Raw genomic sequence first — 56,665 nt, forward strand, 5'->3', positions numbered from 1 at the left:
AGCGGAATGACGTGAGACTCACATCACCCCGCTTTGATTTGGACACTTTGCATGCTCTTAATGGACACACTGGTGCGATATTTTAGTACAAAAATCATCCAGCGGAAAGGGGCCAGCGGCGTCCGCGCCGACCAACGCACCCTTGCGGGGCAAGCGGGCCGCGCAGCCGCGGCCCGTCGATGCTCAGGCGAGATCGAGCACATCCTGCATGTCGTAGAGCGCCGCCGTACGCCCCTCCAACCACAACGCGGCACGCACCGCGCCACGGGCGAAGGTCATGCGACTGGAGGCCTTGTGGGTGATCTCCACGCGCTCGCCGTCGGCGGCGAACAGCACGGTATGGTCGCCCACCACATCGCCGGCACGCACGGTAGCGAAGCCGATGGTCTCGCGGACCCGCGCACCGGTCTGCCCTTCGCGGCCGTACACCGCGACCTGCTGCAGATCGCGTCCCAGGGCATTGGCGACCACCTCGCCCATGCGCAGGGCGGTACCGGACGGGGCGTCGACCTTGTGGCGGTGGTGCGCCTCGATGATCTCGATGTCGACGTCATCCCCCAGAACCCGCGCCGCGGTGTCCAGCAGCTTCAGGCACAGATTGACGCCGACGCTGAAGTTGGCGGCGAAGACGATCGGGATATCCTTGGCCGCCTCCGCCAGCTGCTGCTTCTCCTCCGGGGTGAAGCCGGTGGTGCCGATGACCATCGCCTTGCCGGCCGCGCGGCAGGTGGCGAGGTTCTTCAGGGTCACGGTCGGATGGGTGAAGTCGATCAGTACGTCGAAATCTTCGAGCACCCGCTCCAGTTCGCCCGCCAGGGTCACGCCGAGGCGGCCGAGGCCGGCCAGCTCGCCGGCGTCGGCGCCGACCAGGCTGCTGTCCGGACGATCCACCGCAGCCGTCAGCACCGCGCCCGGCGCCTGTAGCACCGCCTCGATCAGGGTCTTGCCCATGCGCCCGGCGGCGCCCATCACTGCAATACGTCGCATAACTCTGCTCCGGAGAGCGACCGGCGCGCGCCGCGCCGCCCTCCCGTTCGGTTAAAGATCGTCGAAGAAACGCTTCACGCCTTCGAACCAGCCACTGGCCCGGGGCGAGTGCGAGCTGTCGCCCTGCAGGGTGCCGCGGAACTCTTCGAGCAGCTCGCGCTGGCGCTTGTCGAGGTTGACCGGCGTCTCCACCACCACCCGGCACATCAGGTCGCCGGCGCCACCACCACGCACCGGAGTCACCCCCTTGCCGCGCAGGCGGAACAGCTTGCCGGTCTGGGTGGCCTCGGGAATCTTCAGCTTGACCCGACCATCCAGGGTCGGCACTTCCAGCTCGCCGCCCAGCGCGGCATCGGCGAAGCTGATCGGCACCTCGCAGTACAGGTGCTTGCCGTCGCGCTGGAAGATCGCGTGCTCGCGCACGTTGACCACCACGTACAGGTCGCCGGCCGGACCGCCCAGGGTCCCGGCCTCGCCCTCGCCCGCCAGCCGGATGCGATCGCCGGTGTCCACGCCGGCCGGCACCTTCACCGACAGGGTTTTGTGCTCCTCGACGCGGCCCTGGCCGTGGCAACTGCCGCAGGGGTCGGAAATCATCTTGCCGCTGCCGTGGCAGCGCGGGCAGGTCTGCTGCACCGAGAAGAAGCCCTGCTGCATGCGCACCTGACCGATGCCGCCGCAGGTGGTGCAGGTGACCGGCGCACTGCCCTTCTTGGCGCCGCTGCCGTCGCAGGTCTTGCACGCCACCAGGGTGGGCACGCGGATGGTCACCGTGGTGCCGCGCACCGCCTCCTCGAGGTCCAGCTCCAGGGTGTAGCGCAGGTCGGCGCCGCGCTGCGGGCCACCGCGCGCACCGCCGCGACCACCACCGAAGAAGTCGCTGAACACGTCGCCGAAGATGTCGGAGAAGTTGGCGCCACCGGCACCGAAACCGGCGCCGCCGCCCATGCTCGGATCGACCCCGGCATGGCCGTACTGGTCGTAGGCGGAACGCTTGCTGGCGTCGGAGAGCACTTCGTAGGCCTCGTTGGCCTCCTTGAATTTCTCCTCGGCCGCCTTGTCGTCGGGATTGCGGTCCGGGTGGTACTTCATGGCCAGGCGGCGATAAGCCTTCTTCAGCTCCGCCTCGCTGGCCCCGCGCTCGACTCCGAGCACCTCGTAATAGTCACGTTTTGCCATGGATCTCATGCACTCCGGTTTCATCTACCCCAGACACGCCGACGCGGGAGCAAGCTCCCGCGTGGCGGTTCAGGGCCACCGCAGGGCTGCGGCGGCTCGGGGCGGAAGCAAGCGTGACGCTTACTTGTTGTCCTTGACCTCTTCGAACTCGGCATCGACCACGTCGTCGCCGGGGGCCTTGTCCTGCTTGGCGGCATCGGCCTGGGTGGCGTCCTGGGCCTGCTCGGCGTACATCTTCTGCGCCAGCGGGGCGGAAGCCTGGGACAGGGCGTTGACCTTGGCCTCGATAGCGTCCTTGTCGTCGCCCTTCACGGCCACTTCCAGCTCGCCCAGCGCGGTTTCGATGGCGGCCTTCTCCTCGGCGGTCGCCTTGTCGCCGGCCTCGGTAACCATCTTGCGGGTAGCGTGCACCAGCTGATCGCCCTGATTGCGCGCAGCTACCAGCTCCTCGAACTTGCGATCCTCCTCGGCGTTGGCCTCGGCATCGCGGACCATCTGCTGGATCTCTTCCTCGGACAGGCCGGAGTTGGCCTTGATCACGATGGACTGCTGCTTGCCGGTGGCCTTGTCCTTGGCACCGACGTGCAGGATGCCGTTGGCGTCGATGTCGAAGGTGACCTCGATCTGCGGCACGCCGCGCGGCGCCGGCGGGATGTCGGCCAGGTCGAAACGGCCCAGCGACTTGTTCTGCGCGGCCTGCTTGCGCTCGCCCTGCAGCACGTGGATGGTCACGGCCGACTGGTTGTCGTCGGCGGTGGAGAACACCTGCGACTTCTTGGTCGGGATGGTGGTGTTCTTCTCGATCAGCGCGGTCATCACGCCACCCAGGGTCTCGATGCCCAGGGTCAGCGGGGAGACGTCGAGCAGCAGCACGTCCTTGACGTCGCCAGCCAGCACGGCGCCCTGGATGGCGGCGCCCATGGCCACGGCCTCGTCCGGGTTGACGTCCTTGCGCGGCTCCTTGCCGAAGAACTCGGCGACCTTCTGCTGCACCAGCGGCATGCGGGTCTGACCGCCGACCAGGATTACCTCGTCGATCTTGCTGGCGTCGATGCCGGCGTCCTTGAGGGCCACGCGGCACGGCTCGATGGTGCGCGCGACCAGCTCCTCGACCAGAGCTTCCAGCTTGGCGCGGGTGACCTTGACGTTGAGGTGCTTCGGACCGGTGGCGTCGGCGGTGATGTACGGCAGGTTGACGTCGGTCTGTTGCGCGGAGGACAGCTCGATCTTGGCCTTCTCGGCGGCTTCCTTCAGGCGCTGCATGGCCAGCGGATCGCCCTTGAGGTCGATGCCGCTTTCCTTCTTGAACTCGTCGACGAGGTAGTCGATCAGGCGGATATCGAAGTCCTCGCCGCCCAGGAAGGTGTCGCCGTTGGTGGCCAGCACCTCGAACTGGTGCTCGCCGTCGACCTCGGCGATCTCGATCACCGACACGTCGAAGGTACCGCCACCCAGGTCATAGACGATGATGGTGTGGTCGCCCTTGGCCTTGTCCATGCCATAGGCCAGCGCCGCGGCGGTCGGCTCGTTGATGATGCGCTTGACGTCCAGACCGGCGATGCGGCCGGCGTCCTTGGTGGCCTGGCGCTGGCTGTCGTTGAAGTACGCCGGCACGGTGATCACCGCTTCGGTGACCGGCTCGCCCAGGTAGTCCTCGGCGGTCTTCTTCATCTTCTTCAGCACTTCGGCGCTGATCTGCGGCGGCGCCATCTTCTGGCCCTTGACCTCGACCCAGGCGTCACCGTTGTCGGCCTTGGCGATCTTGTAGGGCACCAGCTTGATGTCCTTCTGCACCACGTCCTCTTCGAAACGGCGGCCGATCAGGCGCTTCACCGCATAAAGGGTGTTGTGCGGGTTGGTCACTGCCTGGCGCTTGGCGCTCTGGCCGACCAGGATCTCGCCCTCGTTGCTGTAGGCGATGATCGAGGGGGTGGTGCGTGCCCCTTCCGCGTTCTCGATGACCTTGGCCACGCCGTTTTCCAGCACGGATACGCAGGAGTTGGTGGTACCCAGGTCGATGCCGATGATTTTGCCCATATTCACTCTCCCGAAACTTGAATTCCGGCGATCTCGCGGGATCGCCCGGATGACTCGATGCTTGGCACTACAGATGGGGATGCCCAGACGACTTTCAAGGGCATTCCCGGCGATTCATGTCACTCGGCCTTGCTGACCACCACCATGGCGGGACGCAGCAGACGACCATTGAGCAGATAACCCTTCTGGAACACCTTGAGCACGCTGCCCGGCTCCACGCTGGCGCTGGGCTGCATGGCCATCGCCTGGTGATGCTCGGGATTGAACGGCTCGCCGTGCGGATCGAGCGCCTCGACCTGGTAGCGCTTGAGGGTGTCGTGGAAGGCCTTGAGGGTCAGCTCCATGCCCTCGCGCATCGGCCGCAGCGCCTCGTTGTCCGGATCGGACAGCTCGAGACCACGCTCCAGACTGTCGACCACCACCAACAGGTCGCTGGCGAACTTCTCCAGGGCGAACTTGTGCGCCTTCTCAACGTCCTGCTCGGCGCGGCGACGCACGTTCTGCAGCTCGGCGGCGGCGCGCAGGGCCTGATCGCGGGCCTCGGCCACCTGCTCCTCGAGCGCCTGCACACGTTGCGCCAGGTCTTCGCCGGCGGCGCCTGCCGCCTCGCCCTGCACCTCGGCCTCGGGGCCCTGCGGATCAAGCTTGTGTTCGTCAGCCATGGATGTCTCCTTCAAAGCAACGGTCGGGCACTGCCCGCGATTCAGGCGGCTATATGGGGGCGCCGGCCGCAGCTTCAAGGGGGATTGCCGCGACAAAGTTGACTACTGTACAAATCCACACATACTGTACAAATACACAGACAAACCGCCCGCGAGGTCCAGCTCCATGCTCGTGCATCTGTCGATCCGCAACTACGCCATCGTCGAGCAGCTCGATCTAGAGCTGCGCGGCGGCATGAGCGTCATCACCGGCGAGACCGGCGCCGGCAAGTCGATCATGCTCGACGCCCTCGGCCTCGCCCTCGGCGATCGCGCCGGCGGCGATGTGGTGCGCCCCGGCGCCGACAAGGCCGACGTGCTGGCCAGTTTCGACCTGGGCGACATTCCCGAGGCACGCGACTGGCTCGTCGCGCGCGACCTGGAAGGCGACGGTCCGTGCATCCTGCGCCGGGTGATCACCCGCGAAGGCCGCTCGCGCGCCTACATCAACGGCACGCCCTGCCCGCTCGGCGACCTCAAGCTGCTCGGCGAACGACTGATCGACATCCACAGCCAGCACGAGCACCAGTCGCTGCTCAAGCCCGACACCCACCGCCGCCTGCTCGACGCCTATGCCGGCGCCGACGAAGCGGCCCGCCAGGTGCAGCTGGCCGCGCAGCGCTGGCGGCAGACGCGCAACGAGCTGCAGCGCCTGGCCGGCAGCAGCGAGGAGCAGCACGCGCGCCAGCAACTGCTCAGCTATCAGCTCGAGGAACTGGACAACCTCGCCCTCGGCGCCGACGAGCTGACGGATCTGGAACGCGAGCACAAGACCCTGAGCAACGCCGGCGCGCTGCTCGGCGCCTGCCGCCAGGTGATCGACCTGTGCAGCGAGAGCGACGGTGGCAACGTGCTCAGCGCCCTGGGCAGCAGCCTGCAACGCCTGGGTGGCAGTCATGGCCAGCCGGCCGCGCTGGAAGAGGCGATCAACCTGCTGGCCAGCGCGCAGATCCAGGTCGAAGAGGCGGTGAGCAGCCTCAATCGCTTCGTCGACCATTTCGAGGCCGACCCGCAGCGCCTGCAGCAGATCGAGGAGCGCCTGGACACCATCTACAGCCTGGCGCGCAAGCACCGCGTGCAGCCCGCCGAACTGGGCGAGCTGCAGGAGCGCCTGCGCGGCGAACTGGCCGGACTGGACGCCGACGACGCGGCGGTCGGACGACTCGGCGACGAGCTGGCTGCCTACGCCCGCCACTACCACGAGCGCGCCGGCGAGCTGAGCATCCTGCGCCGCGACGCGGCGACTCGCCTGGCCGCCGCGGTGGAGGCGGAAATGCAGCGCCTGGGCATGCCCGGCGGGCGCTTCGCCATCGTCCTGCAACCGGCGGTCAGCGAGGAGCCACAGGCCCATGGCCTCGAGCAGGTGGAGTTCCAGGTCAGCGCCAACCCCGGCCAGCCGCTCCGGGGCCTGGCCAAGGTGGCCTCCGGCGGCGAGCTGTCGCGCATCAGCCTGGCCATCCAGGTGATCACCGCGCAGACCTCGCGCATCCCCACCCTGGTGTTCGACGAAGTCGACGTCGGCATCGGCGGCCCCACCGCCGAGGTGGTCGGCCAATTGCTGCGTCGCCTGGGCGCGCGCGGCCAGGTGCTCACCGTCACCCACCTGCCGCAGGTCGCCGCTTACGGCCACCAGCACCTGTTCGTCCACAAGCAGCGCGGCAGCGACGAGACGCGCACCGCGGTGGCCGAGCTCGGCCCGAGCCAGCGCATCGAAGAGGTGGCGCGCATGCTCGGCGGTCTCGACCTGACCCACGAATCGCTGGCCCATGCCCGCCAGCTGATCGGCAACGTGGCGGCCTGAATCCGGCGAGCGGACATGAAAAAGGCGACCCGAGGTCGCCTTTTTCGTTGTTGCCTGCCGTTCAGGACTTCTTGCGCACGTACAACACCAGGTTGTGATCGACCAGCTCGTAGCCGTGTTCCTCGGCGATCTCGCGCTGACGCTTCTCGATCTGCGGATCGATGAATTCGATCACCTCGCCGCTGTCGACGTTGATCATGTGGTCGTGGTGGGCGCCGTCGGACAGCTCGAACACCGCGTGGCCACCGTCGAAGTTGTGACGCTCGACCAGGCCGGCTGCCTCGAACTGGGTCAGCACCCGATACACCGTGGCCAGACCGACATCCTCGCCGGCATCGATCAGTGCCTTGTAGACATCCTCGGCACTCATGTGACGCCGCTTGGCGGAATCGAGCATCTGCAGGATCTTGATCCGGGGAAGGGTGACCTTGAGCCCCGCCTTACGCAGTTCGTTGTTTTCAACCATGTTCAGCTTTCTCACAGAGGAGCGCTTCGCAGCCTCCCTCAATGCGGGTATGATCCCGTTTCTGTTGCCCGCCAAGATAGTGGAAGAGAACCACCGATGCAAAAAGCCAAGCTCATGCTGACCGGCCTCACTTTCCTGGGACTTGCAGCACTCGCCGGCTGTTCGTTTCCGGGGGTGTACAAGATCGACATCCAGCAGGGCAACGTGGTTACTCAGGACATGATAGACCAGTTGCGCCCGGGAATGACCCAGCGGCAAGTGCGGTTTATCATGGGCAACCCGCTGATCACCGACACCTTCCATGCTCGCCGCTGGGATTACCTCTACAGTATCCAGCCCGGCGGCGGCGTACGCCAGCAGGAACGCATCAGCCTGGTGTTCGACGCCAATGAGCAGCTGGTCGGCCTGGCCGGCGACTTCATGCCCGGCGTAAGCCGTGACGAGGCGATCAGCGGCGGCAGCGCAGGCGCGGCGCCCCAGGAAGCCCCGGCCGCCACCGAACCGACCACCCCGCCGAGCGAAGCGGCACCCGCCGAACCGGCGCCCGCCCCCGGCTCGCTGCTCGAGCAGATCCAGCGCGAGGTAGACGAAGCCGAGCCGGCGCCGGTGCCGACTCCGGAGCCGCTGGACGTCGAGCCCGAGGAATAAGTCGGCCTTCCAACAAAAAGCCCGAGCAACGCTCGGGCTTTTTCGTTTCACGTCGCCGGCCGATTCATCCGCCCTCGCCCGCCCTGGCCCTGCTCAGTTTGGCCGCGCGCTGCTTGCGCGCCTCCTTGGGATCGGCGATCAGCGGCCGGTAGATCTCCACTCGCTCGCCGTCCTTCAGCACGCGCTCCTCGGGCCTGGCCACCGCCTTGCCGAAGATTCCCATGGGCGCCCCATCCAGCTCCAGCCCCGGAAACAGGCTGGCGATCCCCGAGCGCTCGACCGCCTCGCGCATGGTGGTGCCGTAGGGCACGCTCAGGCGCAGCAGCTTCTGCTTGTCGGCCAAGGCGTAGACCACCTCGACGGCGATGGTGTCCGGCCTATCCATAGAGCTGCTTGGCCCGCTGGCAGAAGGCGTCGACCATGGTGGTGGCGGCCTGGTTGAACAGCGGGCCGAGGGTGGCCTTGACCAGCGCGCCGGAGTAGTCGAAGGTCAGGTCGAGACTGATCTTGCAGGCGCTGTCGCTCAGCGCCTGGAAGGTCCACACCCCGTACAGGGCGCTGAACGGCCCCTGCTCCAGCTTCATCTCGATCGACTCGCCCGGCGTCAGGGTGTTGCTGGTGGTGAACTGCTGGCTGATTCCGGCGCGCCCGACCTTGAGCGTGGCGCGCATGCGCTCGGGCGTGCGCTCCAGTACCTCGCTGGCCGTGCACCAGGGCAGGAACTGCGGGTAGCTGGCCACGTCGTTGACCAGGTCGTAGAGCGCCTGCGCGGGATACGGCAGCAGGGCCGAGCGTTGGATGTGCGTGCTCATGGGGACTCGCCGGAAGTTTGCGCATATTGTCCGGATTTCGCCGCAGCGGCTCAAGCCGCGCACCGCCCGCAAGACACATGGCGCCGCGGCAGGCAAATCCCTATAATGCGCCGCCTATGGCTAAACAGAAAAAACACCCCGCCGGCAGCATCGCCCTCAACAAGAAGGCCCTGCACGACTACCACATCGAACAACGCTTCGAGGCCGGCGTCTCCCTGGTCGGTTGGGAGATCAAGAGTCTGCGCGCAGGCAAGGGCCAGCTCACCGACAGCTACGTGCTGCTCAAGGACGGCGAGGCCTGGCTGCTCGGCAGCCACATCACCCCGCTGAGCGCGGCCAGCACCCACGTCATCGCCGACCCGACCCGCACCCGCAAGCTGCTGCTGCACAAGCAGGAGCTCGGCAAGCTGTTCGGCGCCGTGCAGCAGAAGGGCTACGCCTGCGTCGCCCTGTCGCTGTACTGGAAGAAGCACCTGGTCAAGTGCGAGATCGCCCTGGCCAAGGGCAAGAAGGAATTCGACAAGCGCGCCGTGGAAAAGGAACGCGACTCCAACCGCGAGATCCAGCGCGCCGTGCGCAGTAAGGGCAAGGACGACTGATCCTGCCGGGCGCCGACCGTTCTCGCCGGCGCCCTCCCTCCCCGCCTATCGCTACAACCCCTGCCGCCGCCGCGCCCGCGCCTCGCGACGCGCCTCCTGCTGCACCTCGGCCAGCACTTCCTGCACGTAGTGGATGTGCTGGCTGGAAATTTCCCGCGCCACTTCGGCACGCCCTTCGATGATCGCCTCGTACAGTTCGCGGTGTTGCTGCATCAGCATCTCGCGGGTTTCGCCACGCTGCGCGTACATGCCGCCGATATTGGTCACCACGTTGCGCTTGAGCAGATCGAACAGCCCCTTGATGGTGTGCAGCAGCACGGCGTTGTGGCTGGCCTCGGCGATCGCCAGGTGGAAGTTGGCATCGGCCAGGCCTTCCTCGGCGCCGCCGCCCGGCACCGGCGCGGCATAGCAGGCCTGCAGCCGTTCGAAGGCGTCGCGCAGGCGGGTGTGATCGAGCGGCGTGGCGCGCTGCGCGGCGTAGAAGGCGCAGGCACCCTCCAGGGTGTGGCGGAACTCCAGCAGATCGCGCTGCGCCTCGCCGCTGGTTTCCAGCAGTTGCAGCAGCGGATCGCTGAACGCCGAACCGAGCCCTTCGGCCACGTAGGTGCCGCCGCCCTGGCGGCTGACCAGCAGGCCGCGCGCCGCCAGCTTCTGGATCGCCTCGCGCAGCGACGGGCGCGATACGCCGAACTGCTCGGCCAATGCGCGCTCCGCCGGCAGGCGTTCGCCGGCCTTGAGCGAGCCTTCGAGGATCATCGCCTCGAGGCGCTCGACGATGTCATCCGACAGACGGCGCTGCCGAAGCGGACCAAACCCCATCACTGAATCTCCACTGGTTTGACCAGCGCGCCGGCCCTCTGCCGCGCTATCCGGTCGTCTTGCGACCACAGCCTACCCAGCCACCCCACCCCCTGCAACCGCGGCGCGGCGAGCATACCCACGACGAAAGTCGCAAGCGGGCAAATTGACACAGGCCTGCTCAAAAATTAATCTTCCTTCGCGCTGCTGTAAATTGGTATTACCAATATTCGCCCAAGCCGCCCCGGAACCCCCATCCCGGACCCCGGCCAACGCGTTCCAGCGCTGCAGCCGCACCCAACAACAATCAAGGGGAATCCCTCATGCAAGCCTGGCAACAGCTCTATACCCCGCTTGGCAGCCTCGGCCTGTCGGCACTCGCCGCCCTGATCCCGATCGTGTTCTTCTTCCTGGCCCTGGCGGTGTTCCGCCTCAAGGGCCACGTCGCCGGCACCATCACCCTCGCCCTGTCGATCCTGGTGGCCATCTTCGCCTACGGCATGCCCGCCGACATGGCCTTCGCCGCCGCCGGCTACGGCTTCATCTACGGCCTGTGGCCGATCGCCTGGATCATCGTCGCCGCGGTATTCCTCTACAAACTCACGGTGAAGAGCGGCCAGTTCGAGGTGATCCGCAGCTCGGTGCTGTCGGTCACCGACGACCAGCGCCTGCAAGTGCTGCTGATCGGCTTCTCCTTCGGCGCCTTCCTCGAAGGCGCGGCCGGCTTCGGCGCCCCGGTGGCGATCACCGCCGCCCTGCTGGTCGGCCTCGGCCTCAACCCGCTGTACGCCGCCGGCCTGTGCCTGATCGCCAACACCGCTCCGGTGGCCTTCGGCGCCTTGGGCATCCCGATCACCGTGGCCGGCCAGGTCACCGGCATCGACCCCTTCAAGATCGGCGCCATGACCGGCCGTCAGCTGCCGCTGCTGTCGATCATCGTGCCGTTCTGGCTGGTGGCGATGATGGACGGCTGGCGCGGCGTCAAGGAAACCTGGCCGGCCGCGCTGGTCGCCGGCGCCAGCTTCGCCGTCACCCAGTACTTCACTTCCAACTTCATGGGCCCGGAACTGCCGGACATCACCTCGGCGCTGGTCAGCCTGGTGTGCCTCACCGCCTTCCTGAAGGTCTGGCAGCCCAAGCGCGCAGAGAGCGCCCAGGTGGTCGGCATGACCGCCGGCGGCGCCGCGGTGATGGGCGGCTTCGGTGGTCCGCGCAACACCACTCCGTCGCCGTACAGCACCGCCCAGATCATCAAGGCCTGGTCGCCGTTCCTGATCCTCACCGCGATGGTCACCGTGTGGACCCTGAAGCCGTTCAAGGCGATGTTCGCCGCCGACGGCGCCCTGCACGACTGGGTGTTCTACTTCGCCATCCCGCACCTCGACCAGCTGGTGATGAAGGGCGCGCCGATCGTCGCCAAGGCCACCGCCATCCCCGCCGTGTTCAAGCTCGACCCGGTATCGGCCACCGGCACCGCGATCTTCCTGTCCGCACTGCTGTCGATGATCGTGCTCAAGGTCAACGCCAAAGATGGTCTGACCAGTTTCAAGGAAACCCTGGTCGAACTGCGCTGGCCGATCCTCTCCATCGGCATGGTGCTGGCCTTCGCCTTCGTCACCAACTTCTCCGGCATGTCCAGCACCCTGGCGCTGGTACTGGCCGGCACCGGCGTGGCGTTCCCGTTCTTCTCGCCGCTGCTCGGCTGGCTGGGCGTGTTCCTGACCGGCTCGGACACCTCGTCCAACGCCCTGTTCGGCTCGCTCCAGGCCACCACCGCGCACCAGATCGGCGTCAACGACACCCTGCTGGTGGCCGCCAACACTAGCGGCGGCGTGACCGGCAAGATGATCTCGCCGCAATCCATCGCCGTGGCCTGCGCCGCCACCGGCATGGTCGGCAAGGAGTCGGACCTGTTCCGCTTCACCCTCAAGCACAGCCTGATCTTCGCCACCTTCGTCGGTCTGATCACCCTGGCCCAGGCCTACGTGTTCACCGGCATGCTGGTGCACTAAGACTGTCAGCTGAAGCACGCAGCGCCGGGGTCTCCCCGGCGTCTGCCATTCGATAACCGGGCCCACCCGGAGGCATGCCTGATGAGCGACCTGTTCTACGACGCCGCACCCAACGCCACCCGCGTGGCGCCGCCGCTGCCGACGCCACGCCAGTACCCGGCGCACAAGCCGGCCAACGTCTATCTGTTCGGCACCTGCGTGCTCGACCTGTTCTTCCCCGAGGCCGGGATGGACGCCATCCGCCTGCTCGAGCGCGAGGGCATCCGCGTGCACTTCCCGCAGGCGCAGAGTTGCTGCGGCCAGCCGGCCTACACCTCCGGCTACACCGACGAGGCCCGCGAGGTGGCGCGCGCCCAGCTCGCGCTGTTCGAGCAGGACTGGCCGCTGGTGGTGCCGTCCGGCTCCTGCGCCGGGATGGTCCGCCATCACTACGCCGAGCTGTTCAAGGACGAGCCGGAAACCCTGGCCCGCGCTCGGGCATTGGCCGAGCGCACCTTCGAGCTGGCCGAGTTCCTTCTTTATATCTGCAAGGTCGAATTCCAGGACCAGGGTGCGCCGACCCGCATCGCCCTGCACACCTCCTGCTCGGCGCGCCGCGAGATGAACACCCACCTGCACGGCCGCGCCCTGCTCGCCCAGCTGACCGGGGTCGAGCGCGTCGACCACGACCACGAGAGCGAGTGCTGCGGCTTCGGCGGCACCTTCAGCGTGCGCATGCCGGACATCTCCGGCGCCATGGTCGCCGACAAGACCCGCGCCCTGCGGGAGTCCGGCGCCGCCCAGGTGATCAGCGCCGACTGCGGCTGCCTGCTCAACATCAACGGCGCCTTCGAGAAGCAGAACGCCGCGCTGCGCGGCCAGCACCTGGCCAGCTTCCTCTGGCAACGTACCGGAGGTGGCCGATGAGCCAGCGCATCCCGGCGGTCGAAATTCCCAGCCGCGAACTCAAGCACAACGCCCACGACGCACTGCAGGACCGCCAGCTGCGCGGCAATATGCGCAAGGCCATGGACTCGCTGATGGCCAAGCGCCTGGCGTCGATGCCCGACGATTTCGAGCGCGAACACCTGCGCGAGATGGGCAACCATGTGCGCGCCCGCGCGCTGTCCCAGCTGCCCGACCTGCTCGAGCGGCTGGAAACCAACCTGACCCGCAACGGTGTGAAAGTGCACTGGGCGGAGACGGTGGACGAGGCCAACGCCATCGTCCTGTCGATCATCCGCGCTCACGAGGCGCGGCAAGTGATCAAAGGCAAATCGATGGTCAGCGAAGAGATGGACATGAACCATGTGCTGGAGGCCGAGGGCATCGAAGCCCTGGAGTCCGACATGGGCGAGTACATCATCCAGCTCGACCACGAGAAGCCCACCCACATCATCATGCCGGCGATCCACAAGAACGCCAAACAGGTCGCGTCCTTGTTCCACGACAAGCTCGGGGAAGCCTACACCGAGGACGTCGACCAGCTGATCCAGACCGGCCGCCGCGTGCTGCGCCAGAAGTTCTTCGAGGCCGACATCGGCGTCTCCGGGGTCAACTTCGCGGTGGCCGAGACCGGCACTCTGCTGCTGGTCGAGAACGAAGGCAACGGCCGCATGTCGACCACCGTGCCGCCGGTGCATATCGCCGTCACCGGGATAGAAAAGGTCGTCGAGAACCTGCGCGACGTGGTGCCGCTGCTCTCCTTGCTGACCCGCTCGGCGCTCGGCCAGGGCATCACCACCTACGTCAACATGATCTCCGGGCCGCGCAAGAGCGACGAACTGGACGGCCCGCGGGAAGTCCACCTGGTGCTGCTCGACAACGGCCGCAGCCAGGCCTTCGCCGACGGCGAGCTGCGCCAGACCCTCAACTGCATCCGCTGCGGCGCCTGCATGAACCACTGCCCGGTGTACACCCGCATCGGCGGCCAGGCCTACGGCACCGTGTACCCGGGACCGATCGGCAAGATCATCTCGCCGCACCTGATGGGCCTGGAAAACACCCCGGACCATCCGTCCGCCTCCTCGCTGTGCGGCGCCTGCGGCGAGGTCTGCCCGGTGAAGATCCCGATCCCCGCGCTGCTGCGCCGCCTGCGCGAAGAGAACGTGAAGAGCCCGGACGACCCGCACAAGGTAATGCGCGGCCAGGGCAGCAAGTACTCGGCCAGCGAGCGTCTGCTGTGGAAGGGCTGGCGCCTGCTCAACACCAGCCCGCTGGCGTACCGCGCCTTCGGCCTGCTGGCCACCCGCCTGCGCGGCCTGACGCCGAACCAGCTCGGCCCGTGGACGCAGCACCACAGCGCACCGAAACCGGCCGCCCGCTCGCTGCACGAGCTGGCCCGCGAGCACCTGGAGGGCAAGTGATGTCTGCCAAAGCCAATATCCTCGCCAAGCTGCGCAACAGCCTGGCCGGAACCCAGCCGATCGCCGACGACTACGACGTCGCCCTGGTGACCGAGCCGTGGCGCTATCCGGCCGGCGAGCGCATCAGTCGCCTGCGCCAGCTGATGGAAGCGGTGCACACCGAAACCCACCTGACCACGACGACCGACTGGCCGGCGCTGGTCGAGCGGCTGCTGGCGGTCAGGCAGCTGCCCAGCCTGCTGATCGCCCCGGGCACACCGCACGGCGCGCAGCTCGCCGCGCACTTCGCCGGGCGCCCGGGACTGCCGGTGCTCAAGGCCTACGACCGCCCGGTCGAAGAATGGAAGGCCGAACTGTTCGACGACACCCCGGCCAGCCTGACCGGCACCCTCGGCGCCATCGCCGCCACCGGCAGCCTGATCCTCTGGCCGGACCGCCATGAGCCGCGCCTGATGAGCCTGGTGCCGCCGGTGCACTTCGCCCTGCTCAAGGCCAGCCAGATTCGCGACAACCTCTACGAGGTGATGCAGGAGCAGCGCTGGGCCGCCGGCATGCCGACCAACGCCCTGCTGGTGTCCGGGCCGTCGAAGACCGCCGACATCGAGCAGGTGCTGGCCTACGGAGCCCACGGCCCCAAAGATCTTATCGTGCTGATCCTGGAGGACGCATGAGCCTGCCGGCTTCCTTTATTGACGCCGTCGAGCGGCTGATCCCGCGCGAGCGACGCTTCGACGACCCGCTGTCCACCCTGGCCTTCGGCACCGACGCCAGCTTCTACCGGCTGATTCCCAAGCTGGTGCTGCGTGTCGAGTCGGAAGCCGAGGTGGTCGAACTGCTCAAGCTGGCCTCGGCCTCCCAGGTCCCGGTGACCTTCCGCGCCGCCGGCACCAGCCTGTCCGGCCAGGCGATCAGCGACTCGGTGCTGCTGGTCCTCGGCGACAACTGGAACGGCCGCGACGTCCGCGCCGGCGGCATGCAGATCCGCCTGCAGCCGGGGGTGATCGGCGCCAACGCCAACGCCGTGCTGGCGCCCTTGCAGCGCAAGATCGGCCCCGATCCGGCTTCGATCAACGCGGCGAAGATCGGCGGCATCGTCGCCAACAACTCCAGCGGCATGTGCTGCGGCACCGCGCAGAACAGCTACAAGACCCTCGCCGGCCTGCGCCTGGTGCTGGCCGACGGCAGCGTGGTGGACAGCGAGGACCCGGTCAGCGTGGCCGCCTTCCGCCAGAGCCACGCCGCACTGCTCGCCGAACTGGCCGAACTGGGCCGGCAGACCCGCGCCAACACCGCGCTGGCCGACAAGATCCGTCACAAATACCGGCTGAAGAACACCACCGGCTTCTCGCTCAACGCGCTGGTCGACTTCGACGAGCCGCTGGACATCCTCAACCACCTGATGGTCGGCTCGGAGGGCACGCTGGGCTTTATCAGCGCGGTGACCTACCACACCGTGCCGGACTACCCGCACAAGGCCAGCGCGCTGATCGTCTTCCCCGACGTGGAGAACTGCTGCCGCGCGGTGCCGGTGCTCAAGCAGCAGCCGGTCTCCGCGGTGGAGCTGCTCGACCGCCGCAGTCTGCGCTCGGTGGAGAACATGAAGGGCATGCCGGTCTGGGTGAAGGCGCTGTCGGGCGGTGCCTGCGCGCTCTTGATCGAATCGCGCGCCGCCAGCCAGAGCCTGCTGCACGAGCAGATCGCGCAGATCATGGCGTCCATCGCCCACTTCCCGGTGGAGAAGCAGGTCGACTTCAGCGAGGACCCGGTCGTCTACAACCAGCTGTGGAAGATCCGCAAGGACACCTTCCCGGCGGTCGGCGCGGTACGCCAGACCGGCACCACGGTGATCATCGAGGACGTCACCTTCCCGGTCGAGCGCCTTGCCGACGGCGTCAACCGCCTGCTCGAGCTGCTCGACAAGCACCGCTACGACGAGGCGATCCTGTTCGGCCACGCCCTGGAGGGCAACCTGCACTTCGTGTTCACCCAGGGCTTCGACGATCCCGCCCAGGTGGCGCGCTATGAAGCGTTCATGGGCGAGGTGGCGCAGCTGGTGGCGGTGGAGTTCGGCGGCGCGCTGAAGGCCGAGCACGGCACCGGGCGCAACATGGCGCCCTTCGTCGAGCTGGAGTGGGGCGAAGAGGCCTACCGGCTGATGTGGCAGATCAAGCGCCTGCTCGACCCCAGAGGCATCCTCAACCCCGACGTGGTGCTCTCGGCGGACCCCGAGATCCACCTGAAGAACCTCAAGCCGCTGCCGGCCGCCGACGAGATCGTCGACAAGTGCATCGAGTGCGGCTTCTGCGAGCCGGTGTGCCCGTCGCGCGGACTGACCCTGACGCCGCGCCAGCGCATCGTCATCTGGCGCGACATCCAGGCGCGCAAGCGCGCCGGCATCGACACCAGCGAACTGGAGCGCGCCTACCACTACCACGGCCTCGACACCTGCGCCGCCACCGGGCTGTGCGCGCAGCGCTGCCCGGTCGGCATCAACACCGGCGACCTGGTGCGCAAGCTGCGCGCCGCCGAGGCCGACCATGCCGGCACCGCGACCTGGCTGGCGGGGCATTTCGCCACCGTGCTGCAAGGCACCCGCCTGACCCTGGCCGCCGCCGACGCGGCGCGCCGTCTGCTCGGCGCGCCGCGCCTGGCTGCGCTCAGCGCCGGCCTGCGCCGGCTGTCCGGCGAGCGTCTGCCGCAATGGACGCCCGCCATGCCGCAGCCGGTGCGCCTGGCGCTGCCGGCCGCGCAGCAAGTGACTGAAAAACCGCGGGTGGTCTATCTGGCCGCCTGCGTATCGCGCGCCATGGGTCCGGCGGCGGGCGATGCCGAACAGGTGCCGCTGCTCGATAAGACCCGTGCGCTGCTGGAGAAGGCCGGCTTCCAGGTGGTGTTCCCGAGCGAGCTGGACAACCTGTGCTGCGGCCAGCCGTTCGCCTCCAAGGGCTACCCCGAGCAGGCCGAGGCCAAGCGCCGCGAGCTGATCGACGCGCTGGTGCAGGCCAGCCGCGGCGGTCTCGATCCGATCTACTGCGACACCAGCCCGTGCACCCTGCGCCTGGTGCAGGACCTCACCGACGCACGGCTGAAGGTCTACGACCCGGTGAAGTTCATCCGCGAGCACCTGCTCGAGCGCCTGGAGTTCACCCCGCAGACCGAACCGGTGGCGGTGCACGTCACCTGCAGCACCCAGCACCTGGGCGAGGCGCAGGGGCTGATCGATATCGTCAGCCGCTGTACGAGCCAGGTGGTGGTACCGGAGGGTATCCACTGCTGCGGCTTCGCCGGCGACAAGGGCTTCAACGTCCCCGAGCTGAACAGCCATGCGCTGCGCTCGCTGAAGGACGCGGTGCAGCAGTGCGGCGAGGGCGTCTCCACCAGTCGCACCTGCGAGATCGGCCTGTCGAGCCACAGCGGCATCGACTATCACGGCCTGGTCTACCTGGTGGACCGGGTGACCCGCGCCAGGGGCGCCGCCCTGCGCGCCGGGGCCTGAGCCAGCTTCCCGTTCAAGGTCGTGCCATGCACGTTTGGCCCCGCTCCGGCGGGGCCTTTTTTATCCGCGCACCGCTGATCTGGGTCAAGCGCGGCAAGGATTGTTCCCCGCCCTGCAATAGATAATCCCAACGGATAAATTTACTTACGAAGTGAGGAAGCCTACAATTGCGGCAATTTTTCCCGGGCGTGACAAACTGCCGCAGCGCTGCCTGGCGCCGTCAAGGCTAACCCCCACGCCATGTCCCAGATTTTCGAAGAGTGCCCGGCATGACCGAATCGAGCGCATTGCTTGCCCACAACTGGAGTTTCGCCGTCTTCCTGCTCGGCGTCTTCGGCCTGATCGCCTTCATGCTCGGCGTTTCCAGCCTGCTCGGCAGCCGCGCCTGGGGGCGCAGCAAGAACGAGCCGTTCGAGGCCGGCGTGGTGCCCACCGGCAGCGCCCGTCTGCGCCTGTCCGCCAAATTCTATCTGGTCGCGATGCTGTTCGTGATCTTCGACGTTGAAGCCCTCTTCCTCTTTGCCTGGTCCGTCTCCGTACGCGAAAGCGGCTGGGCCGGCCTCATCGAAGCTACCGTTTTCATAGCAATTCTGTTGGCAGGTCTTGTCTATCTTTGGCGTATCGGCGCGCTCGACTGGGCGCCCGCAGCACGTCGTGAGCGGCAGGCGAAGCTGAAACAATGAGGCTTTGGCAATGCGATATGAACTTACCCGGATCGATCCGGATGCGGTCAACGACCAGTATCCGATCGGCCAGCGGGAGACCGTTTCCGATTCCCAGCTAGAAGACCAGGTGCACAAGAGCGTCTTCATGGGCAAGCTGGAAGACGTCCTGCACAAGGCCGTCAACTGGGGGCGCAAGAACTCCCTGTGGCCGTACAACTTCGGCCTCTCCTGCTGCTACGTGGAGATGACCACCGCCTTCACCGCGCCCCATGACATCGCCCGCTTCGGCGCCGAGGTGATCCGTGCCTCACCGCGCCAGGCCGACTTCATGGTCGTGGCCGGCACCTGCTTCGTGAAGATGGCGCCGGTCATCCAGCGCCTGTACGAGCAGATGCTGGAGCCCAAGTGGGTCATTTCCATGGGTGCATGCGCCAACTCCGGCGGCATGTACGACATCTACTCGGTCGTCCAGGGGGTGGACAAGTTCCTGCCCGTGGACGTCTACGTTCCCGGCTGCCCGCCCCGTCCCGAGGCGTTCCTGCAGGCGCTGATGCTGCTGCAGGACTCCATCGGCGAGGAGCGTCGTCCGCTCTCCTGGGTGGTTGGCGACCAGGGCATCTACCGCGCCGAAATGCCGGCGCAGCGTGACGTCCGCCGTGAACAGCGCATCCAGGTAACCAACCTGCGCAGCCCCGACGAAGTATGAGCCCCCGCCCGCCGCACGGCGGGCGCGCCCATCCGTTGACCGACAGCGACCGAGAATCATGACTGCAGACACCGCTCTGTCCGTTCCGCCGTACAAGGCCGATGACCAGGACATCGTCATCGAATTGCAGGCGCGCTTTGGCGCCGGCACCTTCACCATCCAATCCACCCGGACCGGCATGCCGGTGCTCTGGGTGCCGCGTGCGCGCCTGATCGAGGTGCTCACCTTCCTGCGCCAGGTCAGCAAGCCCTACGTGATGCTCTACGACCTGCACGGCGTCGACGAGCGCCTGCGCACCCAGCGCCGCGGCCTGCCCGCCGCCGACTTCAGCGTGTTCTACCACCTGATCTCGATGGAGCGGAACAGCGACGTGATGATCAAGGTCGCCTTGAGCGAAGGCGACCTCAACGTACCGACTGCCAGCAGCATCTGGCCCAACGCCAACTGGTACGAGCGCGAGGTCTGGGACCTCTACGGCATCACCTTCACCGGCCACCCGCACCTCAGCCGCCTGCTGATGCCGCCGACCTGGGAAGGCCACCCGCTGCGCAAGGACTATCCGGCGCGCGCCACCGAATTCGACCCGTTCAGCCTGTCCGCCGCCAAGCAGGATCTGGAGCAGGAAGCCCTGCGCTTCCGGCCCGAGGACTGGGGCATGAAACGCGGCGGCGAGCACGAGGACTACATGTTCCTCAACCTCGGCCCCAACCACCCGTCCGCCCACGGCGCGTTCCGTATCATCCTGCAGCTGGACGGCGAGGAGATCGTCGACTGCGTGCCGGAGATCGGCTACCACCACCGCGGCGCCGAGAAGATGGCCGAGCGGCAGAGCTGGCACAGCTTCATCCCCTACACCGACCGCATCGACTACCTCGGCGGGGTGATGAACAACCTGCCCTACGTGCTGGCGGTCGAGAAGCTCGCCGGCATCAAGGTACCGCAGCGCGTCGACGTGATCCGCATCATGATGGCGGAGTTCTTCCGCATCCTGAACCACCTGCTGTACCTGGGTACCTACATCCAGGACGTCGGCGCCATGACCCCGGTGTTCTTCACCTTCACCGACCGCCAGCGCGCCTACAAGGTGGTCGAGGCGATCACCGGCTTCCGCCTGCACCCGGCCTGGTACCGCATCGGCGGCGTCGCCCACGACCTGCCGCGCGGCTGGGACAAGCTGGTGCGCGAGTTCCTCGACTGGATGCCCAAGCGCCTGGTCGAGTACGAGAAGGCCGCCCTGCGCAACAGCATCCTCAAGGGCCGCACCCAGGGCGTGGCCAAGTACAACACCAAGGAAGCGCTGGAGTGGGGCGTCACCGGCGCCGGCCTGCGCGCCACCGGTTTCGATTTCGACCTGCGCAAGGCGCGTCCGTACTCCGGCTACGAGAACTTCGAGTTCGAGGTCCCGCTGGCCCACAACGGCGACGCCTACGACCGCTGCATGGTCAAGATGGGCGAAATGCGCGAGAGCCTGCGCATCATCGAGCAGTGCCTGAACAATATGCCGGAAGGCCCGTACAAGGCCGATCACCCGCTGACCACGCCGCCGCCGAAAGAGCGCACGCTGCAGCACATCGAGACCCTGATCACCCACTTCCTGCAGGTTTCCTGGGGCCCGGTCATGCCGGCCAACGAAGCCTTCCAGATGATCGAGGCGACCAAGGGCATCAACAGCTACTACCTCACCAGCGACGGCAGCACCATGAGCTACCGTACCCGGATCCGCACCCCCAGCTTCGCCCACCTGCAGCAGATCCCCGCGGTGATCCGCGGCAGCATGGTGGCGGACCTGATCGCCTATCTGGGCAGTATCGACTTCGTGATGGCTGACGTGGACCGCTGACAATGAGCCAGGCATCTATTTCTTCGCAAGACCTGATCCAAACCGACCGTTTCGCCCTGAGCGAGACCGAGCGCTCGGCCATCGAGCACGAGATGCACCACTACGAGGACCCGCGCGCGGCGTCCATCGAGGCGCTGAAGATCGTCCAGAAGCAGCGCGGCTGGGTGCCGGACGGCGCCATCTACGCGATCGCCGAGGTGCTGGGCATCCCGGCCAGCGACGTCGAGGGCGTGGCCACCTTCTACAGCCAGATCTTCCGCCAGCCGGTCGGCCGCCACATCATCCGCGTGTGCGACAGCATGACCTGCTTTATCGGCGGTCATGAGAGCGTGCTCGGCGCGATCCAGCAGCAGCTGGCCATCGCCCCCGGCCAGACCAGCAGCGATGGCCGCTTCACCCTGCTGCCGGTGTGCTGCCTGGGCAACTGCGACAAGGCCCCGGCGCTGATGATCGACGACGACACCTTCGGCAACGTGACCGCCGACGGCGTCGCCAAGCTGCTGGAGGACTACGCATGAAGACCCTGACTTCCATCGGGCCGCTCAACACGGTCGCCCGCACGCCGGAAACCCACCCGCTGACCTGGCGCCTGCGCGACGACGCCCAGCCGGTGTGGCTCGACGAATACCAGCGCAAGGACGGCTACGCCGCCGCGCGCAAGGCGCTCAAGGACATGGCCGAGGCGGACATCGTCCACGAGGTCAAGGAATCCGGCCTCAAGGGCCGTGGCGGCGCCGGCTTCCCCACCGGGGTGAAGTGGAGCCTGATGCCGGCCGACGAGTCCATCAAGACCCGCTACCTGCTGTGCAACGCGGACGAGATGGAGCCCAACACCTGGAAGGACCGCCTGCTCATGGAGCAGCTGCCGCACCTGCTGATCGAGGGCATGCTGATCAGCGCGCGCGCGCTCAAGGCCTACCGCGGCTACATCTTCCTGCGCGGCGAATACGTCGACGCCGCCGCCAACCTCAACCGCGCCATCGAGGAAGCCAAGGCCGCCGGCCTGCTCGGCAGGAACATCCTCGGCTCGGGCTTCGACTTCGAGCTGTTCGTGCATACCGGCGCGGGGCGCTACATCTGCGGCGAGGAAACCGCGCTGATCAACTCGCTGGAAGGCCGCCGCGCCAACCCGCGCGCCAAGCCGCCGTTCCCGGCGGCGGTCGGCGTATGGGGCAAGCCGACCTGCGTCAACAACGTCGAATCGCTGTGCAACGTGCCGGCGATCATCGGCAACGGCGTGCAGTGGTACCACTCGCTGGCCCGTCCGGGCAGCCACGACCACGGCACCAAGCTGATGGGCTTCTCCGGCAAGGTGAAGAACCCCGGCATCTGGGAGCTGCCGTTCGGCATCACCGCCCAGGAGCTGTTCGAGGACTACGCCGGCGGCATGCGCGACGGCTACCGGCTGAAATGCTGGCAGCCCGGCGGCGCCGGCACCGGCTTCCTGCTCCCCGAGCACCTGTCCGCGCCGATGCACAGCGCCGGCATCGCCCAGGTCGGCACCCGCATGGGCACCGGTCTGGCCCTGGCGGTCGATCACACCGTCAACATGGTCTCGCTGCTGCGCAACATGGAGGAGTTCTTCGCCCGCGAGTCGTGCGGCTGGTGCACCCCGTGCCGCGACGGCCTGCCGTGGAGCGTGAAGATGCTGCGCGCGCTGGAGCGCGGCCAGGGCAGCGCCGAGGACATCGAGACCCTGCTGGGGCTGGTCAACTTCCTCGGCCCGGGCCGTACCTTCTGCGCCCACGCACCGGGCGCGGTGGAGCCGCTGGGCAGCGCGATCAAGTACTTCCGCGAGGAGTTCGAGGCCGGCGTGGCGCCGGGCGTCGCCTCCCGCGGCGAAGCGGTACAGCTGGCCGGCGCCTGAGGCGCGGCCGCGACGAGACGACGGAGTCGGGCGGCGGGACGTTGCGCAATGCGCATTCCCCCGCTCCCGACGCCCCGCGCCGCAGGGCCGGGGCACCACGGAATTCCATTAGCCAGTCCGCTCACGCGGGCAAAGAAGAAACCTGAACCATGGCCACTATCCACGTAGACGGCAAGTCGTACGACGTCGACGGCGCAGACAACCTGTTGCAGGCCTGTCTGTCCCTCGGCCTCGACATCCCCTACTTCTGCTGGCACCCGGCGCTGGGCAGCGTCGGTGCCTGCCGCCAGTGCGCGGTGAAGCAGTACAACGACGAGAACGACACGCGCGGGCGCATCGTCATGTCCTGCATGACCCCCGCCAGCGACAAGACCTGGATCTCCATCGACGACGCGGAAGCCACGCAGTTCCGCGCCAGCGTCGTCGAATGGCTGATGACCAACCACCCGCACGACTGTCCGGTGTGCGAGGAAGGCGGTCACTGCCACCTCCAGGACATGACGGTGATGACCGGCCACAACAAGCGCCGTTATCGCTTCACCAAGCGTACCCACCAGAACCAGGACCTCGGCCCGTTCATCGCCCACGAGATGAACCGCTGCATCGCCTGCTACCGCTGCGTGCGCTACTACAAGGACTACGCCGGCGGCGAAGACCTGGGCGTCTACGGCGCCCACGACAACGTCTACTTCGGCCGCGTCGAGGACGGCGTGCTGGAGAGCGAGTTCTCCGGCAACCTGGTCGAGGTCTGCCCGACCGGCGTGTTCACCGACAAGACCCACTCCGAGCGCTACAACCGCAAGTGGGACATGCAGTTCGCGCCGAGCATCTGCCAGCAGTGCAGCGTCGGCTGCAACACCAGCCCCGGCGAGCGCTACGGCGAGATCCGTCGCATCGAGAACCGCTTCAACGGTGCGGTCAACCACTACTTCCTGTGCGATCGCGGCCGCTTCGGCTACGGCTACGTCAACCGCGAAGATCGTCCGCGCCAGCCCCTGCTGCTGAATAAAGAGCAGGGTACCCAGAAGCTGGGCATCGACGCCGCGCTGGACCAGGCCGCCGCCCTCCTCCAGGGCAAGAAGGTGATCGGCATCGGTTCGCCGCGCGCCAGCCTGGAAAGCAACTTCGCCCTGCGCGAACTGGTCGGCGCCACCAACTTCTACAGCGGCATCGCCGAAGGCGAGCTGGCCAACCTGCGCCTGATCCGCGAGTTGCTGGACGACGGTCCGCTGCCGACCCCGTCGCTGCGCGAGCTGGAAGAGTTCGACGCGGTGTTCGTGCTCGGCGAGGATCTCACCCAGACCGCGCCGCGCATCGCCCTGGCCCTGCGCCAGGCCGCCCGCGGCAAGGCCACCGAGATCGCTGCGGCGGCGAAGATCCCTGACTGGCACCAACTGGCGGTGCAGAACGTCGCGCAACATGCCCTGAACCCGCTGTTTATCGCCAGCGTCACCAGCACACGTCTGGACGACGTCGCCGAAGAGTGCGTGCACGCCGCGCCGGACGATCTGGCCCGCCTCGGCTTCGCCGTGGCCCACGCCATCGACCCGAGCGCCCCGGCCGTGGCCGGTCTGGACGGCGAGGCCGCCGCCCTGGCCGAGCGCATCGCCAGCGCCCTGATCAACGGCAAGCGTCCGCTGATCGTCGCCGGCGCCTCGCTGGGCTCGCAGGCGCTGCTCGAAGCCGCCGGCAACATCGCCAAGGCGCTGAAGAACCGCGAGAAGAACGCCGGCATCAGCCTGGTCGTCGCCGAGGCCAACAGCCTCGGCCTGAGCCTGCTGGGCGGCGACTCCGTCGAGGCCGCGCTGGACGCGCTGAGCTCCGGCCAGGCCGACGCCGTGGTGGTGCTGGAGAACGACCTATACCGCCGCGCCGCCGCCGCCAAGGTCGACGCCGCACTGGCCAAGGCCAAGGTGCTGATCGTCGCCGACCACCAGCACACCGCCACCAGCGCCCGCGCCCAGCTGGTGCTGCCGGTGGCCAGCTTCGCCGAGGGCGACGGCACCCTGGTCAGCCAGGAAGGCCGCGCCCAGCGCTTCTTCCAGGTGTTCGAACCGAGCTACTACGACAGCGAGATCCTGGTCCGCGAGGGCTGGCGCTGGCTGCACGCGCTGCACAGCACCCTCCAGGGCCAGCGCGTCGACTGGACCCAGCTCGACCAGGTCACCGCTGCCTGCGCCGCCAGCAACCCGCGCCTGGCCGCCATCGAGGGCGCCGCGCCCAAGGCCGCGTTCCGCATCAAGGGCCTCAAGCTGGCCCGCGAACCGCACCGCTACAGCGGCCGCACCTCGATGCGCGCCAACATCGACGTGCACGAGCCGCGCCAGCCGCAGGACGCCGACTCGGCGTTCGCCTTCTCCATGGAAGGCTACGCCGGCAGTGCCGAAGCCCGCCAGCAGGTGCCGTTCGCCTGGTCGCCGGGCTGGAACTCGCCGCAGGCCTGGAACAAGTTCCAGGACGAGGTCGGCGGCCATCTGCGCGCCGGCGACCCCGGCGTGCGCCTGTTCGACACCCCGGCCAACGGCCTCGGCTGGTTCGCCGTGCCGGCTGCCGCGAGCGGCGCCGCCGGACGCTGGCAGGTGGTCGCCCTGCACCACCTGTTCGGCAGCGACGAAACCTCCTCGCTCGCCGCACCGGTACAGGAGCGCATCCCGGCCGCCTACGCCGCCCTCGGCGGCGACGCCGCCGCGCGCCTGAACCTCGCCGACGGCGCGCTGCTCAGCCTGAAGGTCGACGGCCGCGAGCTGCGCCTGCCGCTCAAGGTGATCGACGAGCTGGCCGACGGCCTGCTCGGCCTGCCGGTCGGCCTCGACGGCATCCCGCCGCTGTCCGCTACGCTGTTCGCCGAAGCCCTGCAGGAGGTCGCGCAATGAGCTGGCTCACACCGGAAGTGATCGCCGTGATCGTCGGCGTGCTCAAGGCCATCGTCATCCTGCTCGCCGTGGTGGTCTGCGGCGCCTTCCTCAGCTTCGTCGAGCGTCGTCTGCTCGGCCTCTGGCAGGACCGTCACGGCCCCAACCGGGTCGGTCCGTTCGGTATCTTCCAGCTGGCCGCCGACATGCTGAAGATGTTCTTCAAGGAAGACTGGACTCCGCCGTTCGCCGACAAGCTGATCTTCACCCTGGCGCCGATCGTAGCGATGAGCGCGCTCTTGATCGCCTTCGCGGTGATCCCGGTGACCGAAACCTGGGGCGTGGCCGACCTGAACATCGGCCTGCTGTTCTTCTTCGCCATGGCCGGCCTGACCGTCTACGCGGTGCTGTTCGCCGGCTGGTCGAGCAACAACAAGTTCGCCCTGCTCGGCTCGCTGCGCGCCTCGGCGCAGACCCTCTCCTACGAGGTATTCATGGGCCTGTCGCTGATGGGCATCGTGGCGCAGGCCGGCTCGTTCAACATGCGCGACATCGTCGACTACCAGGCGCAGAACCTGTGGTTCATCATTCCGCAGTTCCTCGGCTTCTGCACCTTCTTCATCGCCGGCGTCGCGGTCACCCACCGTCACCCCTTCGACCAGCCGGAGGCCGAGCAGGAACTGGCCGACGGCTACCACATCGAGTACGCGGGGATGAAGTGGGGCATGTTCTTCGTCGGCGAGTACATCGGCATCGTGCTGGTCTCGGCGCTGCTGGTGACCCTGTTCTTCGGCGGCTGGCACGGTCCGTTCGGCATCCTGCCGCAGCTGTCGTTCGTCTGGTTCGCCCTCAAGACCTGCTTCTTCATCATGCTGTTCATCCTGCTGCGCGCGTCCATCCCGCGCCCGCGCTATGACCAGGTGATGGCCTTCGGCTGGAAGTTCTGCCTGCCGCTGACCCTGCTCAACCTGCTGGTGACCGGCGCCCTGGTGCTGGTCGCCCAGTAAGGAGAAAACACGCCATGTTCAAATACATTCTGGATGTCCTGCACGGTACCTGGACCCAGCTGCGCAGCCTGGTGATGGTGTTCTCCCACGCCTTCCGCAAGCGCGACACCCTGCAATATCCCGAGGAGCCCGTGTACCTGCCGCCGCGCTACCGCGGCCGCATCGTGCTGACCCGCGACCCCGACGGCGAGGAGCGCTGCGTAGCCTGCAACCTGTGCGCGGTAGCCTGCCCGGTAGGCTGCATCTCGCTGCAGAAGGCCGAGCAGGAAGACGGTCGCTGGTATCCCGAGTTCTTCCGCATCAACTTCTCGCGCTGCATCTTCTGCGGCCTGTGCGAGGAGGCCTGCCCGACCACCGCGATCCAGCTCACCCCGGATTTCGAGATGGCCGAGTACAAGCGTCAGGACCTCGTCTACGAGAAGGAAGACCTCTTGATCTCGGGCCCGGGCAAGAACCCGGACTACAACTTCTACCGCGTCGCCGGCATGGCCATCGCCGGCAAGCCCAAGGGCGCCGCGCAGAACGAGGCCGAGCCGATCAACGTGAAAGGCCTGCTGCCTTAAGGACGGAAGAACGATGGAATTCGCCTTCTACTTCGCCGCCGGCGTGGCTGTGGCATCCACCCTGCGGGTGATCAGCCACACCAACCCGGTGCATGCCCTGCTCTATCTGGTGGTCTCGCTGCTCGCCGTATCGATGACCTTCTTCGCCCTCGGCGCGCCCTTCGCCGGCGTGCTGGAGATCATCGTCTACGCCGGCGCCATCATGGTGCTGTTCGTCTTCGTGGTGATGATGCTCAACCTCGGCCCGGCCACCGCCGAGCAGGAACGCGCGTGGCTCAAGCCCGGCCTGTGGGTCGGTCCCGGCCTGCTCTCCGCCGCCCTGCTCGCCCTGCTGCTCTACGTGCTGCTGGGCGGCAGCGGCGACGCGGCCATCGGCACCGAGACCATCGACGCCAAGGCCGTCGGTGCCCACCTGTACGGTCCCTACCTGCTGGCGGTGGAACTCGCCTCCATGCTGCTGCTGGCAGCGCTGGTAGCCGCCTACCACCTCGGTCGCCCGGAAGCCAAGGAGCCCACCGCATGAATGCGATTCCCATGGAGCACGGCCTGGCCCTGGCCGCCGTGCTGTTCAGCCTGGGCCTGGTCGGCCTGATGGTGCGGCGCAACATCCTGTTCGTGCTGATGAGCCTGGAAGTGATGATGAACGCCTGCGCGCTGGCCTTCGTGGTCGCCGGCAGCCGCTGGATCCAGCCCGACGGCCAGATCCTGTTCATTCTGGTGATCACCCTGGCCGCCGCCGAGGCCAGCATCGGCCTGGCGATCCTGCTGCAGCTGCATCGCCGCTTCCATACCCTCGATATCGACGCTGCCAGCGAGATGCGCGGATGAACCTATTATTCCTCACCTGTCTGTTCCCGCTGCTCGGCTGGCTGCTGCTGGCCTTCTCCCGCGGCCGTTTCTCCGAGAACCTGGCGGCGCTGATCGGCGTCGGCTCGGTCGGCCTGTCGGCGCTCACCGCCGCCTGGGTGATCTGGCAATTCAACGTCGCGCCGCCCGAAGGCGGCGTGTTCACCCAGGTCCTCTGGCAGTGGATGAACGTCGCCGGCTTCGCGCCGAGCTTCACCCTGTATCTGGACGGCCTGTCGGTCACCATGCTCGGCGTGGTCACCGGCGTCGGCTTCCTGATCCACCTGTTCGCCAGCTGGTACATGCGCGGCGAGGAGGGCTACTCGCGCTTCTTCGCCTACACCAACCTGTTCATCGCCAGCATGCTGTTCCTGGTGCTGGGCGACAACCTGCTGTTCCTGTACTTCGGCTGGGAAGGCGTGGGCCTGTGCTCGTACCTGCTGATCGGCTTCTACTTCAAGGAAGTCAAGAACGGCAACGCGGCGCTCAAGGCGTTCATCGTCACCCGCATCGGCGACGTGTTCATGGCCATCGGCCTGTTCATCCTGCTGCTGAATCTGGGCACTCTGAACATCCAGGAGCTGCTGGTGCTGGCGCCGCAGAAGTACGTGGCCGGTGACACCTGGCTGTGGCTGGCCACCCTGATGCTGCTCGGCGGCGCGGTCGGCAAGTCCGCCCAGCTGCCGCTGCAGACCTGGCTGGCCGACGCCATGGCCGGCCCGACCCCGGTCTCGGCGCTGATCCACGCGGCGACCATGGTCACCGCGGGCGTCTACTTGATCGCCCGTACCCACGGCCTGTTCCTGCTCACCCCCGATATCCTCGAGCTGGTCGGCATCGTGGGCGGCGTGACCCTGGTGCTGGCCGGCTTCGCCGCCCTGGTGCAGACCGACATCAAGCGCATCCTCGCCTACTCGACCATGAGCCAGATCGGCTACATGTTCCTCGCCCTCGGCGTCGGCGCCTGGGATGCGGCGATCTTCCACCTGATGACCCACGCCTTCTTCAAGGCCCTGCTGTTCCTCGCCTCGGGCTCGGTGATCAACGCCTGCCACCACGAGCAGAACATCTTCAAGATGGGCGGCCTGTGGAAGAAGCTGCCGCTGGCATACGCCAGCTTCATCGTCGGTGGTGCTGCGCTGGCCGCCCTGCCGCTGGTCACCGCCGGCTTCTACTCCAAGGACGAGATCCTCTGGGAAGCCTTCGCCAGCGGTCATAGCGGCCTGCTCTACGCGGGCCTCGCCGGCGCCTTCCTGACCTCGATCTACACCTTCCGGCTGATCTTCATCGCCTTCCACGGCGAGGCGAAGACCGAGGCGCACGCAGGTCACGGCATCGCCCACAACCTGCCGCTGGCCACGCTGATCGTGCTGTCGACCTTCGTCGGCGCGCTGATCACCCCGCCGCTGGCCGGCGTGCTGCCGGAAAGCGTCGGCCATGCCGGCGGTGAGGCACAGCACAGCCTGGAGCTGCTGTCCGGCGCCATCGCGGTGCTCGGCATCGTCATCGCCGCGCTGCTGTTCCTCGGCAAGCGCAGCCTGGTGACCAGCGTCGCGCAGAGCGCCCCGGGCCGCTTCCTCGGCGCCTGGTGGTACGCCGCCTGGGGCTTCGACTGGCTGTACGACAAGCTGTTCGTCAAGCCCTACCTGCTGCTCTGCCGCCTGCTCGGCCACGACCCGGTCGACGTCAGCATCGGCGTGCTGCCGCTGCTCGCCCGCGGCGGCCACCTCGCCCTGCGCCAGAGCCAGACCGGCAACCTGCGCTGGTACGCCACCTCCATCGTCGGCGGGGCCGTGTTCGTGCTCGCTGCCCTTCTGCTTCTGAATTAAGGAAAACGGCCCGTCATGATTCTGCCCTGGCTAATCCTGATTCCCTTCATCGGCGGTCTGCTGTGCTGGCAGGCCGAGCGTTTCGGCGCCGTCCTGCCGCGCTGGATCGCGCTCATCAGCATGACCCTGCTGTTCGCCCTCGGCCTCGACCTGTGGGCCAGCGCCAACTTCAGCCTGGCCCCGGCGCCGGGCGGCGCACCGGCCTGGGCCCTGGAGTTCCAGACCCCGTGGATCGAGCGCTTCGGCATCTCCATCCACCTGGCGCTGGACGGCCTGTCGGTACTGATGGTGACCCTCACCGGTCTGCTCGGCGTGCTCTCGGTGATCTGCTCGTGGAAGGAAATCAGCAAGCGCGTCGGCTTCTTCCACCTCAATCTGCTGTGGATCCTCGGCGGGGTGGTCGGCGTGTTCCTCGCCATCGACCTGTTCCTGTTCTTCTTCTTCTGGGAAATGATGCTGGTGCCGATGTACTTCCTCATCGCGCTCTGGGGTCATAGCGGCAGCAGCGGCAAGAGCCGCATCACCGCCGCCACCAAGTTCTTCATCTACACCCAGGCCAGCGGCCTGATCATGCTGGTGGCGATCCTCGCCCTGGTGCTGATCCACTACGGCCAGAGCGGCGTGCTGACCTTCGCCTACGCCGACCTGCTGCAGACCGACCTGCCTGCCGGCACCGAGTACCTGCTGATGCTCGGCTTCTTCGCCGCCTTCGCGGTGAAGTTCCCGGTGGTACCGGTGCACTCCTGGCTGCCCGATGCCCACGCCCAGGCGCCGACCGCCGGCTCCGTGGACCTGGCCGGCATCCTGCTGAAGACCGCCGCCTACGGCCTGCTGCGCTTCGCCCTGCCGCTGTTCCCCAACGCCTCGGCGGAGTTCGCGCCGATCGCCATGGGCCTGGGCGTGTTTGCCATCGTCTACGGCGCCCTGCTGGCCTTCGCGCAGACCGACATCAAGCGCCTGGTCGCCTACTCCAGCGTGTCGCACATGGGCTTCGTGCTGATCGCCATCTACTCCGGCAGCCAGATGGCCCTGCAGGGCGCGGTGGTGCAGATGATCGCCCACGGCCTGTCGGCCGCTGCGCTGTTCATCCTCTGCGGCCAGATGTACGAGCGCATGCACACCCGCGACTTCCGCGCCCTCGGCGGCCTGTGGGCACGCATGCCCTGGCTGCCGGCGATCAGCCTGTTCTTCGCCGCCGCGGCGCTGGGCCTGCCCGGCACCGGCAACTTCGTCGGCGAGATCCTGATCCTGCTCGGTACCTTCCAGATCAAGCCTTGGATCGCCGTGCTGGCCGCCACCGGCCTGGTGTTCGGTTCGGTCTACTCGCTGTGCATGATCCACCGCGCCTACTTCGGCCCGGCCAAGGCGGAAACCGCCGTGCCCGGTCTGAATGCCCGCGAACTGGTCATGGTGCTGGGCCTGGCCGTGCTGCTGATCCTGCTCGGCGTCTACCCGCAGCCGGTGCTCGACACCTCGGCCGCCAGCATGCAGGGCGTGCAGCAGTGGCTGGGCGGCGCCCTCTCCCAACTTGAATCGGCACGGTAAGTCACGTCATGGAATTCACCACTCAACACCTGACCGCCCTGCTGCCGCTGCTGATCACCGGCGCCACCACCATCGTGGTGATGCTGGCGATCGCCTGGCGGCGCCATCACGGCCAGACCTTCCTGCTCTCGGTGGCCGGTCTCAACCTGGGCCTGCTGGCGATCATTCCGGCTCTCGGCGTCACCCCGCTGGAGGTGACCCCGCTGCTGCGCATCGATGACTTCGCCTGCTACTACCAGGCGCTGATCCTCGCCGCCACCCTGGCCTGCATCACCCTGACCCACGCCTACCTGGGCGGGGCCTCGGGCAAGGGCTACCCGGGCAACCGCGAGGAACTGTACCTGCTGATGCTGCTGGCCTGCGCCGGCGGCCAGGTGCTGGTCAGCGCGCAGCACCTGGCCGGGCTGTTCATCGGCCTGGAGCTGCTGTCGGTACCGACCTACGGCCTGATCGCCTACGCCTTCTTCAACCGTCGTTCGCTGGAGGCCGGCATCAAGTACATGGTGCTGTCCGCCGCCGGCTCGTCCTTCCTGCTGTTCGGCATGGCCCTGCTGTACGCGGACGCCGGCAGCCTGAGCTTCGCCGGCATCGGTACCAGCCTGGCCGTCGGCGGCGAAGCCCCCAGTCAGCTGGCGCAGCTCGGTGTCGGCATGATGCTGATCGGCCTGGCCTTCAAGCTGTCGCTGGCGCCCTTCCACCTGTGGACCCCGGACGTCTACGAGGGCGCCCCGGCGCCGGTGTCGGCGTTCCTCGCCACCGCCAGCAAGGTTGCCGTGTTCGCCGTGCTGCTGCGCCTCTACCAGCTCTCCCCGGCCTTCGCCGAAGGCTGGCTGGGCCAGCTGCTCGGCCTGCTGGCGATCCTCTCGATCCTGGTCGGCAACCTGCTGGCGCTGCTGCAGAACAACCTCAAGCGCCTGCTCGGCTACTCGTCGATCGCCCACTTCGGCTATCTGCTGGTCGCCCTGATCGCCAGCAAGGGCCTGGCCACCGAGGCCATCGGCGTCTACCTGTTCAGCTACGTGCTGACCAGCCTGGGCGCCTTTGGCGTGATCACCCTGATGTCGACCCCCTACCAGGGCCGCGACACCGACGCGCTGTTCGAGTACCGCGGCCTGTTCTGGCGCCGTCCGTACCTGGCCGCGGTGCTGGCGGTGATGATGCTGTCGCTGGCGGGCATCCCGCTGACCGGCGGTTTCATCGGCAAGTTCTTCGTCATCGCCGCGGGCGTCGAGGCGCAGCTGTGGTGGCTGCTCGGCGCACTGATCCTCGGCAGCGCGATCGCCGTCTACTACTACCTGCGCGTGATGGTCAGCCTGTTCCTGGTCGAGCCCAGCCTGCAGCGCCGCGATGCGCCGCAGCACTGGGCCCAGCAGACCGGCGGCCTCATGCTGCTGGCGGTGGCCGGCCTGACCCTGCTGCTCGGCGTCTACCCGCAGCCGCTGCTGGCGCTGGTGCAGCAAGCCGGCTTCTGAGGCAGACAGCGGGGCATGAAAAAAGCCGGTCGGGGCAACCCGACCGGCTTTTTTGTTGCTGCTGCCTACGTAGGGTGGGTCAGCCGCGCAGCGGCGTAACCCACCATCGATGCCGCCGGCATCGCCATGGCCGGTCTGGCGGCCGGCTCGGTGGGTTACGGCCTGCGGCCTAACCCACCCTACGCAATCACGGAATCAGTTTGCCGTCTTCGGCCACGGCAGGATCGGAATGGCGGTCACCGAGTTCTGCGGACTGCCCTCGATGACGCGGTCGCTGTAGACCATGTACACCAGCGTATTGCGCTTCTTGTCGAGGAAGCGCACCACCTGCATGGTCTTGAATACCAGCGAGGTGCGCTCCTTGAACACCTCCTCGCCGTCCTCGAGCGTATCGAGGAAGCGGATCGGACCGACCTGACGACAGGCGATCGACGCCTCGGCACGGTCCTCGGCCAGACCCAGGCCGCCCTTGATGCCGCCGGTCTTGGCCCGCGACAGGTAGCAGGTCACCCCCTCCACCTTGGGATCGTCGAAGGCCTCGATGACGATCTTGTGGTTGGGGCCGAGCAGCTTGAACACCGTCGACACCTCGCCGACGGTCTCGGCCTGCGCACCAGCGGCCAGCAGCGCCAAGGCGGCGGCCATCGGCCGGAGCAGTTTCCTTGCGGTCATGGTCGTCCTCATACCAGCACCAGATTGTCGCGATGGACCAGCTCGGGCTCCTCGAGGTAGCCGAGCACCTGCTCGATGGCTTCGGTGCCCAGGCCGATGATGCGCTGGGCGTCGGCTGCATTGTAGTTGACCAACCCCCGAGCCACTTCACGGCCGTCGGGGCCCAGGCAGGCGACCATCTCGCCGCGCCGGAAGCTGCCCTCCACCGCGGTGACGCCCACCGGCAGCAGGCTCTTGCGCTGCTCGACCAGGGCGCGTACCGCGCCGGCATCCAGGCTCAGGGTGCCGCGCATCTGCAGATGCCCGGCCAGCCACTGCTTGCGCGCCGCGTGGCGGCCGCGCTCGGGCGTCAGCAGGGTGCCGAGGCGCTCGCCGCTCTTGAGGCGATCGAGCACGCGCTCGATGCGCCCGCCGACGATGATGGTGTTGGCCCCGGAGCGCGCCGCCAGCCGGGCGGCGCGCAGCTTGGTCTGCATGCCGCCGCGCCCGAGGGCGCCGCCGGTGCCGCCGGCCACCGCGTCGAGGCCGGGATCGTCGGCGCGCGCCTCGAAGATCAGCTGGGCGTCGGGGTTGTGCCGCGGATCGGCATCGAACATGCCGTCGCGGTCGGTGAGGATCACCAGCAGGTCGGCCTCGACCAGGTTGGCCACCAGCGCGGCCAGGGTGTCGTTGTCGCCGAAGCGGATCTCGTCGGTGGCCACGGTGTCGTTCTCGTTGATCACCGGGATCACGCCGAGGTCGACCAGGGTGCGCAGGGTGCTGCGCGCGTTGAGATAGCGCTTGCGGTCGGAGAGGTCGTCGTGGGTCAGCAGCACCTGGGCGGTCTGCAGGCCGTGCTCGGCGAAGCTCGACTCCCAGGCCTGCACCAGGCCCATCTGGCCGACCGCGGCGGCGGCCTGCAGCTCGTGGATGGTGCTAGGTCGCTCGTTCCAGCCCAGCCGGCTCATGCCCGCCGCCACGGCGCCGGAAGACACCAGCACCAGTTCCACCCCGGCGCGCCGCAGCGCCACCATCTGCTCGACCCACACGGCCATGGCGCCGCGGTCGAGCCCCCGGCCGTCGGCGGTCAGCAGCGCACTGCCGATCTTCACCACCCAGCGACGGGCCTTGCTCACCTTCTCACGCATGTTCTGCAACCTTGCACTCGGGCTCGAGGGGCCGGACGGCCCCTCCTGTCACGGACTTCAGCGGACGTAGATGATCTCCGGACCGTCCTCGTCGTCCTCGTCGTCATCGAAGTCGTCTTCTTCGTATTCCTCGTCGGCGCTGCGCACCCCGGCACGGCGCAGGGCGCGGGCGTCGTCGAGTTCCTGCAGACGGGCGCGGGCCTCGTCCTCGATGCGCTGATCCAGCTCGGCGGCAGCCTCGGCGAACGCCGGTTCTTCGGCCAGGCGCTGGGTACGCTCGTCGATGTAATTCATGATGTCGCCGCACAGCCGCTCGGTGCCTTCGCGCTCCAGCGCGGAGATCACGTAGACCGGGCCCTTCCAGTTGAGGCGCTCGACCACAGCCTTGAGGCGCTCCTCGCGCTCCTCGTCGAGCAGCTGGTCGGCCTTGTTGAGCACCAGCCAGCGGTCACGCTCGGTGAGCGCCGGACTGAAGCGACCCAGCTCATTGATGATCGCCTCGGCGGCGGCAGCCGGGTCGGAACCGTCCAGCGGCGCCATATCCACGAGGTGCAGCAGCAGACGGGTACGCGCCAGGTGCTTGAGGAAGCGGATGCCGAGGCCGGCGCCGTCGGAGGCGCCCTCGATCAGGCCGGGAATGTCGGCGATCACGAAGCTCTTCAGGCGGCCTACGCTGACCACGCCGAGGTTGGGCACCAGGGTGGTGAAGGGATAGTCGGCGACCTTCGGCTTGGCGGCGGACACCGAACGGATCAGCGTGCTCTTGCCGGCATTGGGCATGCCGAGCAGGCCGACGTCGGCCAGCACCTTGAGCTCCAGCTTGAGGTCGCGGGCCTCGCCCGGCTTGCCCGGCGAGGTCTGCCGCGGCGCGCGGTTGGTGCTGGTCTTGTAGCGGGTGTTGCCCAGGCCGTGCCAGCCGCCATGGGCCACCAGCAGGCGCTGACCGTCGACGGTCAGGTCGCCGATGATCTCCTGGGTGCCGGCATCGATCACCGTGGTACCGACCGGCACCGGCAGGGTCAGATCCTCGCCCTTGGCGCCGGTGCAGTCCTTGCTGCGGCCGTTCCCGCCGCGCTGGGCCTGGAAGCGACGGGTGTAGCGGTAGTCCACCAGGGTGTTGAGGTTGCTGTCGGCCTGGAGGTAGACCGAACCGCCATCACCGCCGTCGCCGCCGTCCGGACCGCCCATGGGCATGAATTTTTCACGGCGGAAGCTCAGGGCTCCGTTACCGCCGTCGCCGGCCTGCACGTGAATGGATACTTCATCGACGAATTTCATTGGGCAATGCCTCCCGCGCCTGGCGGGTCATGTGAAGCTTGGGATATTACAAACAAAAAAGCCCTGTCGACAGACAGGGCTTTTTCGGCAAGCGCGTGATCAGTTGGCCACGATGCTCACGTATTTGCGACCGAAGGCACCCTTGGTCTCGAACTTGACCACGCCGTCGATCTTGGCGAACAGGGTGTGGTCCTTGCCCATGCCAACGCCGTAGCCGGCGTGGAACTTGGTGCCGCGCTGACGCACGAGGATGTTGCCGGCAATCGCAGCCTGGCTGCCGTACATCTTCACGCCAAGGCGTTTACTTTCGGAATCGCGGCCGTTACGGGTAGAACCGCCAGCTTTTTTGTGTGCCATGAGTCAATACTCCGGAAAAAGAGGGGATCAGGCCTGGATGCCGGTGATCTTGATTTCGGTGAACCACTGACGGTGGCCCTGACGCTTCATGTGGTGCTTGCGACGACGGAACTTGATGATGCGCACCTTGTCGTGACGGCCTTGGGCGATCACTTCGGCGGTCACCTTGGCGCCTTCGACGACCGGAGCACCGATCTTGACGTCGTCACCGTTGCCGACCAGCAGGACCTGGTCGAAAGCCACGCTTTCACCGGTCGCCACGTCGAGCTTTTCGATCTTGAGGAATTCGCCTTCAGCGACTTTGTACTGCTTGCCGCCGGTAACAATTACTGCGTACATGGGATGTCTCCGTTAGACCTGCTCACCTGGCGCTTTGGTGGAAGAGTTATTGGCCAGCATGGCTGCAGGGCGCCGGAAGGGTCGCCGCTGCATTGCGTAAGGCAGGGAATGCCAGGGAAGTTCGGGCCGGCGATTGTACGCAAGGCTTGGCCTGCAAGCAAGTGCGCCACTGGCTTGCCTTGACAGTGCCGGACCCGGCACCTAGCATGCCGCGCAACTCAAGAGGAGCGCAGTCCGCTGATGGAACCCCAGGCTTTTTATCGCGTGGTGGCCGACGATTTCACCGCCGTCGACGGCATCATTCGCCGCCAGCTCGCCTCCCGCGTCCCTCTGGTGGAGAAGATCGGCGACTATATCACCTCCGCCGGCGGCAAGCGCCTGCGCCCGCTGCTGGTCCTGCTGGCCGGCAACGCTCTGGGGGCGCGCGGCGAGCGCCTCAACCTGCTGGCCGCCACCATCGAGTTCCTGCACACCGCCACCCTGCTGCACGACGACGTGGTCGACAAGTCCGGCATGCGTCGCGGTCGCTCCACCGCCAATGCCCTGTGGGGCAACGCGCCCAGCGTGCTGGTCGGCGACTTCCTCTATGCGCGTTCCTTCGAGATGCTGGTCGAACTCGGCGAGCTGCCGGTGATGCAGGTGCTGGCCAACGCCACCCGGGTGATCGCCGAGGGCGAGGTGCTGCAGCTGTCGAAGATCCGCGACGCCAGCACCACCGAGGAAATCTACATGGAGGTCATCCGCGGCAAGACCGCAATGCTGTTCGAGGCCTCCACCCACAGCGCCGCCCTGCTGGCCGGCGCCAGCGCCGAGCAGGCCGTCGCCCTGCGGACCTTCGGCGACGCTCTGGGCATCGCCTTCCAGCTGGTCGACGACCTGCTCGACTATCGCGGCGACGCCGCCACCCTGGGCAAGAACGTCGGCGACGACCTCGCCGAGGGCAAGCCGACCCTGCCGCTGATCTACACCATGCGCGAAGGCACGCCCGAACAGGCCGCGCTGGTACGCCGGGCCATCCAGCAGGGTGGCATCGAAGACCTGGAAAGCATCCGCGCCGCCGTGGAAGCCGCCGGCGCCCTCGACTATACCGCGCGCCTGGCCCGCGATTTCGCCGCCCGCGCCATCGCCAGCCTCGACGTGCTGCCGGCCGGCGAGTACCGCGATGCGCTGGTGGAGCTGAGCGAGTTCGCCGTCGCACGCACCCACTGAGTTTCCCGCACACGACAAAACGCCCGTCCGGCCTGGCCGCGACGGGCGTTTTTCGTTGCCCGCGCCGACGGCGCGGGAAACCGACTGCCTTACAGGATGTCCAGCAGCTCGACGTCGAACACCAGCACGCTGTGCGGCGGGATGCTGCCGACGGCCTGGGCACCATAGGCCAGCTCGCTCGGCACGTGCAGACGCCACTTGCTGCCGGCGTTCATCAGCTGCAGGGCCTCGACCCAGCCCGGGATCACCCCGCCGACCGGGAATTCCGCAGGCTGGCCGCGCTCGTAGGAGCTGTCGAACACGGTGCCGTCGATCAGGGTGCCGTGGTAGTGGGTGCGCACTTGGTCGTCGGCGCCGGGCTTGGCGCCTTCGCCTGCAACCAGCACTTCGTATTGCAGGCCGGAGGCCAGCACGGTGACGCCCGCGCGCTTGGCGTTCTCGGCCAGGTAGTCGCGACCGGCGGCAGCGGCCGCCTCGGCCTTGGCCGCCTGCTCGGCCTGCATGCGCTCGCGGATCACCTGGAAGCTGGCGGTCAGCGCGTCGTTCGGCACCTGGCTGTCCGCGCCGTTGAAGGCGTCGGCCAGGCCGGCGAGGATGGCGTCGAGGGTCACACCGGGCGGCGGGTTGTCGCGCAGCTGGCCGCCGAGTTGGCGACCGATGCCGTAGCTGACACGGGCTTCGTCGGTGGAAAGGTCGAGTTGGGCCATGGGAACTCCAGGCAAGGGGGTGAAAAAGGTCGGCCAGACTAGCACAGTCTGCCCCCGGCACCGACGCCCTGCTTCGGCGCCCGCCGCCACGGCCTTGCCGCGCGCCGCCGGCGCCACAAGGCAGCAACTCGCCCGGCAGCGCACCGCCAATGGCCACAGGCCTTGCGCTCCTGTCGCCAAACCGACAAGGCGCGGCGCAAACCACCCGCTCCTCTCTGCCCCTGTGCCCTCAGCCCACGCACAACTGCAGCGCCCTGCGAAGGCCGGAATGCCGGCCGGTGGCGCCCGGCTCCCGCGCCGCAATCGCCCCGCGACCCCGGCGGCGAGGCCTGCCGGAAAAGCGAGGCACGGAATCTGCATGTTCGCCCAAGGTGCACATGCCGGTCAGGACTCGGCCAAGCGGCGGCGGCCGCCCCGGAGAAGGTCATGAAGATTTCGATCAGAGTATTCGACAAAGACGAGCAGACGTTCCTGGCGACCCTGATCGGCCAGGCCGCCAAACGCCTCAATCTGGATCTGACCTACACCGACGCCGCCAACGCCGAAGTGGTGTTCGTCAAGGAGGACGAGCCCGGCGCCGGTCTGTTCGCCCAGGCCTGCGCACACCGCCAGGGGCCGATCGCCGTGGTCTATGGCGGCCAGGGCTATTCCTGGTGCCTGGAACGGCCGGCCTCGACCAGAAGCCTCATCGGCCTGCTGCCCCTGCTCTGCGCCAAGCTTCCCGCCGCCGAACTCCTCGACGGGCTCGACGCCGGGGGTCTGGAAGACAGCGCCGAGCTGCCGCGCGGCCTTCTGCCGGTCAAGCATGGCCAGGACTTCCTGCAGCAGGTCGGCGAATTCACCGCCACCGCCGCCGCATGGCGTGCCCGCTTCGGCGGCGATCTGCAGGTGTTCGCCGACCGTGCCCGAGGCTTGGCCTACCTGCCCGAAAGCTATTCCTGGCGCATCCGCGACCTGCTCAGGCTGGCGCTGGCGAGCGAGCGGCCGCAACTGCACCCGCTCGCCGCTGCCGGACTCGGCGACGTTGTCGTCGACATGCACTCCATGCCGCTCGAGGGATTTCTTTGGCTCGCCGCCCAAGAGGCCGAGCCAGAGCCTCCGGGCAATATTTCCCGGGCAATTCTACAGCGCAAGTTCAAACTGAAACGCTGGCCAAGTTTTAGCCGCTTCGAACACAACTCCATGCATATAGTCCTCAGCGGCCAACTAATGAAACAGCCGTCGACCCTCCAGGAACTCTGTAGCCAAAGTGACTGGGCGCCACGCGAAGTTCTCAAGTTCTATAACTCCGCTTGCATGTGCGATCTGCTTCAGTTAGAAGAAGCGACGACGGTTGCAGCACTCGGGACCGGCCCGATCATGCCAGGCATCCCCGCCCGCGCAGAAAAGGCAGGAGTCTTCTCACGGATATTGAGGCGTTTTGCCGGGTGATTCATGGCTGAAATCAAGATCGTGATAACCGGCGCGGTTGGCGCCGGCAAGACCACCGCCATTGGTTCGATCTCCGAAATTCCAGTCGTTTCCACCGATGTGGCCGCCAGCGATGCCGTCAGCGCCTTCAAGGCCTCGACCACGGTCGCCATGGACTATGGCGAGCTGACCCTCGACGACGGCAGCAAGCTGCGGATCTACGGGACGCCCGGCCAGGAGCGCTTCTCGTTCATGTGGGACATCCTCGCCACGGGCGCGCTCGGCTTCGTCATCCTGGTCAACCACAGCAGTCCGACCGCACTGGCGGACCTCGACTTCTATATCAAGCGTTTTCGCAAGAGTATCGACGAGTCGACCATGGCAGTCGGTGTTACCCATATCGGCGACAACCTGTCGAGCATGGCCAAGTACTACGACTACATGAACTCCCAGCATCTGCCATATCCCATCTTTCCCGTCGACGCGCGCAAGGCGGCCGATGTACGACTGATGGTTGAAGCGATGGCATCCATGATTATCTACGAGTGATTCAGCCGATGAATAGCACGCCAGAAATCGTCGATGTTTCCAGGCAGACGATGACCGGAATAATCCGCACGTACGTCAACGAGTTCGTCAAGGACAATGATTTCGTCGTCGCCAGCGTAGTCGTTTCCAGCGATGGCCACCTCGTTGCCGGTGCCCAGAAAAAGGAATATTCGCTGGATCGCCTGTCGGCCCTTGGCAGTACTTTCATGGCGCTCGGCGATTCGCTGGCCGGCGAAGTCGCCATGGGCGGTTGCAAGGATGTCATCGCCGAACTGGACGGCGGCATCGTCGCCTTCATGCATGTGACCCGGAACGTGGCGATCGCCTCCGTCTCCGACTCCAGCCGATCCCTTGGCCTGTTGCTCAGCTCCACGCGCGGCTGCATCGACAGCATCCTCAGGGAATTGAAGTCCCTCCCGAAAACCAAAGAAGAGGCAACCAACTGATGGCTAACCTGGACGATATCTGCAAGAAGGTTCTCACCGAAGTCGACGGCGCCACCGGCTGTGCGGTCGTCGACCTGAGCAACGGCCTGATGCTGGCCAGCGCGCACAATGTCCCGTATTTCTCGCAAACCTACATCGATGCCGTGGCCGCCGCGGCGGTCGAGATGTTCCGCGGCAAGAACATCACCGCGGTGGAGAAGTTGCTGTCGGCCCAGCGTGGAGTTCCGGTCGAGAAGACCATGCAGGAAATCCAGATGACCACCGGCGGCACCTACCACTTCATGTCCGTGGTCCCGGGCAAGGCCGACAGCCTGATGGTCCTGATCACCACCCGCAAGGCCAACCTGGGCATGGGCTGGGCCGCCCTGCGTCGCGGCCTGACCGAAGTGGCCCCGCTCTGCCCGTAACCGCTGCCGCGCCGCCGGAGTCGACCGCGCGGCGCCCCCTTCGCCTCGACGGCGCCGGCTGTGCGCATAGGCGCCGCATCCTGCCGAACCAGGCCCATGCATATCCCCTATCTGGACTCGATTTCGGGCAGCGTCTCGATTCACGCCAGCGACATCCTGGCGCTGCTCGATCAGCCCTGCGACCTCGGCGGCAACTCGACGTTCAAGGGCAAGGTGTCCACCCGCCTATACGCCGATGCCCGCCACGTCCTGAAACTGAAGACGCCCTTCGCCCTGTCCGCCGCCAAGGCCACCGCCTGGTGCCAGGCCCGGCTGAAGCAGGAAAGGCGCTACGCCATCTACCTGCCCAACCGCCACTGGCTGGTGCTGGAGAATGACGACGGCTGCGCGCTGGCCAATGTCAGCGAGCGCCACCCCACGCTGGATAGCGTGCTGCTCGCCCATCTCGAACGCGGCGATACCGACGCCTTCTGCGTCCTGCTGGAAAAGTTCTTCGCGCGCTACTTCGCCTTCTGGAAGGACCACCAGCTGCGCCAGGACGACGGGCCGACCAACTACGTCGTCTTCGGCGAGGAGCTCTACTACGTCGACGACGACATCTACTCGCCCGACCAGCTGGTGTCCCTCGCCCACGGCCTGACCGGCCTGATCCGCCGCCACCCCGCCCTCGACGAGCGCCTGGCAGAGCGCCTCGGGGGTGCCCTGCGTCGGCTGCTGGGTGAGGTGGACACGGTCTATCCGGCGATGCTGGCCGGCCACTTCGACGCCACCTTCGTGCCCGAGGCCCGCCGTCCGGTGCTGCAGTGCCTGAGCGAGGCCGTCCGCGGGCTGGGCGCCGACCCCAGCCCCGCGTCGGTGCCACAAGGCCCCTATGCGCCGCCCGCCGCCGAGGCGCTGCGCGGCCGGCGCATCGCCCTGCTGGCGGACATCCACGCCAACTACCCGGCCCTCCAGGCGGTGCTGCGCGAGCTCGACGGCGAAGGGATCGAGCAGGCCATCGTGCTCGGCGACCTTGTCGGCTACGGCCCGACCCCGGCGGAGTGTCTGCGGGAGCTGCGGCAGCGCGCCTGGCTGTTCCTGCGCGGCAACCACGACCATGCGGCCTTTCTCGGCGTGGCCGGCGAGCGCTTCAACCGCGCAGCGCAGGCCTCGCTCGCCTGGACCGTCGAACGGCTGACCGCTGCCGACCGCCAGTGGCTCGGCGAGCTGCCCTACTGCTGGCGCCACGAGGAGCTCTACGCGGTACACGGAGCCCCCGCCGACGCCTCCTTCATGCATGCCTACGTGTACGCGGCCACCGCCGAACACAACCTCGACAAGCTGCGCGAGCGTGACATCGCCCTGTGCTTCCACGGCCACAGCCATATCCAGGGCAGCTACTTCCGCGATCGGCTGGGCGTCGACCACTTCGTCAAGGGCGGGCGGGTCGAGCTGAAGAAGGGCCACACCTATCTGGTCTGCCCGGGCTCCGTCGGCCTGCCGCGCGACGGCTCGCGCGCCGCGCAGTACGCAGTCTATGACGAGGGTGCGCAGAGCATCGAATTTCGGGAAGTCGCCTATCGGCGGGAGGACTTTCTGCTCGCCGCGAGAACCGCCGGCATGCCGGAAGCGGTCCTGCAGATGCTGGAAAGGCCCTGAGCAGGGCCTTTCCGGAGTGCACCGACGGCGCGCCGAGCGCGCACGGACAGCGCGGATCAGTGGTCGTGCTTGGTCAGCTTGTCCACGTAGGCCATGGCGAAGGCCGAGATCACGAAGGTCATGTGGATGACCACGTACCAGAGCAGCTTGTCGTTGGCGATCTTCTGCGCGTCCATGAACATGCGCAGCAGGTGGATCGAGGAGATCGCCACGATGGAGGCGGCGACCTTGAGCTTGAGCGAGCCGGAATCCATCTTGCCCAGCCAGTCGAGCTTCTCCTTGCCCTCGGCGATGTCGAGCTGGGAGACGAAGTTCTCGTAACCGGAAATCATCACCATCACCAGCAGACCGCCGACCAGCGCCATGTCGATCATCGACAGCAGCATCAGGATCAGCTCGGCCTCCGCCAGCTCGAAGACGTGCGGCAATACGTGGAAGATTTCCTGGAAGAACTTCAGGGCCAGCGCCAGCAGCGCCAGCGACAGGCCCAGGTAGATCGGCGCCAGCAGCCAACGCGCGGCGTACATGGTGGTTTCGATGAGTCGTTCCATGAGACAGGCACAACAATGACCAAAGGAGCGCGGAGTATACCGGCAGCCTCCGGCCTCTGCAGCCGGCCAGCCGCCGCGCTGTGGATAACTATGTGGACGAATTCTGGATGAAATGCGCGGAAGGCTCGCTGGCGCCGCTGCGCCGACCACCGGCGAGCTTGCGACCGGCTCAGGGAACCCAGCGGAAATCCCCGCTGGGGTGACCGCGGCCGGCGTTCTGCCGACGCAGCTCGGCCTGCATGTGCAGGCACCAGATCGAGGGCTCGCCGACGGTGCGGTAGCCCTGGGCGTGCAGGTTGTCGATGATCTCGTGGAGCACGCTTTCCGCCTCGGCGAGGCCGTGGAACGGGCCCTGCGCCTTGACCGCCGATGGTTGGGCCGCATCCAGTCCGGCGGCGCACAAGAGGGTCCACAACCCCTGCCCGCCGGCCAGCGGATGGATCGCGCATTCGATGCGGGTGACGACTCCCGGACTGCGCCGGGTCAGACAGAAGTGACGCGACATGGCGGCGCTCCTTATCAGGGACCTGTATTGATCCTAGTCAAGTGGGGCGGCCATGGGAAGGGGGAAGTTATCCCCGCCAGCTGTGGATAACCTTGTGCATGACACGGGGGCAGATCGAGCTGAGGACACAACGGCGGCCCGGGCGGGCGACTGAGCAAAAAATCGCCAGCCGCCCCGCCGGCCGAGAAGAGCGCCGGGCACGCCCTGGCGCCCCGCCCGGCGACGCTCAGCGCCGGCGCCGCACTTGGCGGGTGGTGCGCTTCCCGGCCGCGGCCGCCGGAGCGGCAGTGGTCGGCGGATGTTCGGCCTTGCCGGCCTCCTCGCCCGCCTCGAGCTCCTCCTCGATCTCGGCGATCTCGCGCAGGCGCTCGACCACCCGCGCGTTGACGCTGCCGGCGGGGAACTGGCCGTGCTCGTCGGGCACGCCCGCCGCCTCGCCGACCAGCAGGCTGAGCGCCTCGTCCACGGTGCGCACCGCGTAGACGTTGAACAGCCCGCCGACTACCGCCTGGATCACCCGCTCGTCGAGCATCAGGTTGCAGACGTTGGCATGCGGAATGATCACCCCCTGCTCGCCGGTCAGGCCGCGCGCCTCGCAGAGACGGAAGAAACCCTCGATCTTCTCGTTGACCCCGCCGACCGCCTGCACCTCGCCGAACTGGTTGATCGAGCCGGTGATGGCGAAGCACTGCTTGAGCGGCGTGCGCGACAGCGCCGAGATCAGCGTGCAGACCTCGCCGAGCGAGGCGCTGTCGCCGTCGACGTAGCCGTAGGACTGCTCGAGGGCGATGCTCGCCGAGATCTCCAGGGGGAATTCCTGGGCGTAGCGGCTGCCCAGGTAGCCGGTGAGGATCATCACCCCCTTGGAGTGGATCGGCTGGCCGAGGCTGACCTCGCGCTCGATGTCGACGATGCCCGAACCGCCCGGGTAGACCGTGGCGGAGATGCGCGCCGGTACGCCGAACGCCGAGTCGCCGACCTCCAGCACGGTCAGGCCGTTGCACTTGCCCATCGCCGCGCCGGCGGTGTCGATCAGGATAACCCCGGCCAGCATGTCGTCGAGGATGCGCGCCGACACCCGGCCGGTGCGCGTGGCCTTGGCGCGCAGCGCGCGCTCTATGTGACCGACGTCGGTCACCGGCTCGCCGGCCAGCTGGCGGATGAAGTCGGCCTCGCTGACCAGCTGGAAGAGGTCGCCGATGCGCGCCGACAGCCGCCCCTGGTGCTCGGCCAGGCGCGCGCTGTAGGTGGCCAGGCGCGCCACCGCGTCGCTGCTCAAGGGCGCCAGGCCCTCCTCGGAGGTGCGCGTCTTCAGCAGCTGGGCGAACTGTTCGAGACTGTCTTCGCCCAGCGGGATGTCCTCGTCGAAGTCGGCCAGCACGCGGAACAGCTCCTGGAAGTCCGGATCGAGCTCCTGCAGCGCGTAGTAGACCTGGCGCGAGCCGACGATCACCACCTTGACCTGCAGCGGGATCAGCTGCGGCGCCAGGGTGACGGTGGCGAGGCGGCCGAGTTCGGCCAGCGGCGATTCCATCTTCAGCTGCCGCGAGTGCAGGGCGCGCTTGAGGGCGTCCCAGACGAACGGCTCGGAGAGCAGCTTCTCCGCCTCGAGGATCAGGTAGCCGCCGTTGGCGCGGTGCAGCGCGCCGGGACGCAGCTGGCGGTAGCTGGTGTACAGGGCGCCCTGGTCGGCGCTGTACTCGATGCGGCCGAACAGGTTGTCGTAGGTCGGGTGCGTCTCGAACACCACCGGCGCGCCGCCATCGAGCGGATGGCCGACCACCAGGCTGGGGCTGTAGAACTCCACCAGCGCCAGGCGCTTCTGCGCATCCGGGCGATTGTCCTCGACCAGCTGGTCGACCGCCGTCTTCAGCAGGTTGATCTGCACCGCCTGCAGCCAGGCGCACACGTCGGCGTTGTCCGCGTAGCGCTGCGACAGCGGGGTGAGCAGCGGCTCCAGGGCCACGGTGATGGTTTCCTCGTTGAGCTGGCGCAGCTGGTTGCTCGACTCGCGCTTCCACTGCGGCAGGCCGGCGAGTTCCTCGTTAAGGCACTCCTCGAGGGTGGCGATGTCGGCGTGGAAGCGCTCGCGCTCGGCCTCCGGCAACTGGGCGAAGTCGGCCTCGTCGAGCGCCTTGCCCTCCTTCATCGGCGTGAAGGCGATATTGGTGCTGTCGCGATACAGGGCGACGTCCTTCTCCAGGGCCAGCTTCTCGATCACGTCGAGGGCGCGGTCGTAGCGCTGGTTGAAGGTGCGGTCGATGGCGCTCTTCTTCTGCTGGTAGGCGGGCGTCTCGAAGGCCGCGGGGAAGGTGGCCAGCAGGTTGTCGATCAGTTGCTCGACGTCGGCCACCAGCGCCTGGGCATGTCCCGAGGGCAGACGCAGCGCGCGCGGCTCGCGCGGATCGTCGAAGTTGTTCACGTACAGCCAGTCGCACGGGGTCGCCTGGCGCTTGGCCTCGGCCTTGAGGTAGCGACGCACGAAGGAGAAGCGCCCGGTGCCCGACTCGCCCATGACGAACACGTTGTAGCCGGGGCGCGGCATGGCCACGCCGAATTGCAGGGCGGCGACCGCACGCTCCTGGCCGAGCACGCCGCGGAACGGCTCGAGCTCGTCGGTGCTGTTGAAGGTCAGCTGTTCGGCGTCGAACTGGCTGCTGAGCCGCTCGGGCGGCAGGCGCAGGGATTGCTGGAAATCGGCCATCAAGGAGATCCACAAGAGTGACGGACGGGCACGGCAGGCGGGCGCCGCGCAGCGGCGATCCGATCGACCGCTCGTCGCGGCCGCCACCGGACCGGTTTGTCGCCGATTGTTGACCCGTCCACCCCGATTGACAAGGACAGCGCGCGGCGACGGCCGGCCGCCGACCCGCCAACGCGCGGTTCGTCCCAGCGGTCGTTGGCGGACGCCGGCAAACGCTGCACACTCAGGGTATTCCCGCCCGTTGCAGGAGAACCGCCATGAGTCGAGCCTTCGTCCATGAGGAACTGTCCGCCGAGCAGCCCGAGCAGCCCGTCGAGCGCAGCGTCAGCGACCAGCCCAACTACGTCACGGCCCATGGTCTCGCGCAGCTGGAGGAACGCCTGGCGGCGGCCCAGCAGGCGCTCACCGCCGAGCAGGCGCGCGGCGACGACGCCGATCGCCAGCATCTGGCCGAACTGGAGCGCGATCTGCGCTACCTGCGCCAGCGGCTGCAGAGCGCGCAGGTGGTGCCGCCGGCGATCTCGCGCGACCAGGTGCAGATCGGCAGCCGGGTGGCCTTCGCCGACGCCAAGGGCCACGAGCACGAGGTGCAGCTGGTCGGCGAGGACGAGGCCGATGCCGCCACCGGCAAGATCAACTGGGAATCGCCGCTGGGCCGCGCCCTGCTTGGCGCCGCGCCCGGCGACGAGGTGGTGTGGCGCCGCCCGGCCGGCGACTGGGTGATCGAGATTCTCGAAATCCTGCCGCCGCGCCCGTGAGGGTGGCGCGGCGCGCCCCTCTGCAACGTCCGGTCGGCGCGCACCGCGGATCGGGTGGCGCGGCGCTCGAGGACGGCATGCCGGTCGATGCGGGTGGGCATCGCGGCCGCCGCCCTGTGATGCCGGTCAACCCGGCCATGGCCGACGAAGGGCAGAATTCGCGGGTTCGGTTGCCGTTTTCCGGCAACACAAGTCAGGTAGACTCGCGGATTCACCGCCCTATCGGATCGGGCGAGACCCCAACACCGGCGCGAGACGTCGCGCCATTCAGCCAGGGAAAGGGCAACATGAGCGGTCAAGATGCAGTCCATGGCGCCAGCCTCGAACAACACTTCACCAGACGCCTGATCCAGCAGGCCCGCCAGGTCCTCGACCTGTGGCAGCGCCTGCAGCACGGCGAATGGAGCGCGCCCTACATGGCCGAGCTGGTGGAAACCGCCCAGCGCCTGGGCGCCAGCGCCGAACGCCTGTACCAGGCGGACCACATACAGCTGGCCGGCAGCATCTCCAGCTGCCTGCAGGCGGTGGCCGCCAACCGCGGACGCCTCACCAGCGAACTGATCGCCCAGCTCGACGGCCTGATGCAGCGCCTGGCGCGCACCGGCCTGCGCCGCGGCGACGGCCAGGATGCCGGCATCCTCGCGCAGCTGCGCAAACCCGTGTTCCTCGCCCTCTGCGATGGCGAACGCAGTGCGCGTCTGGTCCGCCAGCTGGAGTTCTTCGGCTTCACCGCGGTGGTGGTGGCCGACGCCGCCGCTCTGCGCCTGGCCATGGCGCGCCGCGCTCCGGCGGCGCTGGTCATGGAGGTCGACTTCGGCGGCGCCGGCGGCGGTCTGCGCCTGGCCGAGGAAGTCCAGGAGGGGCTGGAGCAGGCGCTGCCGGTGCTGTTCTTCAGCGAGCGCGAAGCCGACACGCGCACCCGCCTGGCTGCCGTGCGCGCCGGCGGCCAGGACTTCTTCAGCGGCAGCCTGGACGCCGCGATGCTGCTCGACCGACTCGAGGACCTCACCCGGGGCAGTCAACAGGAGCCGTACCGCGTGCTGATCGTCGACGACTCGCGGGCCCAGGCGACCTTCACCGAGCGCATGCTCAACAACGCCGGCATCATCACCCGCAGCATCACCGACCCGATCCGCGCCATGGCCGCCCTCGGCGAGTTCCAGCCCGACCTGATCATCCTCGACATGTACATGCCCGAATGCCTGGGCACCGAGCTGGCCAAGGTGATCCGCCACCACGAGCGCTACGTCAGCGTGCCGATCATCTACCTGTCCGCCGAGGACGACCTCGACAAGCAGCTCAACGCCATGGGCAAGGGCGGCGACGACTTCCTGACCAAGCCGATCAAGCCGCGCCACCTGATCGCCACCGTGCGCAACCGCGCCGCCCGCGCGCGCAACCTCAAGGCGCGCATGGTGCGCGACAGCCTGACCGGCCTGTACAACCATACCCACATCCTGCAGCTGCTCGAGGACTCCTGCCTGCGCGCCCGGCGCGACCAGCAGCCGCTGTCCTTCGCCATGCTCGATATCGATCACTTCAAGCAGGTCAACGATCGCTACGGCCACCCGATGGGCGACCGGGTGATCAAGAGCCTGGCGCTGTTCCTCAAGCAGCGCCTGCGCAAGAGCGACTACATCGGCCGCTACGGCGGCGAGGAGTTCGCCGTGGTGCTGCCGGATACCGACGCCGCCACCGCCGTACGGGTGCTCGACGAGATCCGCCGGCGCTTCGCCGAACTCAACTTTCCGGCGCAGCCGCAGGACCTGAACTGCACCTTCAGCTGCGGCATCGCCCAGCTGTACGGCGAGCAGGAGGCCAAGGCGCTGGCCAGCGAGGCCGACCAGGCGCTGTACCGCGCCAAGCGCAGCGGGCGCAACCGGGTGCTGGCGGAGGACGAGGAGAACTGCCGGCTGGCCCAGGCCTGAGCGCGCCAGGGGGCCGCACGAGGCTTGCGCCCCTGCCGCGCGCGCCTGCGTTGTGCGATGATCGCGCCGCCCAATAGCCACATGTAAAGCATGGATATGAGCCGCGACACCGCCGCCACCTGCCGCCACTTCGTCACCTACAGCGGCATCCGCCTGCCGCTGAAGCTGGTCAACGAACTCGACGCAGCCGGCCTGCACAACCGCAACACCTTCTTTCGCGGCCACTACGACGCCGACGAGCGCCTGATCCGCGTGGAGAAGCTGGTCTACGGCGAGCGCGAGCTGCAGCACGTCTACGCCTACCACGCCAACGGTGCGCTGCGCCGCGCCGAGATCACCGATGCCGACGACGAAGTGACGGTGCTCGAGTTCGACGAGCAGGGCCTGGCGTTTCCGCGCTGAGCGCCCTTGACGATAGAACCCTCCGCGCTTGCCTGCTCCTGTTGCGAACACGCGACTTGCCGCGCGACAGGCACGCGAAGCGACATGGCGGGGTTGCGACCATTCGCGCTTGCAAGTCTGCTGGCCAGGCGTTGGGCAAGTTTTCCGAAGCACCGTTGGTCAAGTTTGCCTACCACGACACGGAATTCGTCTTGCAGCCGGTATATCGCCTCGCCATAATTACAAAATATTACAAGAGCTATAATTCAGTCCGCTCGAATAGCCGCAGACCCCATGGATCTGCAGCCTCTTCCTCCGCGAAAAGTTGAAGAAGCAATCATTTCCACGGAAGCGGGAATCCAGCAGACCATAGCGCCCGCACTTCGTCTTCAGAGACGGCAAGTAGTTTTTCAGATATTCCCCAACTGCCACTAGCCATTGAGTAAAAAAGGAATTAACCGGCAGATGCACGGCAGATAACGCGCTCCCCCAAACAGCCAATCGACTCGGATGGGCTACCAGCCAGGCAGGCTCGGTACGCCCAGGCACTCTATTGTCGAAATGCTGACAATTCTTTGCATATTAATTAATGGTCACAGGCCAGGGTCGCGCACGTCCTTTTTTTCTCAGTCCCTTTAATAACTTGTTTATTTAATAAAACATATAATGTTCGACACACAAAAAGAGTTGGCGCCAGTTCCCCAGCATGACGCCGAAGCATACCCCCTCACCGGATTGCAGCACGCCTATTGGGTGGGCGAACAGCAGGTCTACAAGTTCCATACCGTGCCGTTCCTTTATTTCTGTTACTTCGCGGAGACGCTCGATGTAGCGCGTCTCGAAGGGGCGCTCGAGGTCGTGCTGGAAGCCTATCCCGAGCTGTCCATGGACTACCTCGCGGACGGCCGGCAACGCCCGGCGCGCACGCCGCTCGGCAAGGTCACCCTCGAGACCACCGACTGGCGCGGCCAGCCGCCGCTGACCGCGAGCGCGCTGCAGGAACTGCGCAAGCAGGGCATGGAAGACAAGCTGGCCCTGCTCGGCGAGCGGGTGCAGCTGTCGCTGTTCCTCGATCGCGTGCAGGAAGGCTTCTACATCAACATCGCCTTCCGCCTGATCTCCTTCGACGCCTTCTCGGTGCGCCTGTTCTACGACACCCTGGTGCGGGTCTACTCCGGCCAGGGCCTGCCGGCGCAGGAACGGGCCCTGTTCCCCGAATTCATCGCCAGGCGCCAGGCCCTCAAGCGCACCGCGCCCTACCAGCGCTCGCTGGAATACTGGCAGGAGCGCCTGGACAGCCTGCGCAACGCCCCGGAACTGCCGGTGGTCGACCACGAGCGGATGCCGGAGGCCTCGCGCTTCCAGCGCAAGCGCCTGGTCTTCGGCCCGGACAAGGCCGCCCGCCTCAACGCGCAGGCCCGCCGGCTGGGGATCAGCGTCAGCATGCTGTTCTGCACCGCCTATACCGACGTGCTGCGCCTGTGGTCGCGCAATCCGTCGTTCACCATCAACATGCTGATGAGCCACCGCCCCTCGGGCGATCCGCGCTTCCAGCGCGCCTTCGGCAACTTCGGCAGCACCCTGCTGCTGGAGTCGGTGGACGCGCCGGGCAGCTTCGCCGAGCGGGCCAGGGTGCTGCAGCGCCAGCTGGCCCGCGACATCCGCCACTCGCGGATCGAGGGCGTCGAGGTGATCCGCGCCATGGGCGCCACCGGCAGCGGCCTGCCGGTGATGCCGGTGGTGTTCGCCAGTTCCTTGGGCCTCGACCTGCCGGACGACCTGCTGCTGCCCAACGCGCTCGGCTGGCGGAACCTGGGCGGCGGCCTGCACACTCCGCAGGTGTGGCTGGACTGCCAGGCCTACATGTACCTCGATGAGCTGGTGCTCAATTGGGACTTCGTCGAGGGCCTGTTCCTGCCCGGCGTGATCGACGGCATGTTCGCCGCCCTCGAACAGCAGATCGAGGCGATCCTCGAACACCCGGCACCGGAAGACGCCGTGCTGCTGCCGCAGGTGCCGGAGGCCGCCCTGCAGGCCCGCCAGGGGGCCAACCGGACCGCCCGCGAACTGCCCAGCGGCCGTCTGGAAAGCTTCGTCGCCCGCGCCTGTGACGAATACGCCGAGCGTCCGGCGATCATCGATCCGACCCGCACGGTCGACTACCGCAGCCTATGGCGCTGGAGCAGCAGCCTCGCCGCGCGCCTGCGTGAGGCCGGGGTCGGCGCCGACGACCTGGTCGCCGTGGTGGCCAAGCGCGGCTGGCGCCAGGTGACCGCCCTGCTCGGCGTGGTGCAGTCCGGCGGCGCCTACCTGCCGATCACCGCCGACCAGCCGCAGGCCCGCAAGGAGTGGCTGATCGCCCGCCCACGGGTCAAGGTGCTGCTGGTCGAGCGCGAGCTGGCCGCCGATCTGCGCGTCCCCGAGGGCGTCGCGGTGCTGCTGCTCGAGGAGGTCCTGCCCGACGCCGTACCGGCGGCGGTCGACCTGCCGCCCGCCGAAGGCGACCGCCAGCTGGCCTACGTGATCTTCACCTCCGGCTCCACCGGCCAGCCCAAGGGTGTCGCCATCGACCATCGCGGCGCGGTGAACACCATCCAGGACGTGATCGCCCGCTTCGGCCTGACCAGCGCCGACCGCATGATCGGCCTGTCCAGCTTCAATTTCGACCTGTCGGTGCACGACATCTTCGGCGGCCTGGCCACCGGCGCCGCCCTGGTGCTGCCGCCGCACAGCGAAACTCCGCGCCCCGACGAATGGGCGGCCTGCGTGCAGCAACATGGCGTCACCGTGTGGAACACCGTGCCGGCCTCGCTGGAGATGCTCGTCGAGTTCCTCGGCCCGCAGGCACCGACCTGCCTGCACAGCCTGCGCCTGGTGATGCTCAGCGGCGACTGGATCCCGATCACCCTGCCCGAGCGCCTCAAGGCGGTGGTTCCCGGGGTCACCCTGATCAGCCTCGGCGGCGCCACCGAGGCGTCGATCTGGTCCAACTACTTCCCGGTCGAGGAGATCGCCAGCCACTGGAAGAGCATCCCCTACGGCTGGCCGCTGGCCAACCAGAGCTTCCACGTGCTGACCCGCGAACTGCAGCCCTCGCCCGACTGGGTGCCGGGCGACCTGTACATCGGCGGCATTGGCCTGGCCCGCGAGTACTACGACGATCCGCAGCGCACGGCCGAGAGCTTCATCCATCATCCCGACAGCGGCGAGCGCCTGTACCGCACCGGCGACGTAGGACGCTACTTCCCCGACGGCTGCCTGGAGTTCCTCGGCCGTCTCGATGGCCAGGTGAAGATTCGCGGCTTCCGCATCGAGCTGGAGGAGATCGACGCCCACCTCGCCCGCTGCCCCGGCATCCGCGCCGCCAACACCGTGGTGGTGCGCAACGGCAGCGACAGCCGCCTGGTGGCCATCTACCAGCCGGGCAGCGCGGCACCGGATCAGGAGGCGATCCGCAGCCACCTGGCCGCCAGCCTGCCGGCCTACATGATTCCGGCGCAGTTCCATGCCGTGGACAGCCTGCCGGTCACCGCCAACGGCAAGGTCGACCGCAAGGCGCTGACCGCGCTGGCCAGCGGCCTGGCCCCGGACGAGCGGCCGCGCCGCCAGCCTTCGACCGCCACCGAGACGCGCCTGGCCGCCCTGTGGGGCCAATTGCTCGGCATCGAGGCGCCGGGCGTGGACGACGAGTTCTTCGAGCTCGGCGGCACCTCGCTGCTCGCCGTGCGGCTGATCAACGCGATCGACGCCGCGTTCGGCCAGAACCTGCCGCTGGTCTCGCTGCTGCGCCACGGCACCATCGCCGCCCAGGCGGCGATGCTCGACCGCGCCGAGCACGCCGGCCGGCAACGCTCGCCACTGGCGGTGATGCGCGAGGTCGAGCCGGTCACCCTGGCGGTGATCCACCCGGTGGGCGGCAACATCCTCTGCTACCGCGAGCTGATCGAGCTGCTGCCGCCGGGCGTGCGCGTGCTCGGCCTGCAGTCGCCGGGCGACGGCAGCCCGCGCCGCCTCGAGGCGCTGGCGGCCAGCTACGTGGACGCCCTGTGCAACCAGGCCGACGGCCCCGGCCGGGTGCACCTGCTGGGCTGGTCGATGGGCGGGGTGATCGCCCAGGAAATGGCCCGGCAGATGGAGGCCCGCGGCATGGCCCCGGCCAACGTGACCATGATCGACAGCTGGATGGCCGCCAGTCCCGGCGGCAGCGGTCCGCGCCTGGAGGGCGAGGCCCTGCTGCGCAACTTCCTGCGCGACCTGCTCTCCGGCCAGCCGCTGCCGGACGACCTCGCCAGCCTCGCCCGCCTCGACGAGCAGCAGCGGCCGGCCGCCATCGTCGAGGCCTTGCGCCAGAGCGGAATCGGCAGCAGCATCGCCGCGCTGTCGGCGGGCGAGCTGAAGTCGCTGCTCGACGAGTACCGGGCCAACTACGACGCGCTGGTCGACCACGCGCCGCAGGCGACCGCCACGCCGACCCGCCTGTTCCGCGCCAGCCGCACGCTGGACTTCCCGCTGCTGGTGCCGTTCGGCGTGCCCGGCGCCGGCAGCCTGGAGGTCATCGACTGGGAAGGCGACCACTTCAGCGTGGTCAGCCGCGACTCCCTGCGCGGCATCCTCGGCCACCTCACCTGCGCGCGCGGCGGCCTGCGCTGAGCCCCTGCCGCCCCGCAGCCCCAGGGCTGCGGGGCCACGCCTTTTTTCGCTTACAAGGATGCACCTGCAATGAGCCAACATTTCGATACGCTGATCGTCGGCGGCGGCCAGGCCGGCCTGTCGACCAGCTACCACCTCGCCCGCCAGGGGCGCTCCCATCTGGTGCTGGAGCGCGGCGACATCCCCGCGCCGGTGTGGCGCGACGACCGCTGGGACTCCTTCACCCTGGTCACCCCCAACTGGGACTTCCGCCTGCCCGGTCTCGACCAGGTCGGCGCCGAGCCGGGCGGCTTCCTGCCGCGCGGCGAAATCGTGCGCACCTTCGCCGACTATGCGCAGCGCCATGCCCTGCCGCTGCAGCTAGGCACCCAGGTCAGCGCCGTCGAGGCCGATTCGGCCGGCTTTCGGGTTCGCACCAACCGCGGCGACTACACCGCCCGCAATGTGGTGATGGCCACCGGTCTGTTCCAGTTCCCGCGCCCGCATGCGATGGCCGCCCGGCTGGCGCCGTCGATCGAGCAGATCCATTCCGGCGCCTACCGCAACCCGGCAACGCTTGCCCCCGGCGCCGTGCTGGTGGTCGGCAGCTCGCAGTCCGGCTGCCAGATCGCCGACGAGCTGAATCGCGCCGGGCGCACCGTGTACCTGTGCGTCGGCCCGCACGACCGTGCCCCGCGCAGCTACCGCGGCAAGGACATCTTCGAGTGGATGCGCCTGTCGGGCCTGGCCGAGCAGACCGTCGCCAGCCTGGCCGACCCGAAGCTCAAGTTCGCCGCCAACCCGATCATGGCCGGTCGCCAGGACGGCAGCCTCAACGTCCACCAGTTCGCCCGCAACGGCGTGCAGTTGCTCGGCTCGCTGCGCGACATCGACGGCACCACCCTGCAGCTCGCCGCCGACCTGCACGACAACCTGGCCGGCACCGACCAGCGCGAAGCGGCCCTGCTCGGCAGGCTCGACCTGCTGATCGACAAGCTCGGTCTCGACCTGCCCGCGGAAAGCCTGCCGCGCCTCGAGGACGGCTATGCCGCCCCGCTGCGCGAACGCCTCGATCTGGCCGAGGCCGGCGTGACCACGCTGATCTGGGCCACCGGCTACGGCTTCAGCTTCGATCTGGTCAAGTTCCCGGTCTTCGACGCCGACGGCTACCCGCTCCAGCAGCGCGGCGCCACCGCCCAGCCGGGCCTGTACTTCGTCGGCCTGCCGTGGCTGCACAACAAGCGCTCCGGCCTGCTCAGCGGCGTCGGCGACGACGCCGGTCACATCGCCGAGCTGATCCAGGCACGCGACCACGGGGAGAACCAGCGGTGAGCGACACTCCCCAGGCCGCCCAGGCGCCGGCAGGCGCGCGCAAGGCAAAACTGATCCTCGCCCTGATCGTCATCGCCGGTCTGGTCGTGGTGGGACGCATGTGGTGGCGCGGGGCCTTCTTCGAGGAAACCGACAACGCCTACGTCGACGGCTACATCAGCGCCATCGCCCCGCGGGTCGACGGCGTGGTCACCCGCGTGCTGTTCCAGGACAACCAGATCGTCCGTGCCGGCGACGTGCTGGTCGAGCTCGATCCGGCCGACAACGCCGTGCGGGTCGAGGAGATCAAGGCCCAGCTGCTCGAAGTCGATGCCCAGCTGCAGCGCCTGGCCGCCGGCATCGCGCGGGACGAGGCCAGCGTGCGCGCCCTGCGCGCCGAGGCGGACCGCCACCAGGCCAGGCTCAAGCGCTATCGCCTGGACGCCGAGCGCCAGCTGGCCCTGCGCAATCAGGAGATCAAGGCGGTCACCGCCACCGAGCTGGACGCCGCGATCGCCGCCCGCGACGCCGCCGCGGCCGACTACCAGGCCCAGCAGGAGAAGATCGGCGCCGCCCGCGCCAGCGTCGAGCAGACCCGCGCGGCGCGCACCGTCCAGCAGGCGCGCCAGAAGGTGCTCGCCGCCCGCCTGCACGACGCCGAGCTGCAGCTCGCCTACACCACCATC

The 56,665-nt window shown here is 67.7% G+C and carries 50 protein-coding genes (1 of these 50 running past the window's edge); 33 read left to right on the plus strand and 17 right to left on the minus strand.

Annotated features, from left to right (window positions below; genetic code table 11):
• Window positions 1-183 precede the first annotated feature (183 nt).
• The 4 genes from dapB to grpE form a co-directional block, all read right to left on the minus strand.
• The gene (dapB, locus tag LMJ29_RS03605) at window positions 184-987 is read right to left on the minus strand and encodes a 4-hydroxy-tetrahydrodipicolinate reductase (protein ID WP_229604121.1); all 804 of its coding nucleotides are present in this window, start codon (window positions 985-987) and stop codon (window positions 184-186) included.
• A 51-nt stretch (window positions 988-1,038) separates the two neighbouring features.
• Complete coding sequence (gene dnaJ, locus LMJ29_RS03610) at window positions 1,039-2,166, minus strand: molecular chaperone DnaJ (protein ID WP_229604123.1); 1,128 nt, start codon at window positions 2,164-2,166, stop codon at window positions 1,039-1,041.
• A 120-nt stretch (window positions 2,167-2,286) separates the two neighbouring features.
• The gene (gene dnaK, locus LMJ29_RS03615; RefSeq protein ID WP_229604125.1) at window positions 2,287-4,203 is read right to left on the minus strand and encodes a molecular chaperone DnaK; all 1,917 of its coding nucleotides are present in this window, start codon (window positions 4,201-4,203) and stop codon (window positions 2,287-2,289) included.
• Between the two features lie 119 nt (window positions 4,204-4,322).
• On the minus strand, window positions 4,323-4,865 hold the full coding sequence (grpE, locus tag LMJ29_RS03620; RefSeq protein WP_229604127.1) for a nucleotide exchange factor GrpE: 543 nt from the start codon (window positions 4,863-4,865) through the stop codon (window positions 4,323-4,325).
• 166 nt (window positions 4,866-5,031) lie between these two features.
• Between grpE and recN the strand changes: the two genes are divergently transcribed.
• A complete protein-coding gene (recN, locus tag LMJ29_RS03625) occupies window positions 5,032-6,705 on the plus strand; it encodes a DNA repair protein RecN (protein ID WP_229604129.1) in 1,674 nt (557 codons plus the stop codon).
• Between the two features lie 61 nt (window positions 6,706-6,766).
• Here the strand turns inward: recN and fur are convergent, their stop codons facing one another.
• A complete protein-coding gene (gene fur / locus LMJ29_RS03630; protein WP_229604131.1) occupies window positions 6,767-7,171 on the minus strand; it encodes a ferric iron uptake transcriptional regulator in 405 nt (134 codons plus the stop codon).
• 96 nt (window positions 7,172-7,267) lie between these two features.
• On the opposite strand from fur, the gene LMJ29_RS03635 reads away from it, so the two are divergent.
• Window positions 7,268-7,819 carry an outer membrane protein assembly factor BamE gene (locus LMJ29_RS03635; protein ID WP_229604133.1) on the plus strand — a complete coding sequence of 184 codons (552 nt, stop codon included), beginning with the start codon at window positions 7,268-7,270 and terminating at the stop codon, window positions 7,817-7,819.
• A gap of 64 nt (window positions 7,820-7,883) precedes the next feature.
• Here the strand turns inward: LMJ29_RS03635 and LMJ29_RS03640 are convergent, their stop codons facing one another.
• Window positions 7,884-8,204, minus strand: a complete 321-nt coding sequence (locus LMJ29_RS03640) for an RnfH family protein (protein WP_229604135.1) — start codon at window positions 8,202-8,204, stop codon at window positions 7,884-7,886.
• A complete protein-coding gene (locus LMJ29_RS03645) occupies window positions 8,197-8,631 on the minus strand; it encodes a type II toxin-antitoxin system RatA family toxin (RefSeq protein ID WP_229604137.1) in 435 nt (144 codons plus the stop codon). The genes LMJ29_RS03640 and LMJ29_RS03645 overlap by 8 nt, the downstream gene beginning before the upstream one ends.
• Window positions 8,632-8,747: 116 nt before the next feature.
• On the opposite strand from LMJ29_RS03645, the gene smpB reads away from it, so the two are divergent.
• Window positions 8,748-9,230, plus strand: a complete 483-nt coding sequence (gene smpB, locus LMJ29_RS03650) for an SsrA-binding protein SmpB (protein WP_229604139.1) — start codon at window positions 8,748-8,750, stop codon at window positions 9,228-9,230.
• Between the two features lie 51 nt (window positions 9,231-9,281).
• Here smpB and LMJ29_RS03655 read toward each other — a convergent pair whose 3' ends face one another.
• On the minus strand, window positions 9,282-10,049 hold the full coding sequence (locus LMJ29_RS03655) for a GntR family transcriptional regulator (RefSeq protein WP_229604141.1): 768 nt from the start codon (window positions 10,047-10,049) through the stop codon (window positions 9,282-9,284).
• 302 nt (window positions 10,050-10,351) lie between these two features.
• Between LMJ29_RS03655 and LMJ29_RS03660 the strand changes: the two genes are divergently transcribed.
• From LMJ29_RS03660 to nuoN, 18 genes are all read left to right on the plus strand, one after another.
• Window positions 10,352-12,040, plus strand: a complete 1,689-nt coding sequence (locus tag LMJ29_RS03660; RefSeq protein ID WP_229604143.1) for a lactate permease LctP family transporter — start codon at window positions 10,352-10,354, stop codon at window positions 12,038-12,040.
• An 81-nt stretch (window positions 12,041-12,121) separates the two neighbouring features.
• Window positions 12,122-12,946: a (Fe-S)-binding protein gene (locus LMJ29_RS03665; protein ID WP_229604145.1), complete on the plus strand. Its 825-nt coding sequence runs from the start codon at window positions 12,122-12,124 to the stop codon at window positions 12,944-12,946.
• Window positions 12,943-14,385 (plus strand): LutB/LldF family L-lactate oxidation iron-sulfur protein, encoded by a 1,443-nt coding sequence (locus tag LMJ29_RS03670; RefSeq protein WP_229604147.1) that lies wholly within the window; start codon window positions 12,943-12,945, stop codon window positions 14,383-14,385. The genes LMJ29_RS03665 and LMJ29_RS03670 overlap by 4 nt, the downstream gene beginning before the upstream one ends.
• Window positions 14,385-15,056, plus strand: coding sequence for a LutC/YkgG family protein (locus tag LMJ29_RS03675; RefSeq protein WP_229604149.1), 672 nt, complete (start codon window positions 14,385-14,387; stop codon window positions 15,054-15,056). The genes LMJ29_RS03670 and LMJ29_RS03675 overlap by 1 nt, the downstream gene beginning before the upstream one ends.
• Complete coding sequence (locus tag LMJ29_RS03680; RefSeq protein WP_229604151.1) at window positions 15,053-17,881, plus strand: FAD-binding and (Fe-S)-binding domain-containing protein; 2,829 nt, start codon at window positions 15,053-15,055, stop codon at window positions 17,879-17,881. The genes LMJ29_RS03675 and LMJ29_RS03680 overlap by 4 nt, the downstream gene beginning before the upstream one ends.
• A 269-nt stretch (window positions 17,882-18,150) precedes the next feature.
• The gene (locus LMJ29_RS03685) at window positions 18,151-18,564 is read left to right on the plus strand and encodes an NADH-quinone oxidoreductase subunit A (protein WP_229604153.1); all 414 of its coding nucleotides are present in this window, start codon (window positions 18,151-18,153) and stop codon (window positions 18,562-18,564) included.
• A gap of 10 nt (window positions 18,565-18,574) precedes the next feature.
• The gene (locus LMJ29_RS03690; protein ID WP_090351601.1) at window positions 18,575-19,252 is read left to right on the plus strand and encodes an NADH-quinone oxidoreductase subunit B; all 678 of its coding nucleotides are present in this window, start codon (window positions 18,575-18,577) and stop codon (window positions 19,250-19,252) included.
• A 58-nt stretch (window positions 19,253-19,310) separates the two neighbouring features.
• The gene (gene nuoC / locus LMJ29_RS03695) at window positions 19,311-21,092 is read left to right on the plus strand and encodes an NADH-quinone oxidoreductase subunit C/D (RefSeq protein WP_229604155.1); all 1,782 of its coding nucleotides are present in this window, start codon (window positions 19,311-19,313) and stop codon (window positions 21,090-21,092) included.
• 17 nt (window positions 21,093-21,109) lie between these two features.
• Window positions 21,110-21,610: an NADH-quinone oxidoreductase subunit NuoE gene (nuoE, locus tag LMJ29_RS03700; RefSeq protein WP_229604372.1), complete on the plus strand. Its 501-nt coding sequence runs from the start codon at window positions 21,110-21,112 to the stop codon at window positions 21,608-21,610.
• Window positions 21,607-22,959, plus strand: a complete 1,353-nt coding sequence (gene nuoF / locus LMJ29_RS03705) for an NADH-quinone oxidoreductase subunit NuoF (protein WP_229604157.1) — start codon at window positions 21,607-21,609, stop codon at window positions 22,957-22,959. Before nuoE ends, nuoF begins: the two co-directional genes overlap by 4 nt.
• A 149-nt stretch (window positions 22,960-23,108) precedes the next feature.
• Window positions 23,109-25,832, plus strand: a complete 2,724-nt coding sequence (gene nuoG / locus LMJ29_RS03710; RefSeq protein WP_229604158.1) for an NADH-quinone oxidoreductase subunit NuoG — start codon at window positions 23,109-23,111, stop codon at window positions 25,830-25,832.
• A complete protein-coding gene (nuoH, locus tag LMJ29_RS03715) occupies window positions 25,829-26,818 on the plus strand; it encodes an NADH-quinone oxidoreductase subunit NuoH (RefSeq protein ID WP_229604160.1) in 990 nt (329 codons plus the stop codon). The genes nuoG and nuoH overlap by 4 nt, the downstream gene beginning before the upstream one ends.
• A 14-nt stretch (window positions 26,819-26,832) precedes the next feature.
• On the plus strand, window positions 26,833-27,381 hold the full coding sequence (nuoI, locus tag LMJ29_RS03720) for an NADH-quinone oxidoreductase subunit NuoI (protein ID WP_229604162.1): 549 nt from the start codon (window positions 26,833-26,835) through the stop codon (window positions 27,379-27,381).
• Window positions 27,382-27,394: 13 nt separating this feature from the next.
• Entirely contained in the window at window positions 27,395-27,904 is a 510-nt protein-coding gene (nuoJ, locus tag LMJ29_RS03725; RefSeq protein ID WP_229604164.1) for an NADH-quinone oxidoreductase subunit J, read from the plus strand.
• On the plus strand, window positions 27,901-28,209 hold the full coding sequence (gene nuoK / locus LMJ29_RS03730; protein ID WP_136489958.1) for an NADH-quinone oxidoreductase subunit NuoK: 309 nt from the start codon (window positions 27,901-27,903) through the stop codon (window positions 28,207-28,209). Before nuoJ ends, nuoK begins: the two co-directional genes overlap by 4 nt.
• A complete protein-coding gene (nuoL, locus tag LMJ29_RS03735) occupies window positions 28,206-30,056 on the plus strand; it encodes an NADH-quinone oxidoreductase subunit L (protein WP_229604166.1) in 1,851 nt (616 codons plus the stop codon). The genes nuoK and nuoL overlap by 4 nt, the downstream gene beginning before the upstream one ends.
• Before the next feature lie 15 nt (window positions 30,057-30,071).
• Entirely contained in the window at window positions 30,072-31,601 is a 1,530-nt protein-coding gene (gene nuoM, locus LMJ29_RS03740; RefSeq protein WP_229604168.1) for an NADH-quinone oxidoreductase subunit M, read from the plus strand.
• Window positions 31,602-31,609: 8 nt separating this feature from the next.
• Window positions 31,610-33,073, plus strand: a complete 1,464-nt coding sequence (nuoN, locus tag LMJ29_RS03745) for an NADH-quinone oxidoreductase subunit NuoN (protein ID WP_229604169.1) — start codon at window positions 31,610-31,612, stop codon at window positions 33,071-33,073.
• A 195-nt stretch (window positions 33,074-33,268) separates the two neighbouring features.
• Here nuoN and LMJ29_RS03750 read toward each other — a convergent pair whose 3' ends face one another.
• From LMJ29_RS03750 to rplU, 5 genes are all read right to left on the minus strand, one after another.
• Window positions 33,269-33,718: a CreA family protein gene (locus LMJ29_RS03750; RefSeq protein WP_229604373.1), complete on the minus strand. Its 450-nt coding sequence runs from the start codon at window positions 33,716-33,718 to the stop codon at window positions 33,269-33,271.
• A gap of 35 nt (window positions 33,719-33,753) precedes the next feature.
• Window positions 33,754-34,872: a glutamate 5-kinase gene (gene proB / locus LMJ29_RS03755; protein ID WP_229604170.1), complete on the minus strand. Its 1,119-nt coding sequence runs from the start codon at window positions 34,870-34,872 to the stop codon at window positions 33,754-33,756.
• 57 nt (window positions 34,873-34,929) lie between these two features.
• Complete coding sequence (gene cgtA / locus LMJ29_RS03760) at window positions 34,930-36,150, minus strand: Obg family GTPase CgtA (RefSeq protein ID WP_229604171.1); 1,221 nt, start codon at window positions 36,148-36,150, stop codon at window positions 34,930-34,932.
• Window positions 36,151-36,249: 99 nt separating this feature from the next.
• Complete coding sequence (gene rpmA / locus LMJ29_RS03765) at window positions 36,250-36,507, minus strand: 50S ribosomal protein L27 (protein ID WP_229604172.1); 258 nt, start codon at window positions 36,505-36,507, stop codon at window positions 36,250-36,252.
• Window positions 36,508-36,534: 27 nt separating this feature from the next.
• Window positions 36,535-36,846, minus strand: coding sequence for a 50S ribosomal protein L21 (gene rplU, locus LMJ29_RS03770; RefSeq protein WP_229604173.1), 312 nt, complete (start codon window positions 36,844-36,846; stop codon window positions 36,535-36,537).
• A gap of 240 nt (window positions 36,847-37,086) precedes the next feature.
• Between rplU and LMJ29_RS03775 the strand changes: the two genes are divergently transcribed.
• Complete coding sequence (locus LMJ29_RS03775; protein ID WP_229604174.1) at window positions 37,087-38,055, plus strand: polyprenyl synthetase family protein; 969 nt, start codon at window positions 37,087-37,089, stop codon at window positions 38,053-38,055.
• An 89-nt stretch (window positions 38,056-38,144) separates the two neighbouring features.
• Here the strand turns inward: LMJ29_RS03775 and LMJ29_RS03780 are convergent, their stop codons facing one another.
• Window positions 38,145-38,762 carry an FKBP-type peptidyl-prolyl cis-trans isomerase gene (locus tag LMJ29_RS03780; RefSeq protein WP_229604175.1) on the minus strand — a complete coding sequence of 206 codons (618 nt, stop codon included), beginning with the start codon at window positions 38,760-38,762 and terminating at the stop codon, window positions 38,145-38,147.
• Between the two features lie 426 nt (window positions 38,763-39,188).
• On the opposite strand from LMJ29_RS03780, the gene LMJ29_RS03785 reads away from it, so the two are divergent.
• The 5 genes from LMJ29_RS03785 (at window position 39,189) to LMJ29_RS03805 (ending at window position 43,212) form a co-directional block, all read left to right on the plus strand.
• Complete coding sequence (locus LMJ29_RS03785; protein WP_229604176.1) at window positions 39,189-40,193, plus strand: hypothetical protein; 1,005 nt, start codon at window positions 39,189-39,191, stop codon at window positions 40,191-40,193.
• Window positions 40,194-40,196: 3 nt separating this feature from the next.
• Complete coding sequence (locus LMJ29_RS03790) at window positions 40,197-40,721, plus strand: GTP-binding protein (protein ID WP_229604177.1); 525 nt, start codon at window positions 40,197-40,199, stop codon at window positions 40,719-40,721.
• Window positions 40,722-40,729: 8 nt separating this feature from the next.
• A complete protein-coding gene (locus LMJ29_RS03795) occupies window positions 40,730-41,167 on the plus strand; it encodes a roadblock/LC7 domain-containing protein (RefSeq protein ID WP_229604178.1) in 438 nt (145 codons plus the stop codon).
• Window positions 41,167-41,574, plus strand: coding sequence for a roadblock/LC7 domain-containing protein (locus tag LMJ29_RS03800; protein ID WP_229604179.1), 408 nt, complete (start codon window positions 41,167-41,169; stop codon window positions 41,572-41,574). Before LMJ29_RS03795 ends, LMJ29_RS03800 begins: the two co-directional genes overlap by 1 nt.
• Window positions 41,575-41,670: 96 nt before the next feature.
• Complete coding sequence (locus tag LMJ29_RS03805) at window positions 41,671-43,212, plus strand: metallophosphoesterase family protein (protein ID WP_229604180.1); 1,542 nt, start codon at window positions 41,671-41,673, stop codon at window positions 43,210-43,212.
• A 56-nt stretch (window positions 43,213-43,268) separates the two neighbouring features.
• Here the strand turns inward: LMJ29_RS03805 and LMJ29_RS03810 are convergent, their stop codons facing one another.
• The 3 genes from LMJ29_RS03810 to LMJ29_RS03820 all read right to left on the minus strand — a co-directional run bounded on the left by LMJ29_RS03810 (window position 43,269) and on the right by LMJ29_RS03820 (window position 46,972).
• The gene (locus LMJ29_RS03810; RefSeq protein ID WP_229604181.1) at window positions 43,269-43,763 is read right to left on the minus strand and encodes a TIGR00645 family protein; all 495 of its coding nucleotides are present in this window, start codon (window positions 43,761-43,763) and stop codon (window positions 43,269-43,271) included.
• A 169-nt stretch (window positions 43,764-43,932) separates the two neighbouring features.
• Window positions 43,933-44,268 (minus strand): PA4575 family protein, encoded by a 336-nt coding sequence (locus LMJ29_RS03815; RefSeq protein ID WP_229604182.1) that lies wholly within the window; start codon window positions 44,266-44,268, stop codon window positions 43,933-43,935.
• 226 nt (window positions 44,269-44,494) lie between these two features.
• Window positions 44,495-46,972 (minus strand): Lon protease family protein, encoded by a 2,478-nt coding sequence (locus LMJ29_RS03820; RefSeq protein ID WP_229604183.1) that lies wholly within the window; start codon window positions 46,970-46,972, stop codon window positions 44,495-44,497.
• Window positions 46,973-47,229: 257 nt separating this feature from the next.
• Between LMJ29_RS03820 and LMJ29_RS03825 the strand changes: the two genes are divergently transcribed.
• The 6 genes from LMJ29_RS03825 to LMJ29_RS03850 all read left to right on the plus strand — a co-directional run.
• Window positions 47,230-47,730 carry a GreA/GreB family elongation factor gene (locus LMJ29_RS03825; RefSeq protein ID WP_229604184.1) on the plus strand — a complete coding sequence of 167 codons (501 nt, stop codon included), beginning with the start codon at window positions 47,230-47,232 and terminating at the stop codon, window positions 47,728-47,730.
• A gap of 287 nt (window positions 47,731-48,017) precedes the next feature.
• A complete protein-coding gene (locus tag LMJ29_RS03830; RefSeq protein ID WP_229604185.1) occupies window positions 48,018-49,658 on the plus strand; it encodes a diguanylate cyclase in 1,641 nt (546 codons plus the stop codon).
• A gap of 96 nt (window positions 49,659-49,754) precedes the next feature.
• Window positions 49,755-50,060 carry a DUF6156 family protein gene (locus tag LMJ29_RS03835; protein WP_229604186.1) on the plus strand — a complete coding sequence of 102 codons (306 nt, stop codon included), beginning with the start codon at window positions 49,755-49,757 and terminating at the stop codon, window positions 50,058-50,060.
• Between the two features lie 645 nt (window positions 50,061-50,705).
• Entirely contained in the window at window positions 50,706-54,689 is a 3,984-nt protein-coding gene (locus LMJ29_RS03840) for a non-ribosomal peptide synthetase (protein ID WP_264758754.1), read from the plus strand.
• A gap of 69 nt (window positions 54,690-54,758) precedes the next feature.
• Complete coding sequence (locus tag LMJ29_RS03845) at window positions 54,759-56,000, plus strand: FAD-dependent oxidoreductase (RefSeq protein ID WP_229604188.1); 1,242 nt, start codon at window positions 54,759-54,761, stop codon at window positions 55,998-56,000.
• A protein-coding gene (locus tag LMJ29_RS03850; RefSeq protein ID WP_229604189.1) for an HlyD family secretion protein crosses the window boundary here: on the plus strand, window positions 55,997-56,665 show its 5' portion. Its footprint extends 420 nt past the window's final position; only the first 669 of its 1,089 coding nucleotides appear in the window; the start codon lies at window positions 55,997-55,999; its stop codon lies beyond the right edge, outside the window. The genes LMJ29_RS03845 and LMJ29_RS03850 overlap by 4 nt, the downstream gene beginning before the upstream one ends.

This window comes from Pseudomonas oryzagri (assembly GCF_020831405.1).
GTDB classification, from domain to species: domain Bacteria; phylum Pseudomonadota; class Gammaproteobacteria; order Pseudomonadales; family Pseudomonadaceae; genus Geopseudomonas; species Geopseudomonas oryzagri.

Bases quoted from the DNA above. Each gene is read 5' to 3' on its own strand.
- LMJ29_RS03660 (WP_229604143.1), top strand. From the start codon at position 10,352: ATGCAAGCCTGGCAACAGCTCTATACCCCGCTTGGCAGCCTCGGCCTG.
- LMJ29_RS03790 (WP_229604177.1), top strand. From the start codon at position 40,197: ATGGCTGAAATCAAGATCGTGATAACCGGCGCGGTTGGCGCCGGCAAG.
- LMJ29_RS03825 (WP_229604184.1), top strand. From the start codon at position 47,230: ATGAGTCGAGCCTTCGTCCATGAGGAACTGTCCGCCGAGCAGCCCGAG.
- LMJ29_RS03830 (WP_229604185.1), top strand. From the start codon at position 48,018: ATGAGCGGTCAAGATGCAGTCCATGGCGCCAGCCTCGAACAACACTTC.
- nuoN (WP_229604169.1), top strand. From the start codon at position 31,610: ATGGAATTCACCACTCAACACCTGACCGCCCTGCTGCCGCTGCTGATC.
- LMJ29_RS03810 (WP_229604181.1), bottom strand. From the start codon at position 43,763: ATGGAACGACTCATCGAAACCACCATGTACGCCGCGCGTTGGCTGCTG.
- nuoM (WP_229604168.1), top strand. From the start codon at position 30,072: ATGATTCTGCCCTGGCTAATCCTGATTCCCTTCATCGGCGGTCTGCTG.
- nuoK (WP_136489958.1), top strand. From the start codon at position 27,901: ATGAATGCGATTCCCATGGAGCACGGCCTGGCCCTGGCCGCCGTGCTG.
- LMJ29_RS03665 (WP_229604145.1), top strand. From the start codon at position 12,122: ATGAGCGACCTGTTCTACGACGCCGCACCCAACGCCACCCGCGTGGCG.
- LMJ29_RS03780 (WP_229604175.1), bottom strand. From the start codon at position 38,762: ATGGCCCAACTCGACCTTTCCACCGACGAAGCCCGTGTCAGCTACGGC.
- nuoG (WP_229604158.1), top strand. From the start codon at position 23,109: ATGGCCACTATCCACGTAGACGGCAAGTCGTACGACGTCGACGGCGCA.
- proB (WP_229604170.1), bottom strand. From the start codon at position 34,872: ATGCGTGAGAAGGTGAGCAAGGCCCGTCGCTGGGTGGTGAAGATCGGC.
- dnaK (WP_229604125.1), bottom strand. From the start codon at position 4,203: ATGGGCAAAATCATCGGCATCGACCTGGGTACCACCAACTCCTGCGTA.
- LMJ29_RS03635 (WP_229604133.1), top strand. From the start codon at position 7,268: ATGCAAAAAGCCAAGCTCATGCTGACCGGCCTCACTTTCCTGGGACTT.
- LMJ29_RS03775 (WP_229604174.1), top strand. From the start codon at position 37,087: ATGGAACCCCAGGCTTTTTATCGCGTGGTGGCCGACGATTTCACCGCC.
- smpB (WP_229604139.1), top strand. From the start codon at position 8,748: ATGGCTAAACAGAAAAAACACCCCGCCGGCAGCATCGCCCTCAACAAG.
- nuoI (WP_229604162.1), top strand. From the start codon at position 26,833: ATGTTCAAATACATTCTGGATGTCCTGCACGGTACCTGGACCCAGCTG.
- nuoF (WP_229604157.1), top strand. From the start codon at position 21,607: ATGAAGACCCTGACTTCCATCGGGCCGCTCAACACGGTCGCCCGCACG.
- nuoL (WP_229604166.1), top strand. From the start codon at position 28,206: ATGAACCTATTATTCCTCACCTGTCTGTTCCCGCTGCTCGGCTGGCTG.
- nuoC (WP_229604155.1), top strand. From the start codon at position 19,311: ATGACTGCAGACACCGCTCTGTCCGTTCCGCCGTACAAGGCCGATGAC.
- nuoH (WP_229604160.1), top strand. From the start codon at position 25,829: ATGAGCTGGCTCACACCGGAAGTGATCGCCGTGATCGTCGGCGTGCTC.
- LMJ29_RS03795 (WP_229604178.1), top strand. From the start codon at position 40,730: ATGAATAGCACGCCAGAAATCGTCGATGTTTCCAGGCAGACGATGACC.
- LMJ29_RS03800 (WP_229604179.1), top strand. From the start codon at position 41,167: ATGGCTAACCTGGACGATATCTGCAAGAAGGTTCTCACCGAAGTCGAC.
- recN (WP_229604129.1), top strand. From the start codon at position 5,032: ATGCTCGTGCATCTGTCGATCCGCAACTACGCCATCGTCGAGCAGCTC.
- LMJ29_RS03690 (WP_090351601.1), top strand. From the start codon at position 18,575: ATGCGATATGAACTTACCCGGATCGATCCGGATGCGGTCAACGACCAG.
- nuoJ (WP_229604164.1), top strand. From the start codon at position 27,395: ATGGAATTCGCCTTCTACTTCGCCGCCGGCGTGGCTGTGGCATCCACC.
- LMJ29_RS03815 (WP_229604182.1), bottom strand. From the start codon at position 44,268: ATGTCGCGTCACTTCTGTCTGACCCGGCGCAGTCCGGGAGTCGTCACC.
- LMJ29_RS03750 (WP_229604373.1), bottom strand. From the start codon at position 33,718: ATGGCCGCCGCCTTGGCGCTGCTGGCCGCTGGTGCGCAGGCCGAGACC.
- LMJ29_RS03685 (WP_229604153.1), top strand. From the start codon at position 18,151: ATGACCGAATCGAGCGCATTGCTTGCCCACAACTGGAGTTTCGCCGTC.
- LMJ29_RS03840 (WP_264758754.1), top strand. From the start codon at position 50,706: ATGTTCGACACACAAAAAGAGTTGGCGCCAGTTCCCCAGCATGACGCC.
- grpE (WP_229604127.1), bottom strand. From the start codon at position 4,865: ATGGCTGACGAACACAAGCTTGATCCGCAGGGCCCCGAGGCCGAGGTG.
- LMJ29_RS03845 (WP_229604188.1), top strand. From the start codon at position 54,759: ATGAGCCAACATTTCGATACGCTGATCGTCGGCGGCGGCCAGGCCGGC.
- LMJ29_RS03640 (WP_229604135.1), bottom strand. From the start codon at position 8,204: ATGGATAGGCCGGACACCATCGCCGTCGAGGTGGTCTACGCCTTGGCC.
- LMJ29_RS03645 (WP_229604137.1), bottom strand. From the start codon at position 8,631: ATGAGCACGCACATCCAACGCTCGGCCCTGCTGCCGTATCCCGCGCAG.
- LMJ29_RS03785 (WP_229604176.1), top strand. From the start codon at position 39,189: ATGAAGATTTCGATCAGAGTATTCGACAAAGACGAGCAGACGTTCCTG.
- LMJ29_RS03655 (WP_229604141.1), bottom strand. From the start codon at position 10,049: ATGGGGTTTGGTCCGCTTCGGCAGCGCCGTCTGTCGGATGACATCGTC.
- LMJ29_RS03670 (WP_229604147.1), top strand. From the start codon at position 12,943: ATGAGCCAGCGCATCCCGGCGGTCGAAATTCCCAGCCGCGAACTCAAG.
- LMJ29_RS03805 (WP_229604180.1), top strand. From the start codon at position 41,671: ATGCATATCCCCTATCTGGACTCGATTTCGGGCAGCGTCTCGATTCAC.
- dnaJ (WP_229604123.1), bottom strand. From the start codon at position 2,166: ATGGCAAAACGTGACTATTACGAGGTGCTCGGAGTCGAGCGCGGGGCC.
- rplU (WP_229604173.1), bottom strand. From the start codon at position 36,846: ATGTACGCAGTAATTGTTACCGGCGGCAAGCAGTACAAAGTCGCTGAA.
- LMJ29_RS03835 (WP_229604186.1), top strand. From the start codon at position 49,755: ATGAGCCGCGACACCGCCGCCACCTGCCGCCACTTCGTCACCTACAGC.
- fur (WP_229604131.1), bottom strand. From the start codon at position 7,171: ATGGTTGAAAACAACGAACTGCGTAAGGCGGGGCTCAAGGTCACCCTT.
- cgtA (WP_229604171.1), bottom strand. From the start codon at position 36,150: ATGAAATTCGTCGATGAAGTATCCATTCACGTGCAGGCCGGCGACGGC.
- LMJ29_RS03680 (WP_229604151.1), top strand. From the start codon at position 15,053: ATGAGCCTGCCGGCTTCCTTTATTGACGCCGTCGAGCGGCTGATCCCG.
- LMJ29_RS03820 (WP_229604183.1), bottom strand. From the start codon at position 46,972: ATGGCCGATTTCCAGCAATCCCTGCGCCTGCCGCCCGAGCGGCTCAGC.
- LMJ29_RS03675 (WP_229604149.1), top strand. From the start codon at position 14,385: ATGTCTGCCAAAGCCAATATCCTCGCCAAGCTGCGCAACAGCCTGGCC.
- dapB (WP_229604121.1), bottom strand. From the start codon at position 987: ATGCGACGTATTGCAGTGATGGGCGCCGCCGGGCGCATGGGCAAGACC.
- rpmA (WP_229604172.1), bottom strand. From the start codon at position 36,507: ATGGCACACAAAAAAGCTGGCGGTTCTACCCGTAACGGCCGCGATTCC.